This is a genomic window from Balneicella halophila (assembly GCF_003096835.1).
GTDB classification, from domain to species: Bacteria; Bacteroidota; Bacteroidia; order Bacteroidales; family Balneicellaceae; genus Balneicella; species Balneicella halophila.
Genome location: NZ_QENZ01000004.1, coordinates 115,343 through 173,013, shown reverse-complemented (window position 1 = coordinate 173,013; position 57,671 = coordinate 115,343). Strand labels below are relative to the sequence as shown.

Annotated in this window: 47 protein-coding genes, 1 tRNA gene and 1 pseudogene (2 of these 49 running past the window's edge); 16 read left to right on the top strand and 33 right to left on the bottom strand. The window is 35.1% G+C overall.

Annotated features, from left to right (window positions below):
- From C7377_RS05715 to C7377_RS05655, 13 genes are all read right to left on the bottom strand, one after another.
- Window positions 1–368, bottom strand: partial view of a regulatory protein RecX gene (locus C7377_RS05715; RefSeq protein WP_116496387.1) — the 5' portion only. 82 nt of this gene lie to the left of the window's left edge; the window shows 368 of its 450 coding nt (coding positions 1–368); the start codon lies at window positions 366–368; the stop codon falls past the left edge of the window.
- The gene (locus C7377_RS05710) at window positions 346–1,473 is read right to left on the bottom strand and encodes an AI-2E family transporter (protein ID WP_116496386.1); all 1,128 of its coding nucleotides are present in this window, start codon (window positions 1,471–1,473) and stop codon (window positions 346–348) included. The genes C7377_RS05715 and C7377_RS05710 overlap by 23 nt, the downstream gene beginning before the upstream one ends.
- A 105-nt stretch (window positions 1,474–1,578) precedes the next feature.
- Window positions 1,579–2,769, bottom strand: coding sequence for a sodium ion-translocating decarboxylase subunit beta (locus tag C7377_RS05705; protein WP_116496637.1), 1,191 nt, complete (start codon window positions 2,767–2,769; stop codon window positions 1,579–1,581).
- 478 nt (window positions 2,770–3,247) lie between these two features.
- Window positions 3,248–3,664, bottom strand: coding sequence for a biotin/lipoyl-containing protein (locus C7377_RS05700; protein ID WP_116496385.1), 417 nt, complete (start codon window positions 3,662–3,664; stop codon window positions 3,248–3,250).
- A gap of 21 nt (window positions 3,665–3,685) precedes the next feature.
- Entirely contained in the window at window positions 3,686–4,030 is a 345-nt protein-coding gene (locus tag C7377_RS05695; RefSeq protein WP_165806860.1) for an OadG family transporter subunit, read from the bottom strand.
- A 21-nt stretch (window positions 4,031–4,051) separates the two neighbouring features.
- Entirely contained in the window at window positions 4,052–5,611 is a 1,560-nt protein-coding gene (locus C7377_RS05690) for an acyl-CoA carboxylase subunit beta (protein WP_116496383.1), read from the bottom strand.
- A gap of 14 nt (window positions 5,612–5,625) precedes the next feature.
- On the bottom strand, window positions 5,626–6,030 hold the full coding sequence (mce, locus tag C7377_RS05685; RefSeq protein ID WP_116496382.1) for a methylmalonyl-CoA epimerase: 405 nt from the start codon (window positions 6,028–6,030) through the stop codon (window positions 5,626–5,628).
- A 137-nt stretch (window positions 6,031–6,167) separates the two neighbouring features.
- Entirely contained in the window at window positions 6,168–6,947 is a 780-nt protein-coding gene (locus C7377_RS05680; protein WP_116496381.1) for a PPK2 family polyphosphate kinase, read from the bottom strand.
- Window positions 6,948–7,919, bottom strand: a complete 972-nt coding sequence (locus C7377_RS05675) for an endonuclease/exonuclease/phosphatase family protein (RefSeq protein WP_116496380.1) — start codon at window positions 7,917–7,919, stop codon at window positions 6,948–6,950.
- Window positions 7,919–9,442: a helicase HerA-like domain-containing protein gene (locus C7377_RS05670; RefSeq protein ID WP_116496379.1), complete on the bottom strand. Its 1,524-nt coding sequence runs from the start codon at window positions 9,440–9,442 to the stop codon at window positions 7,919–7,921. Before C7377_RS05670 ends, C7377_RS05675 begins: the two co-directional genes overlap by 1 nt.
- 171 nt (window positions 9,443–9,613) lie before the next feature.
- Window positions 9,614–10,057 carry a peptidoglycan-binding protein LysM gene (lysM, locus tag C7377_RS05665; RefSeq protein ID WP_116496378.1) on the bottom strand — a complete coding sequence of 148 codons (444 nt, stop codon included), beginning with the start codon at window positions 10,055–10,057 and terminating at the stop codon, window positions 9,614–9,616.
- 81 nt (window positions 10,058–10,138) lie between these two features.
- Window positions 10,139–11,782 carry a phosphoenolpyruvate carboxykinase (ATP) gene (locus C7377_RS05660; protein ID WP_116496377.1) on the bottom strand — a complete coding sequence of 548 codons (1,644 nt, stop codon included), beginning with the start codon at window positions 11,780–11,782 and terminating at the stop codon, window positions 10,139–10,141.
- Between the two features lie 118 nt (window positions 11,783–11,900).
- On the bottom strand, window positions 11,901–13,433 hold the full coding sequence (locus C7377_RS05655) for a DUF4301 family protein (RefSeq protein ID WP_116496376.1): 1,533 nt from the start codon (window positions 13,431–13,433) through the stop codon (window positions 11,901–11,903).
- A 109-nt stretch (window positions 13,434–13,542) separates the two neighbouring features.
- Here C7377_RS05655 and C7377_RS05650 point away from each other — a divergent pair, with 109 nt between their 5' ends.
- Window positions 13,543–14,466 carry a TIGR01212 family radical SAM protein gene (locus C7377_RS05650; protein WP_116496375.1) on the top strand — a complete coding sequence of 308 codons (924 nt, stop codon included), beginning with the start codon at window positions 13,543–13,545 and terminating at the stop codon, window positions 14,464–14,466.
- 49 nt (window positions 14,467–14,515) lie between these two features.
- Here C7377_RS05650 and C7377_RS05645 read toward each other — a convergent pair whose 3' ends face one another.
- From C7377_RS05645 to C7377_RS05635, 3 genes are read right to left on the bottom strand one after another with little or no spacing between them, the layout of a single operon-like run.
- Window positions 14,516–15,676, bottom strand: a complete 1,161-nt coding sequence (locus C7377_RS05645) for an iron-containing alcohol dehydrogenase (protein ID WP_116496374.1) — start codon at window positions 15,674–15,676, stop codon at window positions 14,516–14,518.
- Entirely contained in the window at window positions 15,676–16,098 is a 423-nt protein-coding gene (locus tag C7377_RS05640; RefSeq protein WP_116496373.1) for an organic hydroperoxide resistance protein, read from the bottom strand. Before C7377_RS05640 ends, C7377_RS05645 begins: the two co-directional genes overlap by 1 nt.
- 50 nt (window positions 16,099–16,148) lie before the next feature.
- Complete coding sequence (locus tag C7377_RS05635; RefSeq protein WP_116496372.1) at window positions 16,149–16,793, bottom strand: NAD(P)H-binding protein; 645 nt, start codon at window positions 16,791–16,793, stop codon at window positions 16,149–16,151.
- 542 nt (window positions 16,794–17,335) lie between these two features.
- Between C7377_RS05635 and C7377_RS05630 the strand changes: the two genes are divergently transcribed.
- The 3 genes and pseudogenes from C7377_RS05630 (at window position 17,336) to C7377_RS05620 (ending at window position 21,350) form a co-directional block, all read left to right on the top strand.
- The gene (locus tag C7377_RS05630) at window positions 17,336–17,977 is read left to right on the top strand and encodes a hydrolase (protein WP_207778434.1); all 642 of its coding nucleotides are present in this window, start codon (window positions 17,336–17,338) and stop codon (window positions 17,975–17,977) included.
- 72 nt (window positions 17,978–18,049) lie between these two features.
- Window positions 18,050–19,852: pseudogene (locus C7377_RS09685) on the top strand (amidohydrolase).
- 151 nt (window positions 19,853–20,003) lie between these two features.
- Entirely contained in the window at window positions 20,004–21,350 is a 1,347-nt protein-coding gene (locus tag C7377_RS05620; protein ID WP_116496370.1) for an alginate export family protein, read from the top strand.
- 87 nt (window positions 21,351–21,437) lie between these two features.
- Here C7377_RS05620 and bcp read toward each other — a convergent pair whose 3' ends face one another.
- From bcp to C7377_RS05560, 12 genes are all read right to left on the bottom strand, one after another.
- Window positions 21,438–21,902, bottom strand: coding sequence for a thioredoxin-dependent thiol peroxidase (gene bcp, locus C7377_RS05615; RefSeq protein ID WP_116496369.1), 465 nt, complete (start codon window positions 21,900–21,902; stop codon window positions 21,438–21,440).
- Window positions 21,903–22,018: 116 nt separating this feature from the next.
- Complete coding sequence (gene rpmH, locus C7377_RS05610; RefSeq protein ID WP_116496368.1) at window positions 22,019–22,177, bottom strand: 50S ribosomal protein L34; 159 nt, start codon at window positions 22,175–22,177, stop codon at window positions 22,019–22,021.
- A 79-nt stretch (window positions 22,178–22,256) separates the two neighbouring features.
- The gene (pnp, locus tag C7377_RS05605; RefSeq protein WP_116496367.1) at window positions 22,257–24,401 is read right to left on the bottom strand and encodes a polyribonucleotide nucleotidyltransferase; all 2,145 of its coding nucleotides are present in this window, start codon (window positions 24,399–24,401) and stop codon (window positions 22,257–22,259) included.
- A gap of 107 nt (window positions 24,402–24,508) precedes the next feature.
- On the bottom strand, window positions 24,509–24,778 hold the full coding sequence (rpsO, locus tag C7377_RS05600) for a 30S ribosomal protein S15 (protein ID WP_116496366.1): 270 nt from the start codon (window positions 24,776–24,778) through the stop codon (window positions 24,509–24,511).
- A gap of 84 nt (window positions 24,779–24,862) precedes the next feature.
- Entirely contained in the window at window positions 24,863–26,938 is a 2,076-nt protein-coding gene (locus C7377_RS05595) for a peptidylprolyl isomerase (RefSeq protein ID WP_116496365.1), read from the bottom strand.
- Window positions 26,939–27,087: 149 nt separating this feature from the next.
- Window positions 27,088–28,587: a glutamine synthetase family protein gene (locus C7377_RS05590; protein ID WP_116496364.1), complete on the bottom strand. Its 1,500-nt coding sequence runs from the start codon at window positions 28,585–28,587 to the stop codon at window positions 27,088–27,090.
- Window positions 28,588–28,719: 132 nt separating this feature from the next.
- Window positions 28,720–29,931, bottom strand: a complete 1,212-nt coding sequence (locus tag C7377_RS05585) for an alkaline phosphatase family protein (protein ID WP_165806859.1) — start codon at window positions 29,929–29,931, stop codon at window positions 28,720–28,722.
- A gap of 1 nt (window position 29,932) precedes the next feature.
- Entirely contained in the window at window positions 29,933–30,808 is an 876-nt protein-coding gene (locus C7377_RS05580) for a hypothetical protein (protein WP_116496362.1), read from the bottom strand.
- Window positions 30,809–31,837, bottom strand: coding sequence for a UDP-glucose 4-epimerase GalE (gene galE, locus C7377_RS05575; protein ID WP_116496361.1), 1,029 nt, complete (start codon window positions 31,835–31,837; stop codon window positions 30,809–30,811).
- Between the two features lie 14 nt (window positions 31,838–31,851).
- On the bottom strand, window positions 31,852–32,862 hold the full coding sequence (locus C7377_RS05570) for a DUF4837 family protein (RefSeq protein ID WP_116496360.1): 1,011 nt from the start codon (window positions 32,860–32,862) through the stop codon (window positions 31,852–31,854).
- On the bottom strand, window positions 32,849–33,034 hold the full coding sequence (tatA, locus tag C7377_RS05565) for a twin-arginine translocase TatA/TatE family subunit (protein ID WP_116496359.1): 186 nt from the start codon (window positions 33,032–33,034) through the stop codon (window positions 32,849–32,851). The genes C7377_RS05570 and tatA overlap by 14 nt, the downstream gene beginning before the upstream one ends.
- Before the next feature lie 86 nt (window positions 33,035–33,120).
- Window positions 33,121–34,917 (bottom strand): LysM peptidoglycan-binding domain-containing protein, encoded by a 1,797-nt coding sequence (locus C7377_RS05560; protein WP_116496358.1) that lies wholly within the window; start codon window positions 34,915–34,917, stop codon window positions 33,121–33,123.
- Between the two features lie 102 nt (window positions 34,918–35,019).
- On the opposite strand from C7377_RS05560, the gene mnmE reads away from it, so the two are divergent.
- Window positions 35,020–36,402: a tRNA uridine-5-carboxymethylaminomethyl(34) synthesis GTPase MnmE gene (mnmE, locus tag C7377_RS05555; RefSeq protein WP_116496357.1), complete on the top strand. Its 1,383-nt coding sequence runs from the start codon at window positions 35,020–35,022 to the stop codon at window positions 36,400–36,402.
- Between the two features lie 5 nt (window positions 36,403–36,407).
- Window positions 36,408–37,244, top strand: coding sequence for a DUF2971 domain-containing protein (locus C7377_RS05550; RefSeq protein ID WP_116496356.1), 837 nt, complete (start codon window positions 36,408–36,410; stop codon window positions 37,242–37,244).
- Between the two features lie 35 nt (window positions 37,245–37,279).
- Here C7377_RS05550 and C7377_RS05545 read toward each other — a convergent pair whose 3' ends face one another.
- Window positions 37,280–37,879, bottom strand: a complete 600-nt coding sequence (locus C7377_RS05545) for a phosphatase PAP2 family protein (RefSeq protein WP_116496355.1) — start codon at window positions 37,877–37,879, stop codon at window positions 37,280–37,282.
- A gap of 330 nt (window positions 37,880–38,209) precedes the next feature.
- Between C7377_RS05545 and C7377_RS05540 the strand changes: the two genes are divergently transcribed.
- Window positions 38,210–39,403 carry an L-serine ammonia-lyase gene (locus C7377_RS05540; RefSeq protein ID WP_116496354.1) on the top strand — a complete coding sequence of 398 codons (1,194 nt, stop codon included), beginning with the start codon at window positions 38,210–38,212 and terminating at the stop codon, window positions 39,401–39,403.
- Between the two features lie 67 nt (window positions 39,404–39,470).
- Here the strand turns inward: C7377_RS05540 and C7377_RS05535 are convergent, their stop codons facing one another.
- From C7377_RS05535 to C7377_RS05525, 3 genes are all read right to left on the bottom strand, one after another.
- Window positions 39,471–42,353 carry a calcium-translocating P-type ATPase, PMCA-type gene (locus C7377_RS05535; RefSeq protein WP_116496636.1) on the bottom strand — a complete coding sequence of 961 codons (2,883 nt, stop codon included), beginning with the start codon at window positions 42,351–42,353 and terminating at the stop codon, window positions 39,471–39,473.
- Window positions 42,354–42,502: 149 nt separating this feature from the next.
- Window positions 42,503–42,576, bottom strand: a tRNA-Asn gene (locus tag C7377_RS05530).
- A gap of 88 nt (window positions 42,577–42,664) precedes the next feature.
- Complete coding sequence (locus C7377_RS05525) at window positions 42,665–45,055, bottom strand: O-antigen ligase family protein (RefSeq protein ID WP_116496353.1); 2,391 nt, start codon at window positions 45,053–45,055, stop codon at window positions 42,665–42,667.
- A 151-nt stretch (window positions 45,056–45,206) separates the two neighbouring features.
- On the opposite strand from C7377_RS05525, the gene C7377_RS05520 reads away from it, so the two are divergent.
- The 9 genes from C7377_RS05520 to C7377_RS05480 all read left to right on the top strand — a co-directional run bounded on the left by C7377_RS05520 (window position 45,207) and on the right by C7377_RS05480 (window position 56,489).
- Entirely contained in the window at window positions 45,207–46,718 is a 1,512-nt protein-coding gene (locus tag C7377_RS05520; RefSeq protein ID WP_116496352.1) for a lipopolysaccharide biosynthesis protein, read from the top strand.
- A gap of 111 nt (window positions 46,719–46,829) precedes the next feature.
- Window positions 46,830–48,113 carry an OmpP1/FadL family transporter gene (locus C7377_RS05515; RefSeq protein WP_116496351.1) on the top strand — a complete coding sequence of 428 codons (1,284 nt, stop codon included), beginning with the start codon at window positions 46,830–46,832 and terminating at the stop codon, window positions 48,111–48,113.
- Window positions 48,114–48,147: 34 nt separating this feature from the next.
- Window positions 48,148–49,473 (top strand): tetratricopeptide repeat protein, encoded by a 1,326-nt coding sequence (locus C7377_RS05510; RefSeq protein WP_116496350.1) that lies wholly within the window; start codon window positions 48,148–48,150, stop codon window positions 49,471–49,473.
- A gap of 21 nt (window positions 49,474–49,494) precedes the next feature.
- Window positions 49,495–50,145 carry an LPS export ABC transporter periplasmic protein LptC gene (lptC, locus tag C7377_RS05505; RefSeq protein ID WP_116496349.1) on the top strand — a complete coding sequence of 217 codons (651 nt, stop codon included), beginning with the start codon at window positions 49,495–49,497 and terminating at the stop codon, window positions 50,143–50,145.
- A gap of 22 nt (window positions 50,146–50,167) precedes the next feature.
- Window positions 50,168–51,466: a hemolysin family protein gene (locus C7377_RS05500; protein ID WP_116496348.1), complete on the top strand. Its 1,299-nt coding sequence runs from the start codon at window positions 50,168–50,170 to the stop codon at window positions 51,464–51,466.
- A gap of 5 nt (window positions 51,467–51,471) precedes the next feature.
- Window positions 51,472–52,266 carry a thymidylate synthase gene (locus C7377_RS05495; protein WP_116496347.1) on the top strand — a complete coding sequence of 265 codons (795 nt, stop codon included), beginning with the start codon at window positions 51,472–51,474 and terminating at the stop codon, window positions 52,264–52,266.
- Between the two features lie 34 nt (window positions 52,267–52,300).
- Window positions 52,301–54,415 (top strand): ribonuclease R, encoded by a 2,115-nt coding sequence (rnr, locus tag C7377_RS05490; protein ID WP_116496346.1) that lies wholly within the window; start codon window positions 52,301–52,303, stop codon window positions 54,413–54,415.
- A 41-nt stretch (window positions 54,416–54,456) separates the two neighbouring features.
- A complete protein-coding gene (locus C7377_RS05485) occupies window positions 54,457–55,083 on the top strand; it encodes a hypothetical protein (RefSeq protein WP_116496345.1) in 627 nt (208 codons plus the stop codon).
- Window positions 55,084–55,097: 14 nt separating this feature from the next.
- Window positions 55,098–56,489, top strand: a complete 1,392-nt coding sequence (locus C7377_RS05480) for an aminopeptidase P family protein (protein ID WP_116496344.1) — start codon at window positions 55,098–55,100, stop codon at window positions 56,487–56,489.
- On the opposite strand, the gene C7377_RS05475 is transcribed toward C7377_RS05480, so the two are convergent.
- A protein-coding gene (locus C7377_RS05475) for a ComEC/Rec2 family competence protein (protein ID WP_116496343.1) crosses the window boundary here: on the bottom strand, window positions 56,486–57,671 show its 3' portion. It continues 872 nt past the right edge of the window; 1,186 of the gene's 2,058 nt are visible here — the last part of the coding sequence; its start codon lies beyond the right edge, outside the window — the gene reads right to left on this strand; its stop codon occupies window positions 56,486–56,488. The genes C7377_RS05480 and C7377_RS05475 overlap by 4 nt on opposite strands.

The following is a 57,671-nucleotide window of genomic DNA, read 5'->3' as shown; positions in this document are numbered from 1 at the left end:
TTTTCATAATCTGAGTCTGCTTTCAGGTTCTTTTGTTTTGTTTCTAACAAGGTCACCAATCCATTTAAATAACGTTCAGTATCTACCTCATCGAGAGCTTGTTGAATAATGTCTTCAGGAATTTCTTTAAGTTTTAGTGCAAAGAATATCTTTTGTTTCCCCCAACGACTCAGATTAATCTTGTCATTGACATAGCTCTTAGCATAACGTGCATCATTTAGAAAATTTTTGTCATAGAGTTCTGTGATAATGTCCGAATGTAAGTTTGCACTAACCTTCCATTGTAGAAGTTTATTTTTTACATCCTTAGCACATTTTTCAGAACGACTACACAGTCGCATCGCCTTATCGAGCGCCTTTTCCTTCATTTCGTTTATATGAAATTCCTTTTGTTAACTTTTTCACCACACTATATTGTGCGAAGAATTCATAACCAACTACACGTAAGATTGTATAAGCAGGTACTGCAAGAATCATCCCTACCGGTCCGGCTAAAGAACCTGCAATAAGTATCAGTAAAAATATCTCCATAGGGTGGGCATAGACACTGCTTGAATAGATTAGTGGTTGTAAAATCATATTATCAATAAGCTGAACAATAGCAAATGTCATAGCCGTAAATCCTAATAATGGCAACAAACTCTCATAAACAGGTAGATTCACATTATTGAGCAAAACGATTAGAATCCCAAGTATTGCCCCTGTTAATGGTCCTAAATAGGGAATAATATTCAGACACCCTGCAAGTAGCGCTATCACTAATGCTGTATTTGTTGGAATTCCAACAATGTGAAACCCTATAGTGAGAAGTATAAAAATAATCACAGATTCTAAGAAAACTCCTGAAAAATATCTTACTAATAGTTTCTTTATTGAACCAAAAGCATCATCTACATGTGTTTCATACTCTTGAGGGGTAAATGTTCGTACGCCTTTCATAAACAGTCCGCTATCCTTTAAAAAGAAGAAGGTCATAAACGTAATACTGAATAAGGCAACAAATAAACTTGCTACCGAGCTTGTTAATGAATTAAAAATCCCCATAGTATTTTTAGAAGTAAATACAGAACGTAATTGCTGGGTGAGTAATGTAACTATATCAATCTCTTCACCATAAAAAGAAGAAAGTAACCAATTGAGACGATCTATAGGTTCTTGCAGTTTGGTAGAAACTTCCTGATAGTTTACATCACGCAGGGCACTAAATTCGTTTATAACTAATGGTGTTAGGTAATAAAAGAACAGGATAAACACAATCCATATAACTAAAAGGGTAATCAAAGCCGCTACAGCCCGGGGTATTTTAAACTTCCCAATACGCAGAGACCCAAGTACTTCAACCAAAGGTCTGCCCATAAAAGATAAAACCAAAGCAATTAATATATAGGCTACTATAGCACTAAAATACCAAACACAAAATATTAATAAACCTATACCCAGAAAGGCTGCTATATATTTTTGGACACGCCCCATACCTTACAAAGATAATAAGAGTTTTGATTTTGAGTTATACGCAATAAAAAAAGAAGCCATCTTAAGAAAAGATAGCTTCTTTAACTGTATTTATTAATCAATTTCTTATAGTAAGAAACTCAACATAATACCAGCCGCTACTGCAGAGCCAATAACACCAGAAACGTTAGGTGCCATAGCATGCATCAACAAGTGATTTGTTGGGTCTTCTTGCAAGCCCATGTGTTGCACCACCCGAGCACTATCAGGCACTGCTGATACTCCGGCTGCTCCAATCATCGGATTGATAGGATTATCTTTTGGTGATAACCAGTTCATAATCTTAGCAAAAATAATTCCTGACGCTGTTGCAATCACGAAAGAAAGTGCTCCTAACATAAATATGATGATAGAATCTGAGGTCAAAAAAATATCTGCTTGCGTAGAAGCTCCCACAGTAAGACCTAATAAAATTGTAATTACATCAATCAGTGCATTACTTGCTGTATTTGCCAACCTGTTAGTCACAGTAGATTCTTTCAATAAGTTACCTAAGAACAACATTCCCAATAATGGAAGTGCTGTAGGCGCGATGAAGCCTGTCAATAACAAACCAATGATAGGGAAAAGAATTTTCTCAACACGTGTTACTGCTCTTGGTGCTTTCATACGTATTTTACGTTCTTTCTTAGTTGTTAACAGCTTGATAACTGGTGGCTGTATCACTGGAACTAATGCCATATAAGAGTATGCAGCGATTGCAATAGGACCAATTAAGTTCCTAACAACCTCTCCATTAGGTAAAACATTTACACCATTCGCTAATTTTGATGACATAAAAATCGCTGTAGGTCCGTCAGCACCACCAATGATACCGATAGCACCTGCTTCTTGCAGATTAAAGCCAAAATAAACGGCTAAAATAAATGTAAGGAAGATACCAAACTGGGCAGCTGCTCCTAAAAGCATCAGTTTGGGTTTAGATATCAATGAAGAGAAATCAGTCATTGCTCCAATACCCATGAAAATCAATGGTGGATACCAACCTTTAGCAACGCCCGAATATAAGATATTCAAAACTGAACCTGGTTCATATAAGCCTAATTGCAAGTTGAAGTTTTCAGCCTGAAAGAAGGGTATGTTTCCAACGATAATTCCTGTACCAATTGGAACTAATAGTAAGGGCTCAAATTCATATTTAATAGCAAGGAAAATAAAAAACAATCCAACAATAATCATTATAAAATTTCCCCAAGAAGCATTATTGACACCAGAAAATTCATAAAAATTCATGACACCAACAAGTGCTGCACTCATGTGTTCTGCATCACCAGAACCGTCTTCAAAGCTAATAACTCCATCTTCAAGATCTATAGTACCAACACGTTTGCCAAGCTTCACAGTTTTCAGATCAAAATTATACTGTGCTGCGCCTGGATTAATGCTACCCACGTATTGCTTTAGTTCTTTATCTTTAAAATGTAATATTACAGTATTTCCTTCAACCTCCCAGGTTCCGACAAATTTTTGTTTTAAAGAGTCCATACCAAAGGTTCCATCATTTTCGAAAGAATAGATTTTGTATCTCCCCGTATTTGCCTCACCCTTTCCAGTAGGGTTTGCAATATACTTCTCAGCATAGTTAACCCACTTTCCTTTCACTAGTTTTTCTTTTACATCATTTGCTTGAGCAGTACCTGCTATGGCAAGTGAGCATAAGAAAACGCATAGTATTGCGATATACTTTTTCATTCTATAAGTATGTTTTTTAGTTTTATAAAAAAGATTTAGGTGCTTAACCTAACTCTATTAAAACATCGTCCTGCATCACTGCATCTCCAACATTTACTTTGATTGACTTTATCGTACCCGCTGATTCTGTCTGGATATTGTTTTCCATCTTCATCGCCTCCATAACCATAACAGTTTGTCCCTCTTTTACTTCATCACCTACGTTAACAAGCACTTTAAAAATATTTCCTGGAAGTGGAGCTTTTATGACGGCACCAGTTGCTACAGGTGCTTTTTTAGGCTTATCTTCATCTAACTCACGTCTTACTAATCTTGGAGTTTTAGAGACAGGTTTTTCTGGCGTTTCGACTTCAACATCGTATTCGGTACCATTTACGTCAACCTTTGCGATGCCTTCTTCGAATTGTTTTACTTCGACATCGTATTTTCTCCCTTTTATTTTGAAAAAGAATTTCTTCATAATTATATTCCTTGTTTAATGTTATCTTCTAGGATCGTTCATTACACTATATATCTTAGAACGCCATGGTGAGTATGTCTTTTTCACTTCTTCTATTGTGATAATACCACTCTCTTCAACATGCAATTCATTCATATATTGATGAAGTGCCATAGCTATCGCAGCATTCACATTACCTTCTACAGGAATGTGGTTTTCATCTTCGTCTGTTTCATGTTTCCCTTGACGTCTCATCTCCCATCTAAAATATAAATCTAATATTTTAGGTATTAAGGTATAGAACAGTAAAAGGAAGAAAAGTACTAAGAAAACCATCCCCATACAAACTAAAGCAATGGTTCCTATGCTTACATTTAATAAAATCATATTCATCATTTTTAGTTTTTGCTACAATGGAATGTTTGAGTGCTTTTTAGGCGGATTCAAAACTTTCTTAGTTTGGAGAGATTGAAGGCCTCTAATGATTCTAAAACGAGTATTTCGAGGTTCTATAACATCATCAATATAACCATAAGAAGCAGCTTTGTATGGATTAGCAAAAGCTTCAACATACTCGTCTTCGTACTTTTGGATAGCTTCTGAACGCTCTTCATCACTCTCGATACCTGCAAGTTCTCTACCATATAATACCTCAATAGCTCCTTTAGCACCCATCACTGCAATCTCAGCTGTAGGCCATGCATAGTTGAGGTCTCCACGTAATTGCTTACAAGACATCACATCATGAGCTCCACCATATGATTTTCTCAAAGTAATTGTAATTTTAGGAACAGTAGCTTCACCATATGCAAACATGAGTTTTGCTCCGTGTGTAATAATACCACCGTACTCCTGTCCACTGCCCGGCAAGAAACCAGGAACATCAACCAAAGTAAGGATAGGCACATTAAAGCAATCACAAGTTCTCACAAAACGTGCTGCTTTTCTAGATGCATTTATATCCAACACACCAGCTAAGAAAGCAGGTTGGTTTGCAATGACACCCATTGCCATACCGCCCATGCGAATAAAACCAACAACAATATTTTTAGCATAGTGACGGTGAATTTCTAAAAATTCTTGGTCATCAGCCAACATATAGATAACATCCTTAATGTCATATGGAGTATTAGGATTATCTGGAATAATATTATTTAAATCATCTTCTAAACGATCAATTGGATCTTTTGTCTTAAAAATAGGTGGTTCTTCTAGGTTATTAGATGGTAAGTAAGAAAGCAATTTACGGATAATCATAATTCCTTCCTCTTCATCATCTAGTCTGAAATGTGATACACCTGATTTAGTAGCGTGTACAGTTGCGCCACCAAGCTCTTCTGTCGTAATAACTTCACCCGTTACAGTTTTCACTACTTTAGGTCCGGTAACAAACATATAAGACGTATTCTCCGTCATCATAATAAAGTCTGTCAGAGCAGGCGAGTATACTGCACCACCAGCACAAGGTCCGAAAATAGCAGATATTTGTGGTATAACTCCAGATGCTAAAATATTTCTTTCAAAGATTTCTGCATAACCTGCAAGAGACGTCACACCTTCTTGGATACGAGCACCACCAGAATCATTCAATCCGATAACAGGTGCACCTACTTTCATTGCCATATCCATGATTTTACAAATCTTTTGTGCCATAGTTTCTGACAATGACCCTCCAAAGACTGTAAAATCCTGAGCATAAACAAAGACTAATCTTCCATCGATAGTTCCTTGCCCAGTAACAACACCATCACCCAAAAATTTTGTTTTTTCCATCCCAAAATTGGTGCAACGATGGGTAACGAACATATCAAATTCTTCGAAACTACCATCATCTAAAAGCATATCAATACGCTCACGTGCTGTGTATTTTTGCTTTTTGTGCTGTGAAGCAATACGTTTCTCTCCCCCACCTAATCGAGCTTCCTCTCTTAGCTCAATAAGTTTTTTAAGTTTTTCTTGTGCACTCATGCTATTTATCTAATTTATTTTTTACCACAAAATTCTGTCAATACTCTTTGAGTTGACTTTGGATGTAAGAATCCTATTTGTAAACCTTCTGCCCCAGGGCGTGGTGCTTTGTCAATCAATCTACATCCTTCCGCAGCGGCATCATCTAATGCTTGTTGTACATCCTCCACTGCAAAAGCCATGTGATGCATACCTCCACCTGTTTTTTCCACAAACTTACCGATAGGTCCTTCTGGGTCTGTTGATTCTAACAATTCAATTTTTGTTTGTCCTACTTTGAAAAATGCAGTCTTAACTTTTTGGTCAGCTACTTCTTCAATAGCATAACACTCAAGTCCTAAAACTTTTTCGTAGAAAGGTATCGCTTCGTCTAAACTAGCAACGGCAATTCCGATGTGTTCAATGTGTGTTGGTTTCATTTCTGTATAATTTTTTGATTGTTACCAAATTTTATGCTACAAAATTACTTATTGCAATACACATATCATATTTACATGATATAGCTATGTAACATAATTCTGGAACTATTCTTAATTAATTCTTTTATATACTAACTCTATTTTAGTTTGTCATAATCTATCTTGCCTGGTGTGAATAAATTACTATTGAGTTCTGGCCAAACTAAGTCCATGTCTTTCAAGGCTCTCAAAATCACTTTTGCAACCTCGTAGGTTTTTATCCAATTCTGATCTGAAGGTATTACGTGCCATGGTACTACATTACATTCATTAATGATTCGTTCATAAAGTGCCTGATATTGTTCAAATTTCTCACGCGTTGTCCAGTCGCTATCATGGTGCTTGTAGTGTTTCCTGCGTATTTGCAAGCGTTCTAATAATCTGGTGCGTTGTTTCTCTTTAGAAACATGTAAATAAAATTTTAAAATTTTTGTATTACTTTCGTCTAATAAGCGCTCAAAAGCATTGATGTGCTCAAAACGCTTCTCAATAACATCTTTATTAATATAACCTTCGATACCTGGTACTAAAATATCTTCGTAATGTGAGCGATTGAATATTTTAATCATCCCTTTAGCAGGAACTTCCTTATGTACTCTCCAAAGAAAGTCGTAAGAATACTCTTCCTCCGTGGGGGGCCCAAATGCTTTCAATGATACACCAAATGGGGACACTTTGCTAAAAATATTACGTATAACTCCATCTTTACCAGATGCATCCAATCCTTGTAATATTATCAGTAAGCCACTCTCTTTGGCGGCATTCATCTTGATTTGCAAATCCGAAATTTCATTGAGTAAAAGCTCTGTTCTTGCTTTTATCTTTCGCTTATCGTAGCCCTCTGGAGCTCTTGTAGCAATTTGGTTTAGTTTTATCATTTAGTCAAGTATTAAATAAACAGGCAGGTGGTCTGAATAACCACCTATGTATTTTCTGCCAGTATAAGTTTTGCTAGGCAAATCGCCAAATTTTCTGTGTTTAAACATTAGCCAATCAGGACGAAAGATATACATTTCGTTATCCTTTACACCATAGCCTCTTTTATGATAACGTAATCCTTCACTGATAACCATTTGATCAAACATCCCCCAATCTCCTCTGTGATTATAAGATCCTTTCCCCTCTTTCTCTAACGAAATAGCCATATTGTAAAGGGGTGTTTGCTGTTCGTCTGTGGCTCCAAGATGTTGAGTTACACTAACATCAAAAGGGTAATCGTTAAAATCACCCATCACCAATATTTTTGCATCCTTATCATGAGCCATAATTTGATCTATTCGTGAACGAATTTTTTTAGCTACCACAATGCGCTTAGGCTCAGTTTCTTTCTGTCCCTCTCCTCTTGAAGGCCAATGGGATATAAAGATATGAAAAACATCGTTACCCTTTAAATTGCACTTTAAATATAATATGTCACGGGTGGTATCCGTCACATCAAAATCAAAATGAATCTTTATAGGCTCTTCTTCCAATATTTGAACAAAATCCTTCCTATATATACAACAAACATCAATTCCGCGTTCATCATCACTTTCATAATGCACAAAGTCATAATTGGCATCTCGTAAATGGGTGGTATTTATCAAATCCTTTAATATCCATTTATTCTCAATCTCAGCCATACCTACTAAAATAGGGCATTCGCCATACATATTTTTTATGACCTTGCTGATGTTATCTACCTTTCGATAATAACGCTGTTGTGTCCACCCTCTAAAAAAAGAGGGTAGAAAACTATCATCATTTCGATTCGGATTATCATGAGAATCAAAAAAATTTTCTGTGTTATAAAATGCGATGACACTGTTGTGTGCATCTATCAAATACTTTCCGTCTAATCTTCCTTTCATTATTTTACCCCTAATACTCCTAACAGTCCTCGAGTTATTTCTCTCGTTAACGTTCTTCCCAATTGTCTTACCATAGTATTTTTACTCATTGTTTCAAAGAAGCTTTCTTCTTTCTTTGTTCGAGACCTGCTCACTTTCTTATTCTCTTTTGTTACTGCTTGCTCTTCAGCTTTAGCAATTTTCTTCATCAATAATTCCTCCGCACTCTCTCTATTTATATTCTCTGCATACTTATCAACCAATCGCGATTGTTTCACGACATCGTTCACCTCTTTTTCAGTCAAAATATCCATACGGGTTACGGGAGCTCTCATCAATGTTGCTACCAGTGGCGTAGGAATACCTTTCTCATTCAGCGCAGTGACAAATGCTTCACCTATTCCCAAAGACGTTAACACGTCTTCTATATCGTAATATTCAGTAATTGGATAATTTTTTGCAACCTTACGAATATTCTCTCGATCTTTTGCTGTAAATGCACGTAAAGCATGTTGTATTTTTAATCCTAATTGACTTAATACTGCATCTGGAATATCTGTAGGATTTTGAGTGCAAAAAAATATTCCAACACCTTTTGAGCGAATGAGCTTGATAATACTTTCAATCTGTTCTTGTAACTCTTTACTTGCATTTTTAAAAACTAAATGTGCCTCATCTATGAAAATAGCTAATTTGGGTTTATCTAAATCACCTTCTTCTGGAAATGTCTCATAAACCTCTGCCAATAAACTCAACATAAATGTAGAAAAAAGCTTGGGTTTATCCTGGATATCTGCCAATCTGATAATTGAAACAGTGCCTTTACCATCATAGGTTGTCGTTAATAAGTCTTGTGGATCAAAAGAACGCTCTCCAAAGAAAACATCAGCTTTTTGTTGTTCTAACTCTATGACTTTCCGTAAAATTGTAGATACAGAAGCTTTAGAAATGCTACCGTATTCAGCCTTGATTTCTTTCTTGCCCTCTTCTATCATAAAACTCAACACCTTTTTCAAGTCATTAAGATCAATCAGTGGCAGTTTTTGATCATCGCAATATTTGAAAACTACTGCGACTATTCCTTGTTGTGTAGCGTTTAATCCTAAAATTTTTGAGAGTAAAGTTGGTCCAAACTCAGTAATTGTAGAGCGTAAACGCACGCCTTTATGATCAGTTAGCGTAAACAATTCTACTGGAAGCCTCTCTGGCTGATAGGGGATTCCAATCTCTCCATGTCTCCACTCTATATGTTTATTGTTGCTACCTTCAGCAGCCATTCCACTAAGATCCCCTTTCATATCCATCAGTAAAGTGGGAATTCCGTGCAATGACATTTGTTCAGCGAGAACTTGTAGCGATTTAGTTTTCCCTGTACCAGTAGCTCCAGAAATCAATCCGTGACGATTGAGTGTTTTTAACGGCACTTTTACATGAGTAGATTGTACAGGTTTACCTTCTAGCATAGCAGTTCCAAGAATAAGACTTTCTCCTTTGAAGGTATTTCCTTTATCTATATGTGCCTTAAAACTCTCTATAGTATTCATATTTACTCCTTATAATTAGCTATAATAGAGGAAATTAAATCTAAATCGAAAGAAGATTGTTCAATCTGCTCATTGCCTCTACGGAAAAACTTTTGTTTTCAAGGCATAAAAATAAAAAAAGAAGAGCAGTTTGCCCTTCTTTTTCTGTTTTATTTTTGTAGTATTTATACCTTAAAGTTCTGGTATTACCAATTTTTGTCCTGGATAAATCAGGTTTGGATCTTTTAGCATTGGTTTATTGGCTTCAAAAATAACATTGTATTTCATAGCATCACCATAAACTTCTTTAGATATTTTTGATAAACTATCACCTTTCTTCACTTCATAGAACATTTTTTCAACTTCCACATTTGCAGGTTCTTTTTCCTTAACGGTCATTTTATCTTCTACATTAGAAACACCTTCAATATTTCCAGCAGCTACAAGAACTCTATTTTTAGTTTGTAATGTATCTACTTCACCACTAACAATCACAGTTTCATCATCAACTTTTACGTCAAGACCTTTGAAACCATAATTCTTTAAATGTTGTTCTACTTTTTGCGCTTTCTCTTCAGCATTTTCTTTTCCAAATAATTTGTCTCCAGCTGACTTTATGAATGAAAATAATCCCATAGTTTTTTAATTTTTTAATTTTTTAATTTTTTAATGAATAAATAATGTTTTGCCTAAATAAAAGCAAATTCTATACCACATTTATAGCCCTGGACAAAAAGCAATAATTTTTTTATCTATTGGATGAGTCCCAAAATCATTCTTAAAATGCGAAGCAAATTTATCAGCTAATTTCCTGGCTTCTTTTTCATAAGCACCTTTATCTTCCCAACTTTTTACCGGATTTAAAATTTGTGAAGGCACACCGGGGCAATTTTTTGGAATTGATAGATCAAAATAGTTTTCTCTTTCGAATTCAACATTTTCCAATAATCCTTCGTTGGCTGCCCGAACCATGGCACGTGTATATTTTAAGCTGATGCGCTCACCACCTTTGCCATAGACACCACCTATCCATCCTGTGTTCAGCAAATAAACATTCGTATTGTATTTTTCCATCTTATCTCCCAGCAACTTCATATATATTGAAGGTCTTGAAGGCATAAATGGTTCTCCGAAAAAGCGTGAAAATGTTGCTATTGGTTCTGTAATACCACTTTCAGTACCTGGAATTTTGGAAGTGTACCCCATTAAAAACCACAATTTAGCTTGGTCTATTTCCAGTTTTGAGATTGGAGGTAATACTCCGCAGGCATCGGCTGTGAGGAATAGGATTGTTCTGGGATGACCTGCTTTTGATGCACTTTGAGCATTTTCTAATACATTGAGTGGATAAGAAGCACGACCATTCACCGATAATCTTTCATCAGATAGATCTACTCTGCCATTAGGATAGACCATCGTATTTTCCAGTATTGCTCCATTTTTCAGGTGATTTTTTTCTTCAAATAGAGCACGATAGATTTCAGGCTCTCTCTCCTCAGTTAAGTTTAGAGTTTTTACATAACATCCATTTTCAAAATTATACACTCCATTGTCACTCCAACCATGTTCATCATCGCCCAGGAGCTTACGCGTAGGCTCAGTAGATAGTGTCGTTTTCCCCGTGCCAGATAATCCTAGAAAAATGGAAACATTTCCTTTGTCATCTACATTTGCTGAGCAATGCAGGGGCAAGATATTATGATGAGGCAAATAAAAGTTCATAGCTGTAAATGCCAATTTCTTTACTGTCCCCAGATAAGATGAACCTATGACAATCCCCACCCGTTTGGTAAAGTCTGTCGCAATTACCATAGAGGAATTATTATTCAACAGCCCGGGATACTTATTACTATCAATTTTATCATAAGGCAACACTATAATCTTAAATTCCCCATTGAATACAGAGTCTTCTATTCCATCTGGAATATCTCGAAACATATTGTATGTAAATAAACTTACTAGCGGACTACTGCTGATGGTATCAACTTGCAGAGCATATCCTTCATCTGCTCCAATAGCTCTATTAGTTACATAAATCTCTTTCTTTGTTGATAGAATTTCTAGTGCATTATCATAAAGTCTACAAAAAGTGTCTGAACTTAATGGTTTGTTACTTTTACTTTTCCAATCTATGGTATTATGAACTTCAAGGCTGTCAACGATATAAGTATCAGCAGGACTACGCCCAGTTGAGTTATCAGGGCTCCAAGTTGCTACACAACCATGCTCGGTCTTAATAGCTTCCCCTCTGTCAATAGACTTGGTGATGGTATATTCTCTTCTAGGGTTTATTATGACCTTTTCACTATTATCGAGGACATGGTTAAGCTCCTCTAATAAACTTTTTGTTTTGTACTCCATTCAATTTAATTCTTAAAACTACAACGTTTGCGGACTACAAAAATAAGACATTTATTTAAAAATAATGCTCTACAACATATTTTTTTCAGAAAATAAAATCTTTTAGGTTAAAAATATATTAATTTCTGTGCTGTGGTCTCAACAAATCAAACACTGTTTTTACAGGATTGAAAGTAAAGTCTGGAACCTCAACAAAGATTGTATTCCAGTGTGCCATAGCACCATTCCAAAGTCCAGGAAGCTCTAATGCTTTTAAGTTTCGTCCTTTTAAAGATTTTTCTGTGATAAAGCCTGCTTGCTCATCTACAAACTGCATTAAATCAAAGTCATTGCCTTTGTAATCTTTCACTCCACAAACAAGATCTACAGGGTTAAAATGAGTTGATTGTTCAAAAACCTCACGTTGCTTATCATCTTTTAGATTGATTTGTGAACTTTCCACGATTTGTAGGCTGACGTTACCTTTGGTATCTTCTACTAAGAAAGGACCACCGCCCGGTTCTCCTTCATTGATGACCATACCACACACACGTAATGGTCTATTCAATATTTGTTTAAGTTGTTGTTTTACGTTCTTTTGCTCCTCAAACTCATAGCATAATTCTTCGCGTATAAACTTTGCAATTGACTTCAGCTTTCTGTCAGAAGGTTCTGCATCTAGATCCTCCAGATATTTAAATATTTTATTTTGATATTTTAATAAAACTCCACCAAGTAGTTGTTCATAATATGCATTCTTTTCTTTCATACTATTTGGAACAACATTGTCAATATTTTTTATGAACAAAATAGCGGAATCCACATCATTGAGATTGTGGATAAGTGCCCCATGACCACCTGGTCGGAAAATCATATTGTCATCATCATCACGCAAGGGTTCATTACTTCGGGTAACAGCAACGGTATCCGTTGAGGGTTTCTGGTATGAGAAAGTCACCTCTATATCAATATCATGACGATCTTTAATTCTCTTAACATAATAATCTGCAATTTTTTCAAATTCATTTAAAAACTCCTCAGAGATAGTGAAATGTACTTTGTATTTTTTCATATCCTCAAACAAATAAAGTGAGGATACTAAATGCTCACCAACTGGTGTACGGGTTTTTTCTTCATAACGATGAAACTGTATTAAAGCTTTCGGAAGAAAACCTAGTCCTAAACCTTTATTAGTCAATAGTACATCCAATACTTTGATGTATTCATGTTTTTCCAATAAACGCTCCAAAGATTCATTTTCTTGGGCAAAACAAGCTTGTTTTAAATCTTCATAAAATGGATATTCTTCCAAAGTCTCAAAAAATGTGAAAACACTGTCCGTTTTTGTGTCAGCAATAAATTTTTCATATTCTTCAGACTTGCCTTTATAAGAATCTTTAAATTCAAACAGTTTCTTAAACATTCGAGTTGCTGCTCCTGATGCAGGAACAAATTTCATCATATCATATTTTTTTGCTTCTTTTTTGAAAATTGCAACAAAATCATCTTCTTCCTCGTCTGAATATTTTTTAATACCATTAGCTGTAGTAGCTGCTCCTACAATATTTAATGCTGGGAAACCGTTCTCAAATTTTTCGATTTGTTTCTCAAAGGTTTTTTCTGAAATTCCTTTTGATTTAAGTAAGGAAAGATCTTTTTCCGACAGATTCATAAATACAATGTTTTTGAAGTTTGTTGAACTACCAAGTTACATAATTATTCTAATTTACCCATAAAAATACTTGTAAAAGCTTACTTTTGCTGTCATAATTATCTAAGCTATGCCAAAGCAACCCTATAACGATTACGGATCACATTTGAAATCGATTTTTCAAAGACGGTTACAGAAACTGTCCGTTGATGCAGGTTTTACGTGTCCAAATATTGATGGTACAAAAGCACGTGGTGGCTGTACTTATTGTCTAAATCATAGCTTTAAACCTAGTTATTGTAAGCCTAAAAAAAGCATTAGAGAACAATTAGAAGAGGGGAAAAAATTCTTTGCCCACAAGAGTGATGAGCAAGACTACATTGCCTACTTCCAATCCCATACAAATACCTACGGAGATATTGACTTATTGAAAAGTTTATACGAAGAAGCACTTGCTGTGCCACAGATAAAAGGTTTAGCAATTTCTACCCGACCTGATTGTATTGAAGATGACGTTCTAGAGTATTTAAATGAATTATCACAAAAATATTTTATAACTATCGAATTAGGTGTGGAAAGTTGCAATGATAAAGCGCTGGAGTTTATCAATAGGGCACATGATTATGCTGAGGCTGAGAAAGCGATTCATCGTATTGCTGAAGCCGATAAAATTCACTTAGGAGCACACCTCATCATGGGATTGCCTTATGATGATTTAGAACAGTGCAAAGAGAATGCTTTAAAATTGGCAGAGCTACCGATTACAACCTTGAAATTCCATCAACTGCAAATATTAAAAGGGACGGTAATGGCTAAGCAGTATGAGAAGAATCCAGAACTTTTTAATCTTTTTGATGAGTCCTCCTATTTATCTTTGTGTATTGATATTATTGAAAATATGAATCCTCATGTTTATCTGGAACGTTTTCTAAGTCAAGTGCCTCCGAATCTACTTGTCGCACCCAAGTGGAACAGGGTGAAAAACTACCAATTTGCACATAAATTACAAAATGCTTTAAAGAAACGTAATACTTATCAAGGTATTTATTATTAAAAAAGGAGTCTCTATACAGAAACTCCTTTAGGAAACCTCATTCTAAGCATTAATACGTAGCTTTGATAATCTCTTTAACATCATTTGGGGTAACACTTTTGTTCTCACCAATACCTTCCCAACCTCGCTCACTGAATCGTTTTTCAATAGTCTCAGCCGTTCCTTCATAATCATCTGTATAATCAGATAATCTAGTATCTACTCCCAAAGAGTGATAGAATGACTCCGTCTTATTAATCGCTTGTTTTGCCTTGTCTTCAAGGCTTCCTTCGCCTATGTTCCATACTCTTTCAGCATATTGAGCTAACTTTACTTTCTTGCTCTCAAACGTATGTTCATAATAGCGTGGCCCTACTATAGCCAGGGTACGAGCGTGATCGATTCCATAAAGAGCTGTCAACTCATGACCAATACCATGCACTCCCCAATCTGTAGGTACTCCTTGGGCAATCAAACCATTCAAAGCCATTGTGCAAGACCACATAAAGTTTGAAGCCATTTTATAATCCTTAGGGTTTTCAATGACTTTTTCTCCTACTTCAACTAATGTCTGTAAGATACTTTCTGCAAAATGATCTTGAAGAATTGCATCAGTCGGATAGGTTAAATACTGTTCTAATACGTGATTGAATGAATCTACCACACCGTTGGCTAATTGACGTTTTGGTAATGAATGAATCACCGTAGGATCTAGAATAGAACATTGTGGATATAACAATGGCGAGCCAAAAGAGTGCTTATCCTTTGTTGAGCGACGAGAAATCACTGCTCCTGAATTCATCTCAGAACCCGTTGCAGGTAAAGTTAAAACTGTTGAAAAAGGAACAGCTTCATGAATTTCTTCGCCCTTAGCCAAAATATCCCATGGTTCTTCTCCTTTATAGTTGACCGCAGCAGCAATAAATTTTGCTCCATCAATTACCGAACCTCCTCCTACAGCCAGAATATAATCTAACTTTTCTTTACTGATAAGTTCGACAGCTTCCATCAACACTTCATACTCCGGATTCGCAGGCACTCCGCCAAACTCCACTAACGTTCGACTGCCTAACGCTTCCATAACTTGATCATAAATGCCGTTTTTCTTGATGCTACCACCACCGTAAAGCATTAGAATTTTAGCATCAGTTGGTATTTCATCAGATAACTTAGCAATCTGCCCTTCGCCAAAAATTATCTTCGTAGGGTTTTTATAGATAAAGTTTTTCATTATTCTTCTTTTAATGAAAGATTTACCTCAATATTACCTCGAGTTGCATTAGAATAAGGACAAACTTGATGCGCTTTCTCAAGCAACTCCTGGGCTTCCTCTCGAGAAACACCTTTTATATCTGCTTCTATATCTACAGCCAATTCAAAACCTCCATTGCCATTATCACCAATGCTCACTGCCGTGGTGATTGCTGAGCTCTCCAATTTAGTTCTTGACTTTTTAGCCACTAAATTTAGAGCACTGCCAAAGCAGGCTGCATAACCTGCTGCAAATAATTGCTCAGGGTTGGTGTATTCACCACCTTTGCCTCCCATTTCTTTTGGCACCTCAACTTTAAAATCTAATACTCCGTCTTCTGATTTTACTCTTCCTTCTCTACCGCCTGTTGCGGTTGCTTTTGTAGAGTATAACTTTTTCATGATTCGTTTTTTTTAATATGTTAATAAACTGTTTTATCTAATTACTATTTCTACATTTCATCGCGGAAAATAATATGATGCCCAGACTTAAATAATGCACCATCATACATTGCTTTAGCCAGATTTGTAGCAGAAATAGCTTTATATTTCTTTAATTTTCCAATTAATAGAGGATTGAATACTTTCGCAATCCGAATACCTATTTTCTCTCCTATCCGATTTTCTTCTCGTTCTCCATATATAAAAGAGGGTCTGTAGATAAGTGTATTTTTTATCGCTGATGCCAAAACCGCCTCTTCCATTTGTCCTTTTGTTTTATTATAGAAAATATAACTACCCTTATCAGCGCCTAAGGCTGAAATAACAACAAATGTTCCGATTTTATTTTTCGAAGCTAACCTAGATGCAGTTGAAGGAATACCATAATCTATCGCTTTGTATTTTTTCTTATCAGGAGTCTTCTTTTTAGTAGTTCCGATACAACAAAACACTACATCACCATAAAAAGAGGATTCTTGCTCTTCTAGTTCTAACAAGTCACAGATAGTCTCCTGCAGTTTGCTGTGTTTTACACCAGTTGGTCTGCGTGTATAGACTTTTATTTTATCATATTCGGCACTATTTAACAATAGCTCTAATAAATGCCTCCCTGTTAGACCTGTACCACCAAGAAGTATTGCCGTTTTTGCCATCATGTTCAAATTAATTGATAAATATATCAAGATAATTTACCGCTAAAATTATGCCAATACCTCATTCTTTAACAATTTTTAGATTTAAATAATGTCAATTCTCTTTCTTATATATAGAGAAATTTCAAAATGATATAAATAGAACCAGAACTAATGGCTAATAAATGTGAAGGTAATGTTATCATTTTATGCTAATTTTATTTCAAAAGCACTTATCATACAAAATCATAAAATACATTATTATAGTAAAAATCACATAAGTTGTTGAGAGATAAAATCATAGGTTATAGCTCTTTTTGGCAGTCTTTAGCCAGACGATGCGTAACACCTAAAATCACCCAAAAAAATTTAGTTTTTTTCTATATCGATATAGATATTTGCTTAATCATTTTTTTGAAAATTAGCAAACATTATCTCTAATTCTGTATCAGAATTTAGTCAGTAATGAAATTAATTCATAACAAATTTAGAGTTAAACCTTTTAAACATGAGAGCAATGAAAACAATTAAATTAACACTTTTATTAGTTGTTGCAACACTAACTGGTGTGTTCGCACAAAAAACCAAGTCCGGAACTATTATCACCAGACAATCATGCACTAGTGATGATTGATCATGAAGGACAAATGGCATTTGCCGTTAATGTCATCGATCCAGTAGTTTTACGCAACAACGTGGGAATAGTTGCTGGTGCAACTAAGATTTTTAAAATCCCTACCGTGGTAACAACTATTGCTGAGAAAAGCTTCAGTGGTCCAGTATTCCCTGAAATTCAGGAGTTCTACCCAGACCATAGCAAGTATATTGATAGAACTACGATGAATACATGGGAAGATGTAAATGCGCATAAAGCAATTACTGGTCTTAATAAGAAAAAACTTGTAATGGCAGGCTTATGGACAAGTGTATGTATAGTAGGTCCTGTTATGTCAGCTTTGAATGATGGATATGATGTATATGTGATAACAGATGCATCAGGTGACGTATCAAAAGAGGCGCATGATATGGCTGTACAGAGAATGGTACAAGCAGGAGCAAAACCGATTACATCTCTACAATATTTATTAGAGTTACAACGTGACTGGGCTAGAGCTGAAACTTATGAGCCAGTAAACCTATTAATCATGAGATTTGGTGGTGCTTATGGTATTGGCGTACCATACTCAAGAGAAATGCTAAAACATTAATAATATTCAAATTTTGAGGCTCTTGTCCTTTACATAAAGGACAGGAGCTTTTGTAATTCAAATTAAAAAAATATGAAGAAATTATTATATTTAATTATCACGACATTACTAATTGTTTCTTGTAAAGAAAACAATTCTAGTGAAAGTTCTGATTCTGCAGATTTAATTGTAACTAATGCCAAAGTCGTTGTGATGGATAATGCCCGCACTATTGCTGAGGCTATTGCTGTAAAAGACGGTAAGGTTTCATCAACAGGTACATCTGAAGAAGTACTAAAACTTAAAGGTGATAATACAGAAACAATTGATGCCAATGGGAGAACCCTTATTCCTGGTCTTAATGATTCACACTTACACCTTACTAGAGGCGGGCGTTTTTTCAATGCTGAATTACGCTGGGATGGTGTAAAATCATTGAAACGTGCTCTTGAAATGCTAAAAGAACAAGCAGCACGTACTCCTAAAGGACAATGGGTACGTGTAATTGGTGGCTGGAGTCCATATCAGTTTGAGGAAAATCGTTTCCCAACAGTAGAAGAAATTAACGAAGCCACAGGAGATGTACCTACATTCGTATTATCCCTTTACAGTAGAGGCTGGTTAAACAAAGCCGGTTTAGAAGCGATGAACATTGATGAAAACACTAAAGCTCCAGAAGGAAGCAGATTTGAAAAAGGCCCAGACGGTAAATTAACTGGTGTACTTTTAGCAGAACCAAATCCGGGCATTTTATATCCTAGAATTGGCGGGCTACCTCCATTGAGCCAAGATGAAATGGTGAATAGTACAAAACATTTCTACAAAGAGTTGAACAAGTTTGGACTAACAAGCGGAGTTGATGCAGGTGGTGGTGGTCATAAATTTCCAAAAGATTATGTAGGAACTAAAGCTTTAGCTGAAGATGGCGATATGTCAATGAGAATCTCTTATTATTTATTTCCTCAAAACTAAGGAGCTGAATATGAAGAATTTCAAGAATGGATGGCAAATAACACTGTAGGTAAAAATGAAGCTTTACACTTAGATCATGGTTATGAGTTAGAAGGTGGTGGTGAATTTTTAGCTTGGAGTGTCGGTGATTTTGAAAACTTTTTAGCTCCTCAACCATTTTTGGAAGATAGACCAACTTGGAGAGAAGATTTGACTAAAATATTGAGATTACATGCTGAAAAAGGATGGCCATTTAGAATTCATGCAACCTATGGAGAAACTATTGCAGATATCCTAGACGTTATTGAAGAAGTAAATGAAGAAACCAATGGCGAACTTGTTGCCAATCGTTGGTTAATAGACCATGCAGAAACTATTAAAGATAGTGAATTGTCACGTATAAAAGCCCTTAATGGTGGTATAGCAGTACAATCTAGAATGGTATTTGCCGGAGAATTTTTCGTAGAACGATATGGAGAAACGAAAGCGCAACATGCACCTCCAATCAAGAAAATGATAGATATGGGTATCCCTGTTGGTGCTGGTACCGATGGTACTCGTGTAGCAAGTTACAATCCTTGGCCAGCATTGTATTGGTTGGTAACAGGAAAAACAGTTGGCGGTTTGCAATTAGCTGCTGAAGATAATAAACTAACACGCGAAGAGGCGCTTTCACTTTATACTCACGGCAGTGCATGGATGTCTAAAGAAGAAGATGTAAAAGGAACTTTAGAAGATGGAATGTATGCTGATTTTGCAATTCTTTCTGATGATTACTTCTCAGTTCCAGAAGAACAAATTAAAGATTTACAATCAGTCTTAACTGTAGTAGATGGCAAAGTAGTTTATGGTGCGGAAGAATATTCCAATATGAATCCATCACTTCCAGCGATTATTCCTGATTGGTCTCCAGTTAAGTATTACGGAGGCTATCAAACTAAATAATAGTTTTTAAAGATTGTTTTAATAGAATACTAATTTGAATGGGATAGGGATTACAAACCTATCCCATTTTCATATTGCAAAAAAATAACATCTAATCTTGTTTAGAATCAGATTTTTATTTTATTTTTAATCATATCTCAATATTGTAAACATGAAAAAGCTTATCTCTCTTTTTGGACTACTTCTTAGCGCCTATTTTCTTTACGCTCAAAAAGAAAGGAATACATTATCTTTCGAACTCTTACGCCAAAACGATAGCATACATATTATCTCTAAGGAAAATTTTTATCATAGAATGAAATCCATTCCATTAGGGAATAATACTAAATTAAGTTTTGGAGGTAGTTACCGTTTCCAGTCAGAACATTTCATAAATGAGAATTTCGTAAAAGATATAGCTCCTACACAAAGCTGGCTATTGCATAGAGGTATGTTACATGCCGATTTGAAGTTTCATTCAAAATTTCAATTATTTGCAGAACTTAATTCAAGCCTTACTTCAAATAAGCAACATATTTCTCCTGTTGATGAAGATGAGTTATATGTTAATCAATTATTTATCAAATATGATTTTAATAAAGATTGGCACATACTTTTGGGCAGGCAAAACATGAGATTGGGCAGTGCTCGGTTAGTAGATGTTCGTGAAGGTCCTAATGTGCGTTTGTCGTTTGATATGGCAGAGTGGCAATACCATAGTGAGAATACTACTGTTACGGGTTTTTACGCTATCCCGGTGCAACAAAAGCAGGGTGTTTTCGACAACGATGCTTTAAATACAGATGAAACACTCTTAGCGCTTTACTGGACACAGTTATGGAATAAAAACAATACTACTGATATCTATATTTTATACAAAAATGAGCTTAATAAAGAATGGGATTCTGATACAGCAAATGATAAAAGAGCTTCTTTTGGGTTGAGAATGTTTGGGCAATGGCATGGAATAGATTATAACAATGAGTTTATTTACCAAACAGGAAAATTCGGAGAAGCTACTATCAATGCTTTCGCGATATCATTAAATTTAGAAAAAGAATTTAAAACGCTTCATCCATTCACTTTTGGGGTAAAAGCAGACGTTATCAGTGGAGATGACAGAGCTGATGATAACTCATTAAATACATTTGATGGGCTGTATCCCAGAGGAGTTTATTTTGGTAAAGTTGCTTACTTCGGTCCTTCGAATCTAATCGCTATCCATCCTTCAATATCAAGTAAAATTGGTAGAGTAACTGTAAATATGGACTATGTTGCTTTTTGGCGTTATTCTACTAAAGACGGAGTCTATGATCCTCCTTTAATCTTAAGTTTCCCATCTGATAATAGCGAGAAGTTTATTGCAAATCAAGTTGGTGCGTCTTTTAGCTATCAATTCAATAACTATCTAAATATGGAATTGGAGTCAAACCTTATATTTCCCGGTAGCTTTTTGAAAGAAAGTGGTCATAACAAAACTTTATCCCATTTTGTATTCACTCTGGGATTCCAATTTTAATAAAACAATTCCAGCTCATTTATCAGAAGCAAAAAAAGCAGTGTTCTCTAAAAGATAACACTGCTATTGTTATAGAAAAATAAGATTTTACTTTTCAAGAGCTTCTAATATCTGCTGTGTATGCTCTTTCGTTTTTACTCTCTTAAATATTTTGATGATTGTCCCATCTTCATCAATGATAAAAGTCGTACGCTTCACTCCCATATATTTTCTACCGTACATATTTTTTTCACCCCAAACGCCATATTTCTCCAATATTTCTTTATCAGTATCAGCAATCAGATTAAAAGATAGATTATGCTTTGCAATAAATTTCAGGTGAGACTCAATAGAATCTGGACTCACACCTAAGACTTCAAATCCTTTTGAAGTAAGTTCAGCATAGTTATCATTTAGATTACATGCTTCAGCAGTGCAACCAGCAGTATTATCTTTTGGGTAGAAATACAATATCAACTTCTTGCCTTCGTAATCCGATAATTTTATTAGCTTATCATCTTGATTTTTCCCTTCAAAATAAGGTGCTTTGTAGCCTTCTTTTAGTTGTGTCATTAGTTCATGTTTTACAGTTTACACCCAAAGTTACAAAAATTATAGGAACAAAAAAGGACAGCAGCATTGAACTGATGTCCCTTTATGGATTGTTGAATAAATTAAGCTATAACTAACTATTTCTTATGTCTTGGCTCGTCAGATACAGTTAATTTCTTACGTCCTTTCGCACGTCTAGCAGCTAAAACAGAGCGTCCTCCTACAGATTCCATTCTAGCTCTAAAGCCATGCTTATTTTTTCTCTTTCTATTCGATGGTTGAAATGTTCTTTTCATCTTATCTTAATTTTACGATTTTTCTTTCCTAAAGCGTGTGCAAAAGTAGGTAATTTTTCTGTAAGTGAAAAACTTAACTTTATTTTTCTTCGCTTTTCTCTTTATTCTTATTATCTGGTTTGTCTAAAAGCACCTTTCTAGAGAGCTTCAATTTTCCAGTATTTTCCTCAATTCCGATTAATTTCACATCAATCATTTGTCCTTCTTTCAGATAATCTTCTACATTCGTCACTCTCTCATGAGCAATCTCAGAAATGTGCAACAAACCATCTTTACGTGGCATGATTTCTACAAATGCTCCGTACTTCATAATAGAACGTACTTTCCCATTGTAAACTTTACCAACCTCTAAGATACCTGCAGCATCACGGACACGTTTTGTAGCAGCCTCAATGGTAGCTTTGTCTGTAGCAGCTATTTCTACCACACCATGGTCATCTTCTTCACGAATAACCACAACGGCACCTGTTTCTGCTTGTATTTCTTGAACTACTTTCCCTCCCGGACCGATTACTGCACCGATAGCATCTTTAGGGATTTCTATAGCTACAATACGTGGCGCATTTGGTTTGTAATCATCACGAGGTTCAGCCAAAGTTTCAGCCAATTTATCTAAAATGTGCAGACGACCTTCTTTTGCTTGTAATAATGCTTTCTCTAGCACTTCATAAGACAAACCATCTACTTTGATATCCATCTGCGTAGCAGTGATACCATCACGAGTACCCGTTACTTTAAAGTCCATATCTCCTAAGTGGTCTTCATCACCTAGAATGTCTGAAAGAACAACATACTTTCCAGATTTTGAATCAGTAACCAATCCCATAGCAATACCGGAAACAGGTTTTTTCATCTGTACCCCAGCATCCATTAATGCCAATGTCCCAGCACATACTGTTGCCATTGAAGAAGAACCATTGGATTCTAAAATTTCAGAAACAACCCGAACTGCATAAGGAATTTCCTCTGGAATCATTGTTTTCAATGCACGGAAGGCAAGATTACCATGCCCAACTTCTCTACGACTAACTCCTCTATTTGGACGAGCATCACCGGTAGAAAATGCAGGGAAGTTATAATGCAATACAAATTTTTCATTATCTTGAATCAATACATCATCACGACGTTTCTCGTCCATACTTGTACCTAAAGTAACTGTTGTCAATGATTGCGTCTCGCCTCGTGTAAAGATTGCTGATCCATGTGTCCCAGGAAGATAATCAACTTCTGACCATATCGGACGAATCTCATCCATCTTACGACCATCTAAACGTATCTCTTCTGCAAGCATCATATTACGAACAGCATCTTTCATCACATCATGAAAGTATTTTTTAATCAAAGCATCTCGTTGCTCGTCCTCTTCTTCAAATTGTGCTTTAAAGTCTTCTTCTACTTGGTGAAATAATTCGCTACGCAAATGCTTATCGGCGTTCGCTTGACGTGCTACTTCATAGGCTTTATCATAAGTCTCAGCTTGTACTTTAGCCTTTAACTCTTCATCATTATTTTCGTGGTTATATTCTCTTTTTTGAGTTTTACCAACAGCCTCCGCTAATTCTATCTGAGCACGGCACTGTTTTTTTATCGCTTCGTGAGCAAATTTGATAGCTTCTAGCATTTCTTGTTCAGAAACTTCTTGCATTTCTCCCTCTACCATCATGATATTGTCTTCCGTTGCGGCTACGATAATATCCATATCTGCTTTTTCCATCGCAGAAAATGGAGGATTTAATACCAATTTACCGTCAATTCGTGCCACGCGAACCTCTGACATTGGAGCTGCAAACGGCACATCAGACACAGCAATGGCTGCAGATGCGGCCAAACCAGCCAAAGCATCAGGCTGTGTATCCTCATCAGCTGAAAACAATGTTACATTAACGAAAGTTTCTGCATGGTAATCTTCTGGAAACAAAGGTCTTAAGGCTCTATCAATTAAGCGAGCAATCAAGATTTCATAATCAGAAGGTCGTCCTTCTCTTTTCAAAAATCCCCCCGGGAAACGTCCTAAGGCAGCAAATTTTTCTTTGTAGTCAACAGATAATGGCATGAAATCCACATCTGGTCTAGCTTCTTTTGCGGAAACAATGGTTGCCAACAACATTGTGTCACCCATTTTTAACATTACGGAACCATCAGCTTGTTTAGCTAATTTCCCGGTTTCCAATGTGATGGACCTCCCATCACCTAAGTCGATTGTTTTGTTTACGACATTTAACATATATATTTTATTTTAAGCGTGTAACGGACCTACAATGCTGTGCCCAAGCCCTATATAAAGCAACAAAGCCATAATATACATTATGGCTCTGTAATTCTTATTCTTGATTATCGACGTAATTCCAGCGCCTTAATAATAGCACGGTATCTTTCGATATCTTTTTTCTTCAAATAATCTAAAAGATTTCTACGCTTACCTACTAATGATTGTAGGGCCTTCTGCGTACTGTAATCTTTTCTGTTTTTCTTTAAGTGTTCTGTTAAGTGAGCAATACGGTAGGAAAATAAAGCGATTTGCCCTTCAGCAGAACCTGTATCTTTATTAGACTTCCCGTACTGCTGAAAAAGTTCTTGTTTTTTTTCAGCTGATAAATACATAAAATTCTAATTTTAAATTTGTTAACTAATTATTTATTAATTGAACGACAAAGGTAATAACTATTTACCTAAATGCCTAATTCTTTAAAATTTATAACGTTGATCCGTGATCTCTGCATTTTCATACAATGCTTGATAAGCCATTTGTACTCTTTGCCTCAACATATTATTATATAGTAATGTTGCTTGCTCTGAATTAGATGACGCTGTTTTATCAACAGTAACATCTGAAAGCACGAATACACCTTGATTACCTTTTATCGGTTGTGAAAGATTCGTTGAATTGTCAGTAAATATTGCACTGGCTACTACAGCGGGCTCTTGTCCTAAACCTGAAACGAAACTGTTATTAAAGGTAGCATTGGTAGCTTCTTGTATTTCGAGTCCTTCCTTAGTTGCTAGTGCATCTAAAGTATTTGCAGAGGCTATTGAGTTTGCTAACTCTTCTTTTAAAACCTGAGCTTTTTTATCTTTTCGTAATTGATTTTTAATATAATCAGCAACTTTCTCATCATCTATTGATGCATATTCTCCTTCACGTATCTTCTTAAGTCCTGCTATAATATAGCTATCTTCCATTTCAAAAACGGTAGAATTATTGTTATTCACTATTAACTTATCTTCATCCTCAGCTTTGAAAGCTGCTCTTACTAGTTCTTTTGAATTGTCCACATCAGGCAGTCCCATTGAAGCAGCGGTAAAAGTCGATTCGTTTACAATAATATTCTTTTCTTTAGCTACAGCTCTTAATTCATCTATAGAATTTGCACTCTCAGCTATGTGGCGTGCTTCTGTTAATGCCAACTGGAAGGTTTTATTGCTTGCAGAAGTTTCTTTGGTGATGGTAGCTAGTTGCACATTCTTATTCAAAGCACTTCTTTTTGCTACTTTTATAATATGTGTGCCGAATTGTGTATTTACAGTTGTTAACTTTCCAGCCTCAGTTTCAAAAGCAGCTTGTTCAAATGTTGGAACCATCATTCCTTTTTTGAACCAACCTAAGTCACCGCCATTTACAGCAGAATTCTTGTCAATAGAATTAGCTTTAGCAAGAGTCTCAAAATCAGCACCTTTTTCTAAAAGATTCATCAAGCTGTCAACTGTTTGCTGGGTATTTTCTGCTGGAGCTACTAAAATGTGACTTGCTCTTACAGAATCAGGCAACATTTTGGTATCTGCTACTCGAGTTAATTGTAAAGTCAACCCATCACCATAAGGCCCATAAACACCTTCATTTCCTGAGAAAGCAAATGCGGCCAACTCAGCATCCTGAATTTCATCTTCTTTTAAATAGCGCCCGTTGGGTTGAATTTCAGAATTTACAGATGCAAAGCGTAAGGGTTGTTTTGCATTGGCAAATTTATCTTTCATATCCTCGATGACCTTCGTAGCATATGCTTTATCTTCATCAGAAGGTTCTACATCTATTTTTACGTAAGCAATCTCTCGTGAGGGTACTTGCTTAAAGAGTTCCTTATGCGTGTTATAGTAATCTTTAATTTCTGAATCACTTACATTAACGGTACTATCAGCAATGGTTGTGTAGCTACGCATAATGTACTTAAAACTCACTTTACCCTCTACATTTGATTCGCTAATAAGATTTTTAGTCGCTTTCAAGCCTTGAGATAATAAAGTAAAGTATTTTTCATTGGCCCGTTTTTCTTTGATATATTCTTTAAAACGATCTAACTGCGCCTTACTGGCAGGGTCATTGGATGCCTCTGTCTCTGCTACTAAAGCCGCAATCTCACTAGCTGAGGCGGAGCCAAAAGCTTGCTGTATCGTATTGTCAGTTTTATTTGTGAAAATATGAGAAAGTTCATCTGGAGTAACTTTAACACCTAATTCCTCCATCTCTTTCCCAACAATCTTACGCTCTACCATTTGGTTCCACGTCTGAAGCTCTAATGCATTTCTATCACTTGAAGACAATCCGCCTCTCTGACTCTCAGCTTCCTGAATATTAATTCCTACCTGTTTTCTATAATCTTCATATGATATAGGTTCTCCGTCTATTTCTCCCACCATATTTGCTGATTGTGCAAAATAGCTTGAACTATTTTGGATAGCATCTCCAACTATAAAAGCAAATAAAGCTATGCCGACAATAAGCATCAATAATGTTCCTCTGTTTCTAATTTTCTGTAATGTAGCCATTAGGTTCTTCTTATTTGTATTCTTAAAACTTGCCAAAAGTACAAAAAAAATCTATACTTTAACTAAAATAAATTTAGGAAAGAAATGGAAAAAGGTCGCAAAAGTTTTATTTTGCAACCTTCTATAATCGTATATTCTAATGAGATAAATTACATGCAATGCATAAATTTCTCTACGATAATCTTAATTCCTTCTTCATCTCCTTGTAAGCGCTCACTTAATTGCTGATCGTTATAAGCTTTTAATTTTTGAGCGGTACTTTCTATCAATCCTGCTGGGAAAAATCCAAATTGTTCGAAAATATTACGTTTTGCTAACAATACCTCGCCGGATTCATAGCAATTACCGGGTAATTCTTCTAATTTCTTTAAATTCTCTTTAAAATCTTCACTGAAAATATTCATAGATGCAAAAGTTTGATCAGCTAGTTCTAAGGCATTATCCATTTTCAAACCATGCAGTGTTGCTGTAATAAGTCCAGCCATTAATAAATAAACATCAGCTGATCCGTCAGGCACACGAAATTCAACTGTTTGACGAACCACGCCTTGTGGAGCATCAGCTGTTTCATTCGGATTAGCAATTTTTGCCATATCAACATTTGCACTCCAGCCCAGTGGCACGCGCACTAATGCAGATCTATTTCTATACCCCCAGCAAACATAGGTTGGTGCCTCCTGTCCCGGAACAAGGCGTAAATAGGCTGTTGGTACAGTATTTCCAAATGCTGTTAATGCTCCTGCCGCATCTAAAATACCTGCTATCATTTTCTTGGCTTCGGTTGATAATTCACCATCTTTAAGCATGATATTTTTACCCTCATCTTCTAATTGCATATGAAAATGCAATCCACTGCCTGCCTTTCCTTCTGTAATTTTAGGTGCCCAACTGATCATTAAACCTTCTCTATCACAGATTTTTCTTAAAATCCATTTTGTCAGAATCAAATGCTCAATAGCTTGTTCTGGTTCTTCTGCTAAGAATTCAATTTCATGTTGTTCATACAAATAATCATCAGTAGTAAAAGTTCCCACTTCAGAATGTCCATATTTGACCTTACCTCCACATAACACCAACAAATCCATCGCTTCTTGTCGGATGTATTCGTATTTAGTAAATGGAGAAGAGCTATGATAGCCTTTTTGATCATTATCAGGGTATAAATCCTCTACAGAACCTTTTATATAATATTCTAACTCGCCCAATGTCTTAAATACATAGCCTGTTTCTTTCTTAAAATATTCATACGTTTTTTGTAAAACATATTCCGGAGAGCTTTCTAAAGGTTTGCCATCAGGTGTGAAAAATGAACATAAAATATCCAAGGTTGGCAACTCTGAAAATGGATTCACAAATGCAGTACGGTATTTTGGTATCACATATAAATCACTAGATGCGTGGTCTATATAAGAGAATAAACTAGATCCATCTACACGCTCCCCAAAAGTAAGAATATCTTCCAGATGCTGTTTATTCGTTGGAGCAAAATTTAAGGTTTTCAGTTTACCGTCTTCTCCTACATAACGAAAATTCAAAAGACCAATACCATTGTCTTCCATAAATTTAATGATGTCGTCTCTTTTGAATTCTGAAGAAGGTTTGCCTAAGTATTGTTCTAAAGAATTCGCTGTTAATGTATTTTGATTCATATGTTTATGTTTATGTTTGATTTTGTTTATGATTGCCCCAAAGGTAAAGTAAAAATTCTGTACATGATTATTCTTAATTGCATTTTTTTACATTATTTAGAGAATAATTAAATCAAAAGCTTACAGAAATTCTTATCTAGCATTCTTTTTAAGCATTTTCCGTACTCTCCTATATTTTCCGTCATTTAGAGCAGGTTGTATCTCAAGGATTTTAGCAACCAGATTATAAACATCAATATTTCTAATTGTTCTCTTCGTATAACCGTTTTTAAAAGCTGGTCCTTTCGCAACAAATAAAGCATGCATTTGTTTGTCGTTATTTAAGTAGCCATGTGTACCACCAAACTTCCGATTCTCTTTATGACTAGGAAAAACACTCCATCCCGGCTCTCCAACAATAAAAAAATCTCCTGTTCTGATATGCTTACCCACTTTCCATCGACAACTTGCTTTTCCCCGCTTATATACTTTAAGATGCAGAACTTCTCTCAAGGATTTATAAATACTATCTTTCTTATCTTCAACAGCATTGATTGTGTAAACAGGATTACTTCCGTAAATTCCTTGCACCCATTCTTCTTTAATATAATCTTCAAGAATAATTTGCTTTTCTTCAGAAATGGCTCTCATTCCATGATCAGAAAGTACGATTAAGTTAATAGAATCAGCGATAGGAAGTTGCATTAGCTTTTTATATAAATTACCTATCTGCTCATCAACATATTTTACCTGCTCGGCAACTTCCGGACTGTCCGGGCCAAAGTGATGTCCTGACTTGTCCGGCTCGTGATAATACAAAGTAATTAACCTAGGTCGCTCTTTATGTGGCAGTTTAAGCCAAGATATCACAGAATCTATACGAACTTCGAAATTCGCTTTTTCGTTATACTTTTTCCACTTTTGAGGCTGCATCTTATTTATCTGAGCCTCAGAGCCTACCCAAAAATAAGATGCAGTTTGCAATCCTGCTTTACGTGCTGTATTCCAAATAGGTTCTCCACCATAAAAGTCTCCATTCTCCACACTTTTTCTATCTCTCACTTGATAAGATTTACCCAAATCTGGAGCGTAAAAAGCATTTCCAATCAGTCCATGATGGTCTGGATACAAACCCGTGACTATACTGTAATGATTAGGAAACGTTTTAGTCGGGTTCGAAGGTATCATGCGTTGAACTCGAACGCCCTCCTTGGCAATTTTCAGCAGGTTTTTCGCTTGAAATTTCTCAGGATAATCTGCACGAAATCCATCTAAAGAAACCATCACAACATATTGTCCTGCTGGCTGTTGAGCCCACAGGGACAAACTACAACAAATGAAGAGCAAGGTAATTATAGTTCTCATATTATTTTTTCTTTCCAAACAGTCCCTTCTCCCAACTTGATTTCTTCCCAAATCGATAACAAACATCAATCATTGGTGTATAATTAGACTCATCTTCTATCGGATTGCTGGTAATAATGTACTTCGCACCTATAGTAAATGATAATTTTTGATTATAATGATACACAAGGTTCAATTGTGTTTCAATCCCATGGAAATCATTCCCGATATATCCGTCTGCTCCTATATTGAAATACACATTCTTCAACAATCCTCCATCAAGCTGTAAACCTGCATACCAAACTTTATCTCCATAAAAAGATGCTGTCCTATGATACAGGGAGAAAAAAGTCATCCTTTTAAATGATTCGTCCAAATCTTCTGTTGATGAAACATCCAAACCGATACGCCCTGTTGCAATCCAGTAATGTTCTTCTACATTACACGTAGGATTGAGAACATAACTTGCTATGATTTCATTCTGAAATGTAAAAATACGAGGAATTACAGCTCCTTTATTTATGGTATGGTCTCTATCGTCATCTCTTAAAACTTCCAGTCCTTTTGTTGGATAAACAACTCCATGTTTTGAAGAAAATATCCATCGGGCTTCATACCAATTCTTTTTAACATAAATATTAGGAGTTCTGTATGCCCAAAGTCCTAAAAAGGTTTGTAATTCTACTTTGGGAAGTAATCCATAGCGAATGGGAGCCAACAAACTAAGATGTAGCTGTCTCTGAGGAATTGCATAGGCTGTTTTCCATGTTTCTGTCTCAAAGCGTTTTACCACTTCTCGAGGTTCTATGGAAACATCCTTATCATCATCTATATATTGAGCCGTAACGCTACTGCACATTGTCAAAACACAAATAGCAATAGAAATGATTTGTTTCATCTAATTTTTGTTTTTTGAACGATAATTTTGCTCCCACTTCCAAGCAGACTGTAGCGTTTCCGCTAATGAACTTTCTGCTTTCCAGCCTAATTCTTCATTAGCAAGGGTAACATCAGCATAAATCTGTTCAATGTCTCCTTCCCTACGACCTACTATCTTATACGATAATTTTAAATGATTTACTTCTTCAAAAGTATTTATCAACTCCAAAACCGAAGCTCCTTTACCTGTTCCAATATTAAATATTTTAAAAGATTTTTTATTCTTATTATTCAACAAACGACGTACCGCTACAACATGCGATTTTGCTAAATCTACTACGTGTATAAAATCTCGGATACAAGAACCATCAGGTGTATTGTAGTCATTACCAAAAACACTCAGTTCTTTACGAATACCTATAGCTGTTTGTGTAATGTAAGGAACTAAATTAGCAGGAACACCAATCGGCAATTCACCAATCAAAGCAGACGGATGTGCTCCTATTGGATTGAAGTAGCGTAACGCAATGGTATTAATCGCATCATAAGCTTTACAGCTATCATTTAGAATATCTTCACAAATGCTTTTAGTATTTCCATAAGGTGATTCAGCTTCTTTTCGGGGAGTATTTTCAGTAACTGGTAAATTATCAGGCTGACCATAAACCGTACAAGACGATGAAAATACGATGTTTTCTACGTGATGTTTCCTCATCATCTCCAGAATTACAACTAGAGAGTTTATGTTATTTTTATAATAAAGCAACGGCTTTTCTACAGATTCACCAACAGCTTTAGATGCAGCAAAATGAATAATTGCATCTATTTTGTGTTCAGAAAACACCTTATTCATTTCGTTCTCATTAGTACAATCGGCTTTTATAAAAGCAGGCTCTTTGCCGGTAATCTCTCTGATTCCTTTGAGTACTTCTTTGTTGGAGTTAGATAAGTTATCAACTATAATAATTTTATAATTCGAGTTAATAAGTTCTACCGAAGTATGTGAGCCGATATAGCCCATACCTCCTGTTACTAAAACTGTTTTCATAGCTTGTTGATTATTTACTCCTTAGGTGTAATTCTAAGTGTTCTAAAAATCCCTTCTATTTCTCGTATAAATTTTACTTTGCTGAACTTGCTTTCAGGAGCAAAAACATAACTGTCCAAAATCAAGATCCGAGTGTTGGGTTCATCAACTAATGCAAAAAGAAGAAACGGTCCTCCCATAAAATCATTTTCAAGTGTCCAGTAACCTCTTAACTCCACACCATAATAGCCATTAATATCAATTACTTTATGAACGACCTCAGCCTCCTCAGTTTCGGTACGCACATAGCTACCTTCTTTAGGTCCTTTCACATATTTTTTTAACACTTCATCTCTTTTCTCAATCAAATTTTCTTTATTGAGTTGCTCCTCTGAGGTATAAGGGAATTCATAAACCATGATTGCTTGGGTTGTACGCTTAGTCTCTCTAGAAGCCCAGATAAAATCATCTTCATTCCTTTTTATACTGTATTCAGGGGCAGCTATCCAGGCATTAAATGCATCACTCAACTGTGCCGAAAATTTAGATTTCTGCCCTCCATAAAGTTTTGCAAAATGATTTACTTCTCCTTTATCGAAATAATCTAAGATTTGCATCTTATGTTCAGCCAATAATTTTAGGGCTTCTTCCTCATTTTGAGCCTCTAGTAGCATATAATTTTGATTGAATGCAAATGGGTCATCTTTTTTTATCAATATGTTTTTTGTTGCATCGACAATATTGATTTCCAACACACTTCGGTGTCTTTTTGCATAACCTTTAAACATACTCGGAGGCATCGTTTGTAACTTGAAATATCCTTCACCAAACATGGGAGGAATACCAGGATAAGGAATATCTAACATTTCTTTAATAGAATCTCCTAAGCTTGAGTTCAAATAGTTTTTTTCAATAACCACCATCAACTCGCCTACAGGACCTTGTGATTCCATTTTAAAATCAGATGCTTTATCTTTTTTACAAGATGTTGCAAATAGAACTGCTAATAGTAGTGTAAATACTACGTAAATATTATTTCTTTTCATGAGAATCTTCCTCTTCTTCTTTAGTTGCTTTTTTAAATTCTCTCATTCCTTCACCCACTCCTTTGAAAAGCTCAGGAATTTTTTTGCCTCCAAAAATGATAACTACCACTAGAATAATGATAAGAATCTCCCAATGACCAAACATGCCTAGGAATATGGTATTTAGTAACATAAGTATTTGTTTTTATAAAGTGACTCTTTATACAAAGATACAAAACATAATAACCTACGCTTATATTTTAAATAAAAAAGAAAAGTCTAGTCCACTTTGATACTAAAATTCTTATTGAATTGGACTTTATGTAAATCTATACTTTCATAGCCTCCATTTTTGTGCTTCATAATTTTTTGTAATGGTTTTTTATAAAAATATTTTCCTCCAGAGTTGATGCCTTTTAATAATTTGCTCATCGTTATGTAGCCCATATAACTGAAATCATCAGGAAAAGAAAGGAAACGTTCCTTATAAGTAGTTGTAAAATCTTGATTTTCTGTAGATAGGTAATGGAATGGTGTGAAATACGTAAAATTCAAATTGAAAAGCATTTCCGGATCTATATTTGGGTGTACTTTCCATTTATAATATCCCACTACTTCGACATCATGCATACTAAATACGTTCAAGACATTCAATACTGAATTGACAACCTTATGATTTGACTCTGGTACTATAACAATATTCTTTTTTGATTTGTCGAAAACTTTCTCAAAACTTGTCTTAAAGTTTGTTTCATTAGCGACTCCTTTGTCTTGGATGCTGTTGATTAATGTTGCCAATCTTTTTATCTTCTCCGAAGACGATCCTTTCGCATCAGTATATCTCTGGAACGATCTGCCATTAAAACAAATAACATTATCAGTGATATGTTCATTCACTATATATGCTGCAATCCTATGATTTATACTGTTCTCAGTTGTGTTGAATTGTAATACATTCTCATCTGTATAAACGGCATTATTTTTTGACAGTAGAGATACAACAGTGGTTTCATCATTCGCAAAAGACAATGAAGCAGGAAATACATCTTGGCTATAAGGCCCTACAATAAAATCAGCATCTCTATGTACTTTCAGTTTTGACCTCACCCTAGTTTTACTTCTACCACTGTCATATACATTTATAGTAACCGGAACATTTTCATTTTCTTGAATTGCTAAAAGCATCCCCTTATAATAGTTGGTCATACCTGAAAATGAATTCTTTAACGGTAGCAAAACCACCATTTCATAATTGCGTTTAAATTCAGCTTCATAATCGGTTGGCTCTTCCACATCATAGATTGAGTTATACTCTTCATCATCCAAATCAGAATCTGCGGGTTTTTGTGGTACCCAGCCTTTTGGAATTTGTGTAAGTGGTCCTTTATACTTTGAGCCATCTTTGACAATAAGCACCTCTTTTAGTCCTTTAGTCTTCTTATTTACCATTCCAATTTTAATCACTTCAGCACGAGCTTTTCCGATAGGAATACGCACTTCATCCTCTGGCTTTAGTTTTTGGGGATCGATATCTTCATTTAGCTGCTTCAATTTTCTCAGACTGATATTATAACGCCTGCCAATAGACGAAAGTGTTTCTTTAGGCTTTACTATATGATAATAGTAATCATTATCATAGCGAGGCTGATGCTCTTCTATTAAAGGAACAATTAATCGACGACCTTCTACTAAAGCGACTTCTACCCCTGCATTTAGATTGATAAGTTCCTCCTCTGTAGTTCCGAACTTTTTGGCTAACGAATAAAGTGTATCTCCTTTTTTTACGATGTAGTGTTTGTACTTCAAACTTTGAATAACTGTAGTAGGCTCTGTATAAGGAATTTTGAGCAATTCCCCCTCTTTTAAGTCTGTCGTTTCTTTATCATTTACTTCTAGAATTTTACTTATACTAACGGCATACGTCTTACTAATAGCATACATCGTTTGTTTTGGCTCAACTTTATGGACATAATATTTTTTGCCGGATAGAGCAACTAGATTTTCTGAACGTTTTACTTGAGAAAAGGCAAAGGAAATACTGACCAACAAAGCCAGCATAAGTATCATTTTTCGCATAATAATTTCTATTTTAACCAAACACAAAGATATGGATTTCTGAAAGACATTTACAAAAACCGCACCCGAATTGCTATCTTTGTATTTAATAAATATATGCGAATGCTTACGGACACCACTATATGCGCTATTGCAACACCTCCCGGAAACGGAGCGATTGCATTGATACGGCTTTCTGGAACAGATGCCATTACTATAGCTTCAAAAATCTTCTATGGCAAGAAACCATTGGAAGAAAAGATCTCTCACAGACTTTCTTTTGGAGAAATAAGAGATGAAAATGAATTAATTGACGAAGTTTTAGTAAGTCTTTTCCGTGCTCCAAACTCCTATACCGGTGAGAATATGATTGAGATGTCATGCCATGCCTCCTCTTTTATTCAGCAAAAAATCATTTCTTTGCTCTTAGAAAATGGTGCGATATTAGCCCAACCCGGTGAATTTACACAACGTGCTTACTTAAACGGGAAGTTCGACCTTTCCCAAGCCGAAGCGGTTGCTGATATTATCAGTTCGCAAACCGAAGCTTCTCACAAAATGGCTATGCAACAAATGCGTGGTGGCTATTCCGAAGAGTTAAAAGAACTTCGCAAGCAATTACTGCATTTTGTATCGCTCATAGAACTCGAATTAGATTTCAGCGAAGAAGATGTGGAGTTTGCCGACCGCACCCAATTGGTTGCTTTAGCCGAGCAGTTGCATTCAACAATCAATCATCTTGCCCAATCATTTCATTTAGGTAATGCTATAAAAAAGGGGATTCCAGTTGCTATCGTTGGAAAACCGAATGTAGGCAAATCAACGTTGCTCAATGCACTTTTAGGTGAAGAACGTGCTATCGTTTCTGAAATTGCAGGAACCACACGCGACGTGGTCGAGGACACTATTATTATAAAAGGTGTAGAATATCGATTTATAGATACGGCTGGTATTCGAGAAACACAGGATACCATTGAAAGCTTAGGGATAGAGCGTACTTGGCAAAAAATAGATATGGCAGAAATTGTACTCTTTTTAGCAGATGCAACGGACTCTTTAATTGCTAATCTCAATGCAATAAAAAAGCTTCAAGACTATCTAGAAGGCATGGGTAAAACTTTACTCTTAATCATCAATAAAACTGACCTAAAACCCGTAGAGACGGAGCCTTATTCACAGTATATCTCTAAGGAGAATATCTTAAGCATCTCTGCGAAATACCACAAAAATACTGATATACTCATCGAAAAACTACATACTCATTATCTGGGTATGAAAGAAAACAGTGGAAACATTATCGTGAGTAATTTACGGCATTACGAACTACTAAAAAAAGCCGAAGAAGCCACACAAAGAATTTTAGAGGGTTTGTATCAAGGTATCCCGACGGATTTCATTTCACAAGATATACGAGAAGCATTACACCATCTTGGTAGCATCACTGGTGAGATATCAACAGACGATATATTAGGCTCAATTTTCCAAAATTTTTGTATCGGGAAGTAAAAATTATGAGAATATATCACTATACAAGTTTAGAAGCTTTAGCCTTAATTTTAAAAAATAGAACAATTCGGTTTAATCGATTGGATAAAGTCGATGATTTAGAAGAGGGGAATTTAGAAACTGGTGGTGTGAAATTTGGAAAATATGTCTTTGTTTCATGCTGGACTGAAGAATCAAAAGAAAACGTTCCGTTATGGAAGATGTATGGAGGAGATTATGGAGCTGTAAGAATCTCTTTACACAAAGAGATGTTCAAAGAATATATTATTTCAGCAAATAATATAAAATTCACAGGCTTACACCTATCGGGTGCTCATAAAACATTTTTCCCGCCTAAGATTTTTATAAATCCTTATTTGACACCATTTCCCTTTTACATAAATTACAATAACGATGTATTTTACAAAAAGATAGTTTATGTAGATAATGTAATTTCAACAATACAAGAGGTTCATAAAAAAAACAAACAGAAAAGATTGGAAAAAAATCAAATATTAAGTGATATAGATCCATCTTTATATGCCTCATATAAAAATAAGCGTTGGGAATTTCAGAACGAATCAAGATTCATAATTCATTTTAGATTAAATAAAAAAATAGAAGGAGAAAATAATCCTTACTTAACCTTTCCTTCAGACGAAAAAATTAGAAATCAAGAAGATTTAGGATTTGATTTTTACGATATGCATTTAAAAGATGAAGCTTTTGACACCTTGGAGATAACTTTAAGTCCATCTGTTACAACCGGACAAGAAGTTATAGTAGAATCTTTAAGAAAGCAATATGCCCCAAAAGCTAAAATTTCACAAAGCTCCTTGGCGAATTTAGTTCAATTAAAATAAACATTATTCAAAGACAAAAATAACATACATAAATTTTATTCAAAAGCCATTTCAGTTCTTGGGTATTTGACTCGATACCTTGATGTTAATTTTATTTTAGATAAAAAGAAGTAAATCAGAGTTCCATAAAAAACACCTGTAATAATTCCAAATATAACATCAGAAGGGTAATGAACTCCATTATAAACCCTGCTGTAGCTTACTAGTACTGCCCAAAGCAACATCATTCCTTTCAGCCAATTATATTTCTTAGGTAATAGTAGAAATAAAAAAGTTGCTAAACCAAAGGAATTAGCAGCATGGGCGGAGACAAAACCATACTGACCTCCTGGTCCCGCTTGACTCAAATATATTAGATTTTCTAATGTCGGCTCATGAGAAGGTCGCAATTGTTTCATTGCATGTTTGAAAAAACCAGATGTTTGATCACAAAGTGTAATCAAACTCGCTATCGCAATAAAAACTTTAAAACACTTAATCTTAAATAGTCTGATTATTAATAAAAACAGAATTAAATAAAAAGGAATCCAAAATAACTTATCACTAGCATAAAACATGATAGTATCTAAGTATTTATAGTGACTACCGTTGAGTAAAAGGAATAGCTCAGTGTTGATTGATTCTATTGTTTCCATCGGTATTGATATTGATTTCCAACAAAAGAAATAAATTGACTGACTGATTAAGGTTAATAACAAGTTACTAATAAATGAAATGAATGTTATGTTTCAAGAATATTAGTTTTAGCAGTAAAATCACCTCTTTTCTTGCATTATTAGAATTAGCAAGCCCATTAAATGAATACTATGATAATCAATCAACTACAAATGATTTAGTCATTTTGGAAACTGCATAAATGTTGAACATATTAAAAAAATGCTATAAAACAGTTATTCTTTTACAAAATTCTATGAATACATAATGAAATGCTTATTTTTGCACTTCTTTTGTAGTGATGAAATGATATGGAAACGATTAAAGAAATATATAAAATAGGACAAGGCCCATCTAGTAGTCATACTATGGGACCTCGCAAAGCTGCTGAACAATTTTTAGCTCGGCATCCTAATGATCCAAAATATAGAATTACACTTTTTGGCAGTTTAGCTGCTACCGGTAAAGGTCACTTGACAGGTGAAGCTATAGAGGAAGCGTTTGCTGATAAAAACATGGAGTTAGTTTGGGAACCTACTAAGTTTTTAGCTAAGCACCCAAATGCCCTAACTTTTGAATCTTTCGATAACGATGATAATCTCATAGAAAGCTGGACTGCCTATAGTGTGGGTGGTGGCTCTATCGTAGATGACAACTCTGAATTAGAAACTGAAAGCATTTATGGCATGACGACAATGGATGATATCCTAGCTTACTGCCAAACCAATAATATGCGCCTTTGGGAATATGTGGAAGAGTGCGAAGGTGACGAAATTTGGGATTATCTAAAATTGGTGTGGGAGACGATGGTTAATTCCATCAAAAGAGGAATGGAGAAAGAAGGGATATTACCGGGGCAACTCAAGCTGACTAGAAAAGCACCGACCTTCCAAAGTCAATCACACAATTTTTCTGGACCTAACCAGCATAGAACTCTATTGTTTGCTTATGCATTAGCAGTCAATGAAGAAAATGCTAGCGGAGGTATTATTTCCACTGCTCCTACATGTGGTGCATCAGGTACATTACCTGCCGTTCTTTATTATCAGAAAAGACTTTACAAGCTAAAAGACAGTCAAATACTGAAAGCATTGGCAACTGCCGGACTTATTGGAAACTTAGTAAAATGGAATGCTTCTATATCTGGCGCTGAAGCTGGATGCCAGGCAGAAGTTGGAACTGGTTGCGCTATGGCCTCTGCGGCTGCAACACAACTACTTGGCGGCACTAACTACCAAATAGAATATGCTGCAGAAATGGGTTTGGAACATCATCTAGGATTAACTTGTGACCCGCTTTATGGCTTGGTGCAAGTTCCTTGTATTGAACGAAATGCTTTCGCCTCATCACGAGCATTGAGTCATGCATCCTATGCACTTCTCTCTGATGGTCGTCACGTTATTTCTTTCGATAAAGTCGTACGCACTATGAAAGAAACCGGACTCGATTTGCCAGATTTGTATAAGGAAACCTCATTAGGTGGACTAGCTATTTATGGAAAATAAGAAAATACATTCTAATTACAAGATAAAGAGCGCTTTGTAAGTGCTCTTTGTCATTTTATGATGAGAACTAATATATCCGCTTGATTAATCTAACCAGCTCTCCTATCCATAAGACTAATGAAGTAGAAACAAAAATAATTGTCCAATCTCTCAAAGTAAGTGGCACCGTCCTAAAAACTTCTCCACCAAACTGAACAATTAAAAATTGCCCTAATAATATAGTAACCAACGCAATTAGAAACCCTACGGTCTTATGTAATCCATAGAATGCCGACTTACCAGTTCCAAAAGCTTTTGCATTGAACATATTCCAAAATTGTAACAATACAAATATGGTAAAGAAACGTGTTAAGTCATAAGCCGTAATGACTCCATTCCTATCAAAAATAAAGAGTAAGCTCAATAATATTATAATAAAAGAAAAACTAACAAATAATATATTAGAGCTCATTTTAGGTGTGATAATGAAGTCTTCATTCTTTCTAGGCTTATTTTCCATCACGTCTGGGTTTGGTGGCAATGACGCTAATGCAACCGCAGCAAATGTATCCATAATCAAATTCACCCAAAGCATTTGTGTCACAGTAAGTGGTAATTCATAACCAAAAATAGAACCAAGAAACACGATAACTAAGGCAACCACATTAATGGTTAATTGAAACAAAATAAAACGCTGTATATTTTGATATAATGAGCGTCCCCACATCACTGCAGTAGTAATGCTGTTAAACGAATCATCAAGTAAAGTGATATCACTGGCTTCTTTAGCTACCGAGGTCCCTGATCCCATAGACAGTCCTACGTGAGCATGATTTAAAGCTGGGGCGTCATTGGTGCCATCTCCAGTTACGGCAACAATCTCCCCATTCCTTTGCAGTAGCTGTACCAGTCTTTGTTTGTCGGTAGGTCTAGCTCGACACATTAATTTTAATTGTTGAACTCGCTGTACAGCTTCCTGGTCTGAAAGCTCGGCAAAATCGCTACCTGTAATTATACTTTCAGGCTTATCCGTGATTTTCCAAATACCAATTTGCTTTCCTATTTCTTTCGCTGTACCCGGCGTGTCGCCCGTTACTATTTTTACTTCAATTCCAGCATCTAAACATTTTTGCACGGCCAATGATACATCTTCGCGTAATGGATCTGCTATAGCAGTGAATCCAACGAAAATAAGATTTGAGTTTACGATTTTCCCATTCTCGAATCTATCTTTAGTATCATCTACAATCTCATAAGCAAACCCCAAAGTTCTCATTGCCTGTTTTTGAAAGCCTAATAAAGATTCCTCAATCACAGGAAGATAACCTTCTATGGGTTTCAATCCGTCTGTGGTTAATATAGAACCACATTTTGATAGAATAATTTCAGGTGCTCCTTTTACATAAAGGACTTTTCTCCGAAGTAATGAGCTTTCCACTAAAGATGCCATAAATTTTCTCTCAGGCGAAAAGGTTAATTGTTCAATAATATCAGACTGTTCCCTAATTTTTAAATAATTATCACCTTGTTTATGCAACCATAACAGAAGTGCCGCTTCTGTGGGGTTCCCGAGTGTTTTTATTTTATTTGGATTAGAAAAATCAAGATAAGCCGTAGAGTTTACAGAAATACTTTCCCTAATGATATCACTATTTACATCCTCATCTAATTGTTCATCTTTGATACACCAAAAATTGGCTTTGTGCACTTGCATTTGATTTTTGGTAAGTGTTCCTGTTTTGTCAGTACATATGACTGTTGCCGCACCCATTGTTTCGCAAGCATGCATCTTACGTACCAGGTTGTTTTTTTGTAACATCCGACGCATACTCAAAGCTAAACTTAGCGTTACACTCATAGGTAAACCTTCAGGTACAGCCACAACTATCAATGTGACAGATACCATAAAATACTGCAATAGATGAGCTGCAGTTTCCATACTTATCCAAGAAGCTCTTTCTAAGGGGTTAACTCCAAAAATATAAGCTATTACAGAAAGTGATATAAATGATCCTGCACCATACAATAACCAAGTGAACCAGCTTCCTTTTTTTATACTATTCGGAAGTTTTTTATCTCTACCCATAATCTCGAAATAATCATAAATAATAGGTACCCACACTTTCGCACTGGCTACAGTTACTGCTATGATTACTACAGCTAATAAACCGATGGCATTCATAGGATAATGAATTTCACCTAGAAATAAATCCTTAACTAAAAGAACGATAAAAGTTAATACAGCGAGCAGTAAGCCTACAAAACCTATCAACTTAGCTAGCTTGTCAAGTTGTTTGTTCAGTGGCGTTTCTTCACCACTCATTTCAGTAGATTTTTCAGCAACTTTACCAAACTCAGTTTCGTCCCCTACCTTTAGAACTTCAACAATACAATGTCCATCCATTATTTTTGTGCCTCTCATCACCCAGTTTGATGGATACGTAGCATCCTTATTGAAGCTATCTGGATTGGTAGTTTTATCAATAATGGGTTCTCCGGTCAAACAAGATTCGTCTATCTGTAATGATACTGCTTCCAGTAATTTACCGTCTGCAGGGACTTCTTCTCCTGTTTCTAAAATCAATACATCACCAACAACAATATTTTTTTTTGCTATCTCCGAAATATTCTCATTTCTGACGATCTTATAAAGTGTATCATCTTTCACTTTGTTAAGCACGTCAAACTTTTTATTGGCGTCTCTTTCAAACCAGAATGCAACACCAGTAGCCAAAAGAATAGCAAAGAAAATACCGATAGTTTCAGCAAATTCCATGTGCACAAATGAAATCCCTAAAGAAAGAAATGCAGCGATTAATAGAATCTTGATAATTGGGTCTTCGAACTTCTCCAAAAAAAGCTTCCACAAAGGTTCGCGTTTTTGGGGAGTCAAAACATTTTCTCCATATCTTTCTCGATTTTGGAGGACCTGTTTATCTGTAAGACCTATATAGTGTCTGCTATTTTGCATAGTTGGCTGAGTAGTTTTTAAAGTACTAAAATAGTTGTTTTCTTTTGTAATACCATAGGCTGGATTGTTCGTGCGAAACAAGTCAAAACTTTTTTCAGCAATAAAACAAAAAAGCCACCTACAATTCTGTAAGTGGCTGATATTTCGTGCTCCCCCTCTTGGACTTGAACCAAGGACCCTCTGATTAACAGTCAGATGCTCTAACCAACTGAGCTAAGGAGGAATTTGTATTACTTCCTTTCAAAAGCGATGCAAATATAATACTTTTCTTTTTTACTGCAAATATTTTTATCCATTTTCCTGCAAAAAAGCTATTTTTTCACAGGAATCTGGAAAGATATTTTTTTCTTTTCTTCTTTAAAAAATTTATTATAGTTTGTTTTTCCATCTTTATCACCCATATCCATGGCTTTCTTAAAGTCTGCCTTAGCCATTTCTTTATTTCCAACATTGAGATAACTTGCCCCTCTGATATTAATCATGCTAGGTGGTAAATTACCTAGTAATTTTTCTTCTGTATTAATATCTTCAATAGCTTTTTTAAAATTACCCAACTTAAAATAACAAATAGCTCTAAACCCATAGGCTTCAGCTGATTCTGGGACTTTGTCAATAAATTCATTAAATAAAGGCAACGCTTTTTTGTATTGTCCAGAAACAAAGAACTTACTAGCCTCCTTATAAAGTGACAGATATGGAGTAGCTACAGTTTGTTGTTTGATTTTATTCCTAAGAGAGAGTATGTTTTTATTATTGGGCAAGTAATGATAGGCTGAGTCAATCAGCATCTCTGCTTCCTTTAAATTACCTTTTTTCCTTAATAGCGAAACTGGAACTGTCCAAGCTTGCTCTTTATTTTTTACACCTTTTAAAAAATTACGCCACACTTCAATAGATTTATCAGGTTGTCCCTTTTTCTCATAGCTAGAAGCTAATATTGTATTTGTATTGTAAAAGAATGGTTTTAAATCTAATGCTTTTTTTGCGTAATATATTGCACTGTCAAACTGCTTCTCATTATAAAATGTCATAGCTATGAAATACTCTTTCCTTGCATCAAAGGGATTGCTATTATCATGATATAAAATTCTTCTAGCTTCGTCATATTTTTTTTCATTGAGCAAGTATCTCGCTTTTTGAATCGCTATGGGTTCCGCCAAAATAGTGATATCAGGAATACTCGGAAAAACATCTTTGAAGTCATTATAGGTGCGCTTCAATTTTCCTGTATTAATATCTTCTTTAATATCCCGTTGATAAACTAAAGACTTTTTATTTAACGTTAGTATATATACACTAGAAACGAGTAAGAAAGCCGTAATTATTGCCAAAAAGAGATTCAATATTCTTCTACCCTTAAATTTATACTTGAACAATGGACTATCTTCATTATAAAATAAAAGTGCTATACCCGCTGCCATACCTACGTATAAAGCAAACCAAGACTGTATTTCTGGTCTGTCTTGTGGGAAATTGAAGAATGCATCAAAAAAGTAAGCAACGATTCCAAATGCTGGTAAAAAGAAGTACTTTTCTTCTTCACTCTCGGGACGTTTTATTAATGCAACTGCAAAATACCAAAATATAAATATGAAAATACAAACAAAGGCAATCCCAGCAAATATTCCAGACTCTGCAGTAATCTCTAGAAAGTCATTGTGATTTTTATACATATAAGTATAAGTTGGACTCCAGCTGTTCTCATACTCAAGATATCGTAATTTCCAGTTCCCGACGCCAACACCTAAAAAAGGATCTTTAGGTATCATTTGAGTTGCAGTAGTTTCCCAAGAAGTAAGTCGGAGCTTGTTACTGTTATTTGTTGTGGATGTAATCGACTCAATTCTGTTAACAAAAGCAGTTCCTCGATTAGGATACATTTTGCTTTCTACAAAACTATATATTCCGAATGAGAAAGCTAAAATGAGAACGTATAATAAAAATTGCTTAAGCGGTTTTCGGTTTTTGACTTTTTTAGACTTTAAAAAGGCATAGATTAAAAGAAGTATAGTTAGAGCGATTAAACCCAAATAGAAGGCACGTGCTCCCATTAGTAAGGTAGCAAGAATACCTAAGAATAAACTTAGTCCTCCTAAATATTTTAACCAAGATTTTTGGAAATAAAACAACCATAAGGCAAATGGCAATTTGACAAACATTGCAGAAACTAGAATATTTCTATTTGAATAAGATGCTTTTATCAAACCTATACTTTTCAATTCTCCATTTATAAATTTTGATATACCATTAAATGTCTGAAAACTATCTAGTATTAACAAAATGGACAAACCAACTGCAACGGGTACGAGTGATTTTTTATCTTTACTAACCAATATGCCTATAAACCATGCACCAGCAAATGTTGTGAAAACTTTAGAAAAGTGTAAGATAGACTCATTTATGTTGATGGCTTTTACAAATGAAAGCAATGTGAATAGCATCAAAATCCCATAAGCTAAACCTACTTTAGTATCAAAAAATCTAAATAGATAATTAAAACCATTTTTCTTTCGTACATACCATATTAAAATGGCAAACACTAGAAGATTTAATATCGAAAATGTTAAGAATTTTGGTCCATTTGAATCAAACGTATCCATATTAGGTGTTAGCCAAGTAACAAAACCATAAGCGAGAAGTAAAAAACTGCTCAATAGGTTTGGATTAGCACTTTGCGTAACTGCTTTACCCTTTTTATTCATAATTATATAATGATTTAGTTGGGCGTAAAGTTATTTTGAATTAACAAAATATGCAACTTTAATTTCACTATATAAATAAGTTAGTCTATTGTAACTAAAAGCAAATGTTTAAAATGTACTACATTTGTTGTGAATATATAGACATTAATCGATGAATAAAGCGACCAAAGAAACACTCTTGAGCACGGTATTTTCATACTTGGGTATTTTTCTGGCTACTTTTTACACAATATTCATCATCCCTAAGTTGTTTCATGATCATCCAGAGAATTGGGGTGCATTACAATTTGTCTTAAATTATGCTGGCTTATTTCTGATACTTGCCTCTTTAGCAACACCTCAATCTATTATTAAATTTTATCCTCTGTATCCAAAACCCATGAGAGAGCAATTGCTATCTTTCCTATTTTGGATGAATACGCTAGGGATAGCTATCAGTTTTATCTGTTTTTATATTTACACGAAAGAACGCCCTGTTGAAGTTTTTATAGACGGTAAACTAACTGATATTAAATGGTTTTTCTACCCATTGCTCGTTAGTATGACACTCTTTGCTTTTTTTGAATCCTACTGCCATGCATTGCTCAAAATTGCTATGCCCGCATTCTTAAATAACACCTTCACAAGATTTTGGTTCTTTTTTACTATTCTACTCTACTATTATAATGTGATTTCATTCAACACCTTTACCTATCTATACTTCGGGCAGTTTATTTTTTCATTCGTATTTTTGGTATTATTCGTTTGGAAAATAAAAAAGGATCAATTTCGTTTTATATTCAAGATTCCTGAGAATTACCAAGAAATCCTGCGTTATTCATTATACGCATTACCCGCAACCTCTGCAGCTGTTCTTATCACTAAGATAGATATTCAAATGATTGGGAGTTTCTTAGGAAAAGCTGAAGTCGCTTATTATACATATGCTATATTTTTTATGAGCTTTCTGCTTATCCCCAAAAATACATTGATGCAAACCTCTAGAAGTATCATCTCGAGAGATTTTCAAACCCTCAGTATTGGAGAATTTACTCCTAAATATCACAAAATAAGTGTGGCGTTTGCTATTTCCACGCTTATCCTTTTTGTGGGAATAACGATTAATATCGAAGAGTTGATGTTGATTTTGGGAGATAAATTTGGAAGCAGTTCAGTCAAATATTCAGTCCTTATCTTGGGAACAGGTAGAGTTCTTGAGTCTCTATTTATAAGCAACCATGCAGTTCTCGAATATTCAAAGTTTTATAAGAAAATTTTATTATTTGAAATGACTGCTCTCCTTCTACTAATATTTTTAAACTATCTTCTTATACCTACTTATGGAATTATAGGAGCAGCAATAACCTCTGCAATTATTTTATTTTTAAATGCAGTGGCTAAAAGCATATTTGTGTATAAGAAACTAAACATCAGTCCAATAAGAAAAAAAGACATAAAAATAGTTTTAAGCATTGCATTACTAGTTGGTTTATATTTTATTCCCATCCCAAACATCTTACCTTCAAATAATGATATTATTAACTATATTCTTACGATTCTATTACGAAGTATTGCCTACGCTATTCTGTTATGGCTGGTTGTAAAATATTTCGGGATTCATAAATTATATATGAGTGAAACTCTAACAAATAATTCTGCTTCATCATTTGTAGATAAACCATAGGTCACAATAATTTCACATTTTTTAATGTCCATTTTCAACATTAACTTTTGATATAAAAGTAAAAAATAGCATCTTTGTAGCTCGCTTAACAAAAATTATTGCACCAGTTTTATGATAAATCACCGTAAACAAGTAAGCATATTTTCATTATTGATCCTAATATTGCTGCTCAGCACCCAGACTATTCTGGCACAAAGATTTACAACTTCACCTTATTCTCGTTTTGGTATCGGGGAACTAGCTACGCAGGGTACTGCCCGAAATAAAGCAATGGGTGGCACTGGTATAGCTTTAAGAGATGGTTTTTTTCTAAATACACTTAATCCTGCCAGCTATACAACTCTAGACAGTACTACTTTTCTTTTTGATTTAGGTACTACTGGTGGTTTTACTCAATTAGAAAGTAATGAAGCCAAGCAAAATGAAAAACAGCTGAATCTTGAATACTTTGCCCTTGGTTTCTCACTAAAAAAATGGTGGGGTGTTTCTGCAGGCGTTAGAAAAGTTACGAATGTAGGTTACGATCTTAATTTTGACTTTGAAAACGAAAACACAGGAAATTACAATACTAAATATACCGGATCAGGAGGTATTAATAAGGTGTATATCACTAATGCTTTCAAACTATCTCGTAATTTGTCCATTGGTATAAATACGAATTACAACTGGGGAAAAATATCCACAACTAAAGCTTTGAGATTTGAAGGAGGTAGTCAAGGTTTACCCTTTAATAGTGAAGAAGAACTGACCGTTTCAAATATTAATGTAGATATAGGAGTTCAATATCAGCTAGAAATCAAAGAAGATAAAACTCTTAATTTAGGAGCAACATTTGGAAATAAAACGGATTTAACAGGAGATTACAAAGCTTTTTTATACAGACAACATAATGCATACACCTCTGACACAATATCTTACAAGGAAACTGACAAAAACACTGTTGAATTACCCAACAGGTTTGGCATAGGGATTGCACTTAACACTTCAAAATTGACAGTTGCTGCCGATGCGCACTACCAAGCTTGGGGAGACGTAGCAACACTCAACACACAGAATACAGTGGTGTCAACAAAGATGAATGACAGCTATAGATTAGCATTAGGGATGGAATATACACCCAATAAATTCTCAGGAAGAAAGTTCTTTGATAGAATAAGCTATAGAGCGGGTCTCTATTATGAAAACTCTAACTTGGAGATAAACGGAACACAACTCAGAGACTATGGAGTAACAGCAGGTTTAGGAATACCAGTAAGAAGTTCTTACATGAACCTTGCTTTAGAATTAGGAACAAGAGGAACAACAGATAATAATTTAGTAAAAGAAAAATTTGCAAGAATAAGTGTAAGTTTCACATTGTTTGAAGCTTGGTTCCAAAAAGTTCTCTACGAATAAAAAAAGATGAAAATTTTAAAAACAGCAAAATAAGATGAAAAAAGTAGTAACAACAGTAATTATGCTAACTATAGCCTTCTTCGCTATGGGGCAATTACAATGCAAAGACACACAATCAAAGTTTGGAACAGACAGTGTAAAAACATTGATGGAAGCATCTATGTATCAAGAAATGTTTAAAAACAAGAATTATAAGGATGCATATCCACACTGGAAATACGTTATTGAAAACGCACCAAAGTTTCAATTAACCCCTTACAGTGACGGAAATAAAATTCTAAAAGAAATGTACAAATCAACAAAAGATACTAAGTACATTGATGAATTAATGCAACTATGGGATCAACGTGCTAAATATTGGGCACATTACAAACATTATAATGAAGCCTATTTATTAGGAAGAAAAGGTTATGATCTATACAATTATAGAAAGAATGACATTGAGGATGTAAAGAAAGCATACGATTATATGATGCAATCTATTGAGCAAGCTGGTGTTGAGTCTGAAGCTACCGTTATAGACAGAGCTATGGCTGCGACAACAGATTTATATAAAAATGGGAAAATTGGTAAAGACGAAGTAGTTAACAACTTCATCAAATTCAATACATTGATTAACAACATTTATGATGTTGAAAAAAATCCTAAAGTATTGAAGAGGACAGCTAAAGCGTTGAATAATGTTCAGCAATATTTTATTCTTTCAGAAGCTGCAGATTGTAATACATTACAGAACATCTTTGCATCAAAATATGAAGAGAACAAAAATAACAAAGAAGAGTTATTATCAATCGTTCGTATCCTAAACCGTTTTGAGTGTACTGACTCACAATTGTATGCTGATATCGCAGAAAGTTTATACAAAATTGCACCTACATCAGAGGCAGCTCTTTCATTAGGTATTCGTTACCTTAAAGCAAAAGACATGACTCAAGCTAAGAAGTATATTCAAGAAGCAAGTAACATGGAAACAGACCAGCTACGTAAGGCAGACATTCATTACATGTTAGCAAATATCGCCTTAGCAGAGAGTCGTTACAGCACTGTACGTACAGAAGCAAACAAAGCTCTAGAAATTAGACCAGACTGGGGTAAGCCAAAATTGATTATTGCAAAAGCATACTTAGGTTCTTCAAAAGGTGATTTAATTACAAGATCTAAAGCAGTATGGGCTGCAGTCGATAAAGCAGCACAAGCCAAGAATGACCCCGAAACTGCTAGCGAAGCACAAGCTTTCATCAATAGATGTAGCGGGTACTTCCCTCCTTGTGACGAGTTATTCTTCCACTCTATTAAAAAAGGACAATCTGTAAGTGTAGGCGGATGGATTGGTGGTACAACTACAGTACGTTGTAAATAAGATTATTAAAAAATATAGCAAGTGATTTTCACATCACAGAATATAATTTTAAGAGACATTGCCCTGATATTAGTTGGGGCAGTGTTTTTTTATTCTTGTACTAACAAAAACACTATCAAGGATTGGGAAGAACTGAATGAATCGACTAAACCAGAAATCGTTGGTAAAAACATCGAAATCAAACAATCCAGAAATGGAATAGTGACGTTCAAAGCCTACATTCCTAAAACAATTGAACAATATAAAGACGATAATCCTTACATTTACATTTGTCCAGATGGTATACATGTTTGGCAATACGACTCCATTTCAAACACCAACTTTGAATTAACGGCAGACTCTGCCTATGTAATAGAGCCAGAGCAATATTATGAGCTTTGGGGTAATGTAACTATTGAGCGTAAACAAGATAGCACAATGGCAGTGACTGACTACGTTTTTATTGAACAACAAAAAAATCTTGTACACTCAGATGCTAAAATTGTTATCAACAAACTTAATCAAATAAGAGATGCTGTAGCCGAAGGTTTTCAGTCTGACTTAGCCTTTAATAACCCCGTTTTCTATAATATTACACAAGGCGAGGTGAACTATGAAAACATTGAACTTCGCAAAAACCAAGATAGTATCACTTCTGATAAGCTGAATAAAAAGCAACCAGAGACACGATAAAAATTACTATCTTTGTTCGTATATGGTAACTACAATTTCTATTATTATTTGTAGCATTCTGCTATCCGCTTTTTTCTCCGGAATGGAGGTAGCTTTTGTCTCGTCTAATAAGCTGAAATTAGAATTAATTATCAAGCAAGAAACTCTAACAGCTCGAATATTACATTTATTTTATAGAAATCCAACGCAGTATATTACCACTATGGTAATGGGAAATATCTTTGCACTTATTGTCTATGGTATTTATTCTTCCCAGTTTATGGTGGATCAAGTTTTTTCTGACAACTTTATCCGTAATTTTCCGCATTGGGTACTTGTTATTCAAATTATAGCTTTAGCATTCATCATCATACTTACAGCAGAATTTTTACCTAAAATTTTATTTAGTATAAGCCCTAACAAGATGCTGTCGATACTTGCCATTCCTGGTATTATTATATATATCATCCTTTATCCTCTTGCCAAATTAACGATGTTCTTTTCTTTTTTTGTTAGTCGATATATTCTAGGTGATAAATCGGACAACTACAAGACTGAATTTGTTTTTGGAAAAATAGATTTAGATACGCTTATTGAAGAGGAAGTGGCTGAAGATAATCAAGAAGATGAGCACTCAATCGAGAGCCAAGACATTAAAATCTTTAAAAATGCCTTAGATTTCTCAGAAATAAAGATTAAAGAATGTTTGATACCTCGTACTGAGATTGCTGCAGTTGAACTATCAGAAGATGTCGAGACTGTAAAACAACTTTTTATAGAAACCGGTTATGCTCGGGTCATAGTCTTCAAAGAAAGTATCGATAATATCATTGGTTACGTTCATTCTTCTGTTTTGTTTCGAAATCCAAAATCGATTAAAGCTATGGTCAGCGATGTCCCCATAGTGCCTGAATCGATGCCTGCCCAAAAAGTGTTACGGCGACTCAATGAAGAAAACAAAGGTATTGCTGTAGTCGTAGATGAATTTGGAGGGACTGAGGGTATCGTTACCCTTGAAGATATTATGGAAGAGATTTTTGGCGAGATAGAAGATGAGCATGATAAAAACGACTTGATTGAAAAGAAAATCAGTGACACGGAATATATTTTCTCAGGACGACAAGAGATTGATTATTTGAATGATAAATACAATCTGTATCTTCCCAATGAAGATGATTATGAAACAATTGCAGGACTGATTCTTCATATTAAAGAAGATATTCCTAAGATTAATGAAGAAATCCATATCAATGAATACTTTTCGTTCAAAATATTAGAAGTGACCAATACACGGATTGAAAAAGTACAATTATCCATAAAGGATCAAAAAAATAACGAATAAATACCATGCGACAATATCACCAATTGCTACAAAGAGTACTCGAGGAAGGTACTGCACGTGATGACCGAACAGGTACGGGCACGCTCAGTATTTTTGGTCATCAAATGCGTTTTGACTTAAGTGAGGGATTTCCATTGCTTACCACAAAAAAACTACATTTAAAGTCCATTATTCACGAACTATTGTGGTTTCTTACCGGTGATACAAACATAAAATACCTTAAAGATAATGGTGTTCGGATTTGGGATGAATGGGCTGATGAAAATGCAGACCTTGGTAAAGTGTATGGTTACCAATGGCGTTCATGGCCTAAAGGAACCTATGAATCAATTGATCAAATAACGCAAGTTGTAGATAGCATCAAGAATAATCCTGAATCAAGGCGCCATATCGTGACAGCATGGAATCCTGCTGATATTGAAACTATGGCACTACCGCCTTGCCACACGCTGTTTCAGTTATATGTTACTAATGGTAAGTTATCATGCCAATTATATCAACGCAGCGCTGATATTTTTCTTGGTGTCCCTTTTAATATAGCATCCTATGCACTACTTACTATGATGATGGCACAAGTGTGTGATTTAGCACCTGGTGACTTTGTACATACCTTTGGTGATGCTCATATTTACAAAAACCATTTGGAGCAAGTAAAACTGCAACTAACTCGTACTCCCAGAGCGCTTCCAAAGATGCTAATCAATCCAGAAATAAATAGCATTTTCGATTTTAAATTTGAAGACTTTACATTGACAGATTACAACCCCTACCCTCATATAAAAGGTAAGGTTGCGGTATAATAATTGTGCAAAACAATTAAAAAAATACAATAATATGACACGAAATAAAAAGTTAACAGCAGAAATGCTAGAAACTACAGTATTGGGTATTTTCAAAAATTATCCAAATAAAAATTTTAATTATAAACAAATAGCCCGTCAACTAAAATTCAAAACTTTCCCAGAGCGCCAAAGACTTATAAAAATGCTTGAAAGCCTTGTTGATGATGGAGTATTAACACAGAGTGACAGGGGAAAATTTCGATTAAAGGTATCACGCAGCTATGCTGAAGGAATTGTAGATATGACGGCAAGTGGCAATGCGTATGTAATGGTAGAAGATAAAGACCAAGACATCTTTGTTGCGGCTCAAAATACTTTCAAAGCATTGCCTGGTGATCGAGTAAAGGTATATTTATTCCCGCCACGAAAGAAAAGAAAACCTGAGGGTGAAATTGTAGAAATTTTAGAACGTAAAAAGATACGATTTGTAGGTACGTTGGAGGTGCTGAAAGACTTTGCCTTTTTAATGCCAAAAGATAAAAACATGCCTTATGATATCTTTGTTCCTATAGCGTTACTAAAAGGTGCAAAAGATGGTAAAATAGCCATTGCTGAGATTACAGACTTCCCAGCAAAAGCTAAAAACCCAATGGGGAAAATCGTGGAAGTACTTGGAGCTCCAGGCGAAAATGACACTGAGATGCATGCTATTTTGGCTGAATACGGACTGCCCTCAAAATTTCCAAGCAAAGTAGAACGGGCTGCTGTAGAGTTGCCAACAGAAATTACTCAAAGCGAGATAAAAAGACGTAAGGATTTTCGAAATGTTACTACATTCACCATTGATCCTGCCACCGCAAAAGACTTTGATGATGCCCTGTCATTACGAAAGCTAGAAAATGGAAATTGGGAAGTTGGAGTTCACATTGCAGATGTTTCACACTATGTAAAGCCTGGTTCTATACTTGACAAGGAAGCTTACAAGCGAGCTACTTCAGTATATCTAGTTGACCGTGTAGTACCGATGCTACCAGAGGTCTTGTCTAATAACCTTTGCTCTCTACGTCCGAATGAAGATAAGCTTACGTTTTCAGTAGTTTTCGAGATGGATGATAATGCTAAAGTACATAAAAGTTGGATAGGACGTACGATAATAAATTCTGATCGCCGATTTGCATATGAGGAAGTACAACAAGTAATAGAAACTGGAAATGGTGATTATTCTGAAGAAATTTTAACACTTGACAAGTTAGCAAAATTAATCAGAAAAGAACGTTTTACTAAGGGAAGTATTGACTTTCATCGAAGTGAAGTGAAGTTCATTTTGGATGAAAATGGTAAACCTCTGAGTGTATTTTTCAAAGAATCCAAAGATGCCAATAAACTCATTGAGGAATTTATGCTCTTAGCTAATAAATATGTTGCAAGATCGATAGGAAAGAAAGAGAAACCAAAGACATTCGTTTACCGTATCCATGACAACCCAGATCCTGAAAAAATACGGAGTTTCACTACATTTGTAGCTAAATTTGGATACAGAGTTCCTGATCCCCAGAAACAGAACATAACAAAATCATTAAATGATATTCTGAAGAAAGTAGAAGGTAGAAAGGAACAAAACCTTATTGAAACTTTGGCAATCCGCTCTATGTCTAAAGCCATTTACTCTACTGAGAACATTGGACATTATGGATTGAATTTTGATTATTACACACACTTCACCTCACCTATACGCCGATATCCAGATGTGATGGTTCATCGATTACTACAAGATTATTTCGATGGAAAACCTTCAGCAGACGAAGAGGTTTATGAAGAAAAATGTGAACACAGTTCAAACCGAGAGAAACTTGCCGCTAATGCAGAACGTGATTCTATAAAATACAAGCAGGTAGAATTCATGCAAGATAAATTAGGTGAAGTTTTTGAGGGAACGATATCCGGTGTGACTAACTGGGGAATTTATGTCGAACTCAATGAAAATAAATGTGAGGGAATGATACCTTTACGTACTCTCGAAGGTGACCAATATATCTTTGATGAAGATAATTATTGCATCAGGGGGAAATACCATCATAAAAAGTTTCAGCTTGGCGATCAAATAAAAGTACAAGTTGCCCAGGCAGACTTAGCTGCAAAACAGTTAGATTTTGAATTAGTATCTTGATTTTTTTTGTAATTTTAAAAGATTGTTTTTAGATACAGCTTATGGATTTTGAGAATGAAGAAGAATTAAAGAAAATTCGTCTCTTTATATATAAATACGGACTGAAAAACAGTTCTATTGAAGATGCTGAGAAAAATGGCATAGATGCGACTAATGTGCTTTTAAAGTATGGTTCGCTCAGTAATTTGGTAGAGCAACTTTTAGCTTATGAACGAGCTTCATTCGAGCAAATATTTAAAGACACTGACTTTGAGAATATGAATGCGATAGATATTCTGCTGATTGTAGGACAAGAAATCAATAAAAGATTTCATTATTTAAGCCCAGGCACGACTTTAGGGTTGAAAAAGCAATTCCCTACTATCTATGAAAAACATATCCAAGAGAGGCTGGCATACATATATGATAAAGTAAAAAAGAATATTGAAAAAGGCATCGCTCAAAAAATATACAAGAAAGATATAAGTGTAGAAATGATGGCTCGTCTTTACATCAGTAAATTAAATGAAATTCATGATCCTGAAATTTATCCTGCGTCTGAATTTACATTTTCTACTGTTTTCTCTAGACTTATAGACCAATTTATACGCACTAACGCAAATGAAGATGGTTTGCAATACTATAAACAACGTAAACAATTATACACCGTACTTAATTTTGGACACTAAAAAATAATGACAATATGTTTGATACAAAAGTTTACAAAAATAGAAGACAAAAACTGGCAACAGCAGTAAAAAAAGGACTAATGTTATTCTTGGGCAATGACGAATCACCAATGAATGCTACGGCTAATACCTATCGCTACAGGCAAGACAGTACTTTCCGATATTTATTCGGAATTAATAGTCCGGGGTTTGCTGCCGTTATTGACATTGATAATGGTAAAGAATATATTTTTGCCAATGATTTTGAAATTGACGATATTATTTGGATGGGTACACAACCTAAGGTTAAAGATATAGCTGCTCAGGTAGGTGTCAATGAAACTATGCCATTAAAAAAATTAGATTCATTTCTATCACAAAATATTGATAGAGAGATTCATTATCTCCCTCCATATCGAGCCAATAATATTTTAAGAATAAGCAATTTATTAGGTATAAAATATACTTACGTTCAAAGTAAAGCCTCTGAAAAACTAATAAAAGCTTTGGTTGACATGCGCTCTAAAAAAGAAGCCATTGAAATAGAGGAAATAAGAAAAGCTTGCAATATAGCGTATGATATGCATACAACTGCAATGCGGATGTGTCATCCTGGAGTAAGCGAAAGAGAAATCGCTGGAGCTATCGAAGGTGTCGCTCTCTCACAAGGTGCCGGTATATCTTTCCCTATCATATTGAGCCAAAACGGACAAACTTTACATAATCATTCTCATGATGGAATTCTTACTAAAGGTCGGTTGATGCTCACTGATTGTGGAGCTGAAGGGCTTACAGGTTATGCTTCGGATTGTACTCGTACATCACCCGTAGGTGGAGAATTTACAACTAAACAGAAGGAAATTTATTCCATTGTTTTAAAAGTAAATAACACTATCAAAGATTTAGCAAGACCTGGAGAAACCTATAAAAAACTACACTTAATTGCGTGTAAAATAATGGCTGAGGGGTTAAAGGACTTAGGCATCATGAAAGGTGATGTTGAGAATGCTGTAAAAGTTGGAGCTCATGCCCTATTTATGCCTCATGGACTAGGACATATGATGGGTATGGATGTACATGACATGGAAGACTATGGTGAAGATTATGTAGGTTACAACGATAAAGTTAAGCGAAGTGAGCAATTTGGTTTGGCCTACTTGCGATTAGGCAGAAAACTAGAAGAGGATTTCGTTATCACTAATGAACCCGGCATCTATTTTATTCCTGATTTGATAAATCTTTGGAAGTCCGAAAACAAGTTCACAGACTTTATAAATTATGACAAGCTTAATGATTATTTAGATTTTGGAGGTGTTCGTTTAGAAGATGATCTACTCATCACGAAAAAGGGTTGTGAAATTTTAGGTGACAAGAGAATACCTATTACCATTGATGAAGTACAAGATTGCATAAAAAGTGGTCGTTAATCTAAGACAAAAGCACCTTTTGAATTAACATCATATACTGAATAGGATAAAGCCGAGAGCTCCTTTATGAGTTTTTGGCTTTGTCTATTGGAAAAAGAACTATCTAAAATAATTAATCTCGGATTATAATTCCTCAATGCACTCTCCCATTCACTATATTTTCCAAAGACAATAATATCAATATCAAACGCTTTCTCCAGACTTGGCAACTGGAATGGACAAAGAACAATGTGCTTTCTTTTAATTAAAAAATGTTTGTACTTTGTACGAGAACTTTCCTCAGTTGCTTTTTTGGATAACAACACCTTTGAAGAACTCTTAATGCCTCTTGCATCCCATAAAGGTTTTACTACGAACTCCATCGTATTATCAGTTAGATTTTTAGAAGAATATAGTATTGCATTCTGACCTTTCAGTAGGCTATAGCAACTGCTATTGTTAACTTGATGGACAACGAGAATCTCTTGATTAACCTCTTGAAAACTTCTTATTGAAGTATAAGATATGAGTGTGAGAACCATTCCTAACATCAGGAAAAAGTAGAAACCCTTTTTTTTAATAGAGTAAAAGATTGAAAGTAGTAAAATGCTGTAGATAATGAATAATTGATAGAAATCTAGTGAATAGTCAATCCATGTTGCATAGGGTAACTTTGCAATACTGCTTACAATCCAAAGACAAATTTCAGTAAACCAAGAGACTATTTGCCCAAAGAAGCCTGCAAGCCAAGGCAATGCTGAAAGTAATATTACTAACAGACTCCCTCCTAACATAAATGGTGCAAGAGTCAAAACAATTAAATTCCCTAACAAAAAATACGTTGGTAATTGATGAAAATAATATAAAATTAGAGGAGCAACACCAAGCTGAGCTGCCAGGGAAACAAATATCAGTTGTCTGAACTTATCAAACCATCTGTTTTTTCTTTGAATCTTCTTTTCCCAAAGAGGCATAAAAGTAACGATAGCAAGCACTGCAAAATATGATAATTGAAAACCAACTTCGTAAATATAAAAGGGATTGTAAAGTAATAAAAGAAATGCAGAGATTGCGATAGTATTATAAATACGATAAGGTCTCAAACTTAGTAAAGCAAATTGCATCATACTAAACATAGTAGCAGCCCGAATCACCGATACAGATAAACCAGAAACAAAGGCAAATGCCCATATTGTAGTCACC

What these genes read in the sequence shown, in the direction of transcription:
- C7377_RS05710 (WP_116496386.1), bottom strand. Translation starts at nt 1,473, where the DNA reads ATGGGGCGTGTCCAAAAATATATAGCAGCCTTTCTGGGTATAGGTTTA.
- C7377_RS05705 (WP_116496637.1), bottom strand. Translation starts at nt 2,769, where the DNA reads ATGAGTGCAGCACTTGTTGGTGTCATGAATTTTTATGAATTTTCTGGT.
- C7377_RS05700 (WP_116496385.1), bottom strand. Translation starts at nt 3,664, where the DNA reads ATGAAGAAATTCTTTTTCAAAATAAAAGGGAGAAAATACGATGTCGAA.
- C7377_RS05695 (WP_165806860.1), bottom strand. Translation starts at nt 4,030, where the DNA reads ATGATTTTATTAAATGTAAGCATAGGAACCATTGCTTTAGTTTGTATG.
- C7377_RS05690 (WP_116496383.1), bottom strand. Translation starts at nt 5,611, where the DNA reads ATGAGTGCACAAGAAAAACTTAAAAAACTTATTGAGCTAAGAGAGGAA.
- mce (WP_116496382.1), bottom strand. Translation starts at nt 6,030, where the DNA reads ATGAAACCAACACACATTGAACACATCGGAATTGCCGTTGCTAGTTTA.
- C7377_RS05680 (WP_116496381.1), bottom strand. Translation starts at nt 6,947, where the DNA reads ATGATAAAACTAAACCAAATTGCTACAAGAGCTCCAGAGGGCTACGAT.
- C7377_RS05675 (WP_116496380.1), bottom strand. Translation starts at nt 7,919, where the DNA reads ATGAAAGGAAGATTAGACGGAAAGTATTTGATAGATGCACACAACAGT.
- C7377_RS05670 (WP_116496379.1), bottom strand. Translation starts at nt 9,442, where the DNA reads ATGAATACTATAGAGAGTTTTAAGGCACATATAGATAAAGGAAATACC.
- lysM (WP_116496378.1), bottom strand. Translation starts at nt 10,057, where the DNA reads ATGGGATTATTTTCATTCATAAAGTCAGCTGGAGACAAATTATTTGGA.
- C7377_RS05660 (WP_116496377.1), bottom strand. Translation starts at nt 11,782, where the DNA reads ATGGAGTACAAAACAAAAAGTTTATTAGAGGAGCTTAACCATGTCCTC.
- C7377_RS05655 (WP_116496376.1), bottom strand. Translation starts at nt 13,433, where the DNA reads ATGAATCTGTCGGAAAAAGATCTTTCCTTACTTAAATCAAAAGGAATT.
- C7377_RS05650 (WP_116496375.1), top strand. Translation starts at nt 13,543, where the DNA reads ATGCCAAAGCAACCCTATAACGATTACGGATCACATTTGAAATCGATT.
- C7377_RS05645 (WP_116496374.1), bottom strand. Translation starts at nt 15,676, where the DNA reads ATGAAAAACTTTATCTATAAAAACCCTACGAAGATAATTTTTGGCGAA.
- C7377_RS05640 (WP_116496373.1), bottom strand. Translation starts at nt 16,098, where the DNA reads ATGAAAAAGTTATACTCTACAAAAGCAACCGCAACAGGCGGTAGAGAA.
- C7377_RS05635 (WP_116496372.1), bottom strand. Translation starts at nt 16,793, where the DNA reads ATGATGGCAAAAACGGCAATACTTCTTGGTGGTACAGGTCTAACAGGG.
- C7377_RS05620 (WP_116496370.1), top strand. Translation starts at nt 20,004, where the DNA reads ATGAAAAAGCTTATCTCTCTTTTTGGACTACTTCTTAGCGCCTATTTT.
- bcp (WP_116496369.1), bottom strand. Translation starts at nt 21,902, where the DNA reads ATGACACAACTAAAAGAAGGCTACAAAGCACCTTATTTTGAAGGGAAA.
- rpmH (WP_116496368.1), bottom strand. Translation starts at nt 22,177, where the DNA reads ATGAAAAGAACATTTCAACCATCGAATAGAAAGAGAAAAAATAAGCAT.
- pnp (WP_116496367.1), bottom strand. Translation starts at nt 24,401, where the DNA reads ATGTTAAATGTCGTAAACAAAACAATCGACTTAGGTGATGGGAGGTCC.
- rpsO (WP_116496366.1), bottom strand. Translation starts at nt 24,778, where the DNA reads ATGTATTTATCAGCTGAAAAAAAACAAGAACTTTTTCAGCAGTACGGG.
- C7377_RS05595 (WP_116496365.1), bottom strand. Translation starts at nt 26,938, where the DNA reads ATGGCTACATTACAGAAAATTAGAAACAGAGGAACATTATTGATGCTT.
- C7377_RS05590 (WP_116496364.1), bottom strand. Translation starts at nt 28,587, where the DNA reads ATGAATCAAAATACATTAACAGCGAATTCTTTAGAACAATACTTAGGC.
- C7377_RS05585 (WP_165806859.1), bottom strand. Translation starts at nt 29,931, where the DNA reads ATGAGAACTATAATTACCTTGCTCTTCATTTGTTGTAGTTTGTCCCTG.
- C7377_RS05580 (WP_116496362.1), bottom strand. Translation starts at nt 30,808, where the DNA reads ATGAAACAAATCATTTCTATTGCTATTTGTGTTTTGACAATGTGCAGT.
- galE (WP_116496361.1), bottom strand. Translation starts at nt 31,837, where the DNA reads ATGAAAACAGTTTTAGTAACAGGAGGTATGGGCTATATCGGCTCACAT.
- C7377_RS05570 (WP_116496360.1), bottom strand. Translation starts at nt 32,862, where the DNA reads ATGAAAAGAAATAATATTTACGTAGTATTTACACTACTATTAGCAGTT.
- tatA (WP_116496359.1), bottom strand. Translation starts at nt 33,034, where the DNA reads ATGTTACTAAATACCATATTCCTAGGCATGTTTGGTCATTGGGAGATT.
- C7377_RS05560 (WP_116496358.1), bottom strand. Translation starts at nt 34,917, where the DNA reads ATGCGAAAAATGATACTTATGCTGGCTTTGTTGGTCAGTATTTCCTTT.
- mnmE (WP_116496357.1), top strand. Translation starts at nt 35,020, where the DNA reads ATGCTTACGGACACCACTATATGCGCTATTGCAACACCTCCCGGAAAC.
- C7377_RS05550 (WP_116496356.1), top strand. Translation starts at nt 36,408, where the DNA reads ATGAGAATATATCACTATACAAGTTTAGAAGCTTTAGCCTTAATTTTA.
- C7377_RS05545 (WP_116496355.1), bottom strand. Translation starts at nt 37,879, where the DNA reads ATGGAAACAATAGAATCAATCAACACTGAGCTATTCCTTTTACTCAAC.
- C7377_RS05540 (WP_116496354.1), top strand. Translation starts at nt 38,210, where the DNA reads ATGGAAACGATTAAAGAAATATATAAAATAGGACAAGGCCCATCTAGT.
- C7377_RS05535 (WP_116496636.1), bottom strand. Translation starts at nt 42,353, where the DNA reads ATGCAAAATAGCAGACACTATATAGGTCTTACAGATAAACAGGTCCTC.
- C7377_RS05525 (WP_116496353.1), bottom strand. Translation starts at nt 45,055, where the DNA reads ATGAATAAAAAGGGTAAAGCAGTTACGCAAAGTGCTAATCCAAACCTA.
- C7377_RS05520 (WP_116496352.1), top strand. Translation starts at nt 45,207, where the DNA reads ATGAATAAAGCGACCAAAGAAACACTCTTGAGCACGGTATTTTCATAC.
- C7377_RS05515 (WP_116496351.1), top strand. Translation starts at nt 46,830, where the DNA reads ATGATAAATCACCGTAAACAAGTAAGCATATTTTCATTATTGATCCTA.
- C7377_RS05510 (WP_116496350.1), top strand. Translation starts at nt 48,148, where the DNA reads ATGAAAAAAGTAGTAACAACAGTAATTATGCTAACTATAGCCTTCTTC.
- C7377_RS05500 (WP_116496348.1), top strand. Translation starts at nt 50,168, where the DNA reads ATGGTAACTACAATTTCTATTATTATTTGTAGCATTCTGCTATCCGCT.
- C7377_RS05495 (WP_116496347.1), top strand. Translation starts at nt 51,472, where the DNA reads ATGCGACAATATCACCAATTGCTACAAAGAGTACTCGAGGAAGGTACT.
- rnr (WP_116496346.1), top strand. Translation starts at nt 52,301, where the DNA reads ATGACACGAAATAAAAAGTTAACAGCAGAAATGCTAGAAACTACAGTA.
- C7377_RS05485 (WP_116496345.1), top strand. Translation starts at nt 54,457, where the DNA reads ATGGATTTTGAGAATGAAGAAGAATTAAAGAAAATTCGTCTCTTTATA.
- C7377_RS05480 (WP_116496344.1), top strand. Translation starts at nt 55,098, where the DNA reads ATGTTTGATACAAAAGTTTACAAAAATAGAAGACAAAAACTGGCAACA.